Annotated in this window: 33 protein-coding genes; 16 read left to right on the forward strand and 17 right to left on the reverse strand. The window is 65.4% G+C overall.

What is annotated here, in order from left to right; translation table 11 throughout:
- Positions 1 to 24 precede the first annotated feature (24 nt).
- The 5 genes from ABWP92_RS02995 to ABWP92_RS03015 form a co-directional block, all read right to left on the reverse strand.
- Complete coding sequence (locus ABWP92_RS02995; protein ID WP_353233892.1) at positions 25 to 1,041, reverse strand: GGDEF domain-containing protein; 1,017 nt, start codon at positions 1,039 to 1,041, stop codon at positions 25 to 27.
- Positions 1,042 to 1,095: 54 nt separating this feature from the next.
- Complete coding sequence (gene trmB, locus ABWP92_RS03000) at positions 1,096 to 1,908, reverse strand: tRNA (guanosine(46)-N7)-methyltransferase TrmB (protein WP_502907437.1); 813 nt, start codon at positions 1,906 to 1,908, stop codon at positions 1,096 to 1,098.
- Positions 1,862 to 2,824, reverse strand: a complete 963-nt coding sequence (gene gluQRS / locus ABWP92_RS03005; protein ID WP_353233864.1) for a tRNA glutamyl-Q(34) synthetase GluQRS — start codon at positions 2,822 to 2,824, stop codon at positions 1,862 to 1,864. Before gluQRS ends, trmB begins: the two co-directional genes overlap by 47 nt.
- Before the next feature lie 106 nt (positions 2,825 to 2,930).
- Positions 2,931 to 4,055 (reverse strand): NAD(P)/FAD-dependent oxidoreductase, encoded by a 1,125-nt coding sequence (locus tag ABWP92_RS03010; protein ID WP_353233865.1) that lies wholly within the window; start codon positions 4,053 to 4,055, stop codon positions 2,931 to 2,933.
- A gap of 237 nt (positions 4,056 to 4,292) precedes the next feature.
- Entirely contained in the window at positions 4,293 to 5,237 is a 945-nt protein-coding gene (locus ABWP92_RS03015) for a LysR family transcriptional regulator (protein WP_353233866.1), read from the reverse strand.
- A 133-nt stretch (positions 5,238 to 5,370) separates the two neighbouring features.
- On the opposite strand from ABWP92_RS03015, the gene ABWP92_RS03020 reads away from it, so the two are divergent.
- Positions 5,371 to 6,072, forward strand: a complete 702-nt coding sequence (locus ABWP92_RS03020) for a pirin family protein (RefSeq protein ID WP_353233867.1) — start codon at positions 5,371 to 5,373, stop codon at positions 6,070 to 6,072.
- A 10-nt stretch (positions 6,073 to 6,082) separates the two neighbouring features.
- Here ABWP92_RS03020 and ABWP92_RS03025 read toward each other — a convergent pair whose 3' ends face one another.
- From ABWP92_RS03025 to ABWP92_RS03060, 8 genes are all read right to left on the reverse strand, one after another.
- On the reverse strand, positions 6,083 to 6,841 hold the full coding sequence (locus tag ABWP92_RS03025) for an arginyltransferase (protein WP_353233868.1): 759 nt from the start codon (positions 6,839 to 6,841) through the stop codon (positions 6,083 to 6,085).
- Complete coding sequence (gene aat, locus ABWP92_RS03030; RefSeq protein ID WP_353233869.1) at positions 6,838 to 7,590, reverse strand: leucyl/phenylalanyl-tRNA--protein transferase; 753 nt, start codon at positions 7,588 to 7,590, stop codon at positions 6,838 to 6,840. Before aat ends, ABWP92_RS03025 begins: the two co-directional genes overlap by 4 nt.
- Before the next feature lie 60 nt (positions 7,591 to 7,650).
- Positions 7,651 to 8,700 carry a 3-hydroxyisobutyrate dehydrogenase gene (gene mmsB / locus ABWP92_RS03035; protein WP_353233893.1) on the reverse strand — a complete coding sequence of 350 codons (1,050 nt, stop codon included), beginning with the start codon at positions 8,698 to 8,700 and terminating at the stop codon, positions 7,651 to 7,653.
- Entirely contained in the window at positions 8,591 to 9,022 is a 432-nt protein-coding gene (locus ABWP92_RS03040) for a DUF488 domain-containing protein (RefSeq protein WP_353233870.1), read from the reverse strand. The genes mmsB and ABWP92_RS03040 overlap by 110 nt, the downstream gene beginning before the upstream one ends.
- A 66-nt stretch (positions 9,023 to 9,088) precedes the next feature.
- Positions 9,089 to 9,529: a TfoX/Sxy family protein gene (locus ABWP92_RS03045; protein ID WP_353233871.1), complete on the reverse strand. Its 441-nt coding sequence runs from the start codon at positions 9,527 to 9,529 to the stop codon at positions 9,089 to 9,091.
- 22 nt (positions 9,530 to 9,551) lie between these two features.
- Positions 9,552 to 10,718 carry an acyl-CoA dehydrogenase family protein gene (locus ABWP92_RS03050; RefSeq protein ID WP_353233872.1) on the reverse strand — a complete coding sequence of 389 codons (1,167 nt, stop codon included), beginning with the start codon at positions 10,716 to 10,718 and terminating at the stop codon, positions 9,552 to 9,554.
- A 38-nt stretch (positions 10,719 to 10,756) separates the two neighbouring features.
- Complete coding sequence (locus ABWP92_RS03055) at positions 10,757 to 11,209, reverse strand: lysozyme inhibitor LprI family protein (RefSeq protein ID WP_353233873.1); 453 nt, start codon at positions 11,207 to 11,209, stop codon at positions 10,757 to 10,759.
- Positions 11,210 to 11,301: 92 nt separating this feature from the next.
- On the reverse strand, positions 11,302 to 12,825 hold the full coding sequence (locus ABWP92_RS03060; RefSeq protein ID WP_353233874.1) for a CoA-acylating methylmalonate-semialdehyde dehydrogenase: 1,524 nt from the start codon (positions 12,823 to 12,825) through the stop codon (positions 11,302 to 11,304).
- Positions 12,826 to 13,034: 209 nt separating this feature from the next.
- On the opposite strand from ABWP92_RS03060, the gene ABWP92_RS03065 reads away from it, so the two are divergent.
- The 3 genes from ABWP92_RS03065 (at position 13,035) to mdtD (ending at position 17,197) form a co-directional block, all read left to right on the forward strand.
- Positions 13,035 to 13,943 carry a LysR family transcriptional regulator gene (locus tag ABWP92_RS03065; protein ID WP_353233875.1) on the forward strand — a complete coding sequence of 303 codons (909 nt, stop codon included), beginning with the start codon at positions 13,035 to 13,037 and terminating at the stop codon, positions 13,941 to 13,943.
- A 278-nt stretch (positions 13,944 to 14,221) separates the two neighbouring features.
- Positions 14,222 to 15,631, forward strand: a complete 1,410-nt coding sequence (gene cycA / locus ABWP92_RS03070; RefSeq protein ID WP_353233876.1) for a D-serine/D-alanine/glycine transporter — start codon at positions 14,222 to 14,224, stop codon at positions 15,629 to 15,631.
- A 129-nt stretch (positions 15,632 to 15,760) separates the two neighbouring features.
- A complete protein-coding gene (mdtD, locus tag ABWP92_RS03075; protein WP_353233877.1) occupies positions 15,761 to 17,197 on the forward strand; it encodes a multidrug transporter subunit MdtD in 1,437 nt (478 codons plus the stop codon).
- A gap of 27 nt (positions 17,198 to 17,224) precedes the next feature.
- Here mdtD and ABWP92_RS03080 read toward each other — a convergent pair whose 3' ends face one another.
- A complete protein-coding gene (locus ABWP92_RS03080) occupies positions 17,225 to 19,078 on the reverse strand; it encodes an ABC transporter ATP-binding protein (RefSeq protein ID WP_353233894.1) in 1,854 nt (617 codons plus the stop codon).
- Positions 19,079 to 19,278: 200 nt separating this feature from the next.
- Between ABWP92_RS03080 and ABWP92_RS03085 the strand changes: the two genes are divergently transcribed.
- From ABWP92_RS03085 to ABWP92_RS03110, 6 genes are all read left to right on the forward strand, one after another.
- Positions 19,279 to 22,272, forward strand: coding sequence for a bifunctional diguanylate cyclase/phosphodiesterase (locus tag ABWP92_RS03085; RefSeq protein WP_353233878.1), 2,994 nt, complete (start codon positions 19,279 to 19,281; stop codon positions 22,270 to 22,272).
- 19 nt (positions 22,273 to 22,291) lie between these two features.
- Positions 22,292 to 22,615: a YnfA family protein gene (locus tag ABWP92_RS03090; protein WP_353233879.1), complete on the forward strand. Its 324-nt coding sequence runs from the start codon at positions 22,292 to 22,294 to the stop codon at positions 22,613 to 22,615.
- 172 nt (positions 22,616 to 22,787) lie between these two features.
- A complete protein-coding gene (smc, locus tag ABWP92_RS03095) occupies positions 22,788 to 26,312 on the forward strand; it encodes a chromosome segregation protein SMC (protein ID WP_353233880.1) in 3,525 nt (1,174 codons plus the stop codon).
- A gap of 54 nt (positions 26,313 to 26,366) precedes the next feature.
- The gene (locus ABWP92_RS03100; RefSeq protein WP_353233881.1) at positions 26,367 to 27,467 is read left to right on the forward strand and encodes a cell division protein FtsZ; all 1,101 of its coding nucleotides are present in this window, start codon (positions 26,367 to 26,369) and stop codon (positions 27,465 to 27,467) included.
- Between the two features lie 220 nt (positions 27,468 to 27,687).
- The gene (gene ligA, locus ABWP92_RS03105) at positions 27,688 to 29,790 is read left to right on the forward strand and encodes an NAD-dependent DNA ligase LigA (RefSeq protein WP_353233882.1); all 2,103 of its coding nucleotides are present in this window, start codon (positions 27,688 to 27,690) and stop codon (positions 29,788 to 29,790) included.
- A gap of 27 nt (positions 29,791 to 29,817) precedes the next feature.
- Positions 29,818 to 32,631 (forward strand): penicillin-binding protein 1A, encoded by a 2,814-nt coding sequence (locus ABWP92_RS03110; protein WP_353233883.1) that lies wholly within the window; start codon positions 29,818 to 29,820, stop codon positions 32,629 to 32,631.
- On the opposite strand, the gene ABWP92_RS03115 is transcribed toward ABWP92_RS03110, so the two are convergent.
- A complete protein-coding gene (locus ABWP92_RS03115) occupies positions 32,625 to 33,194 on the reverse strand; it encodes an NUDIX hydrolase (RefSeq protein ID WP_353233884.1) in 570 nt (189 codons plus the stop codon). The two genes, ABWP92_RS03110 and ABWP92_RS03115, sit on opposite strands and share 7 nt — an antisense overlap.
- Before the next feature lie 90 nt (positions 33,195 to 33,284).
- Positions 33,285 to 33,980, reverse strand: a complete 696-nt coding sequence (locus tag ABWP92_RS03120; protein ID WP_353233885.1) for a fumarylacetoacetate hydrolase family protein — start codon at positions 33,978 to 33,980, stop codon at positions 33,285 to 33,287.
- Positions 33,981 to 34,140: 160 nt separating this feature from the next.
- Between ABWP92_RS03120 and maiA the strand changes: the two genes are divergently transcribed.
- Entirely contained in the window at positions 34,141 to 34,809 is a 669-nt protein-coding gene (gene maiA, locus ABWP92_RS03125; RefSeq protein WP_353233886.1) for a maleylacetoacetate isomerase, read from the forward strand.
- 46 nt (positions 34,810 to 34,855) lie between these two features.
- Positions 34,856 to 35,659 carry a peptidoglycan editing factor PgeF gene (gene pgeF, locus ABWP92_RS03130; RefSeq protein WP_353233887.1) on the forward strand — a complete coding sequence of 268 codons (804 nt, stop codon included), beginning with the start codon at positions 34,856 to 34,858 and terminating at the stop codon, positions 35,657 to 35,659.
- On the opposite strand, the gene ABWP92_RS03135 is transcribed toward pgeF, so the two are convergent.
- On the reverse strand, positions 35,612 to 35,908 hold the full coding sequence (locus ABWP92_RS03135) for a hypothetical protein (RefSeq protein ID WP_353233895.1): 297 nt from the start codon (positions 35,906 to 35,908) through the stop codon (positions 35,612 to 35,614). The genes pgeF and ABWP92_RS03135 overlap by 48 nt on opposite strands.
- Positions 35,909 to 36,040: 132 nt before the next feature.
- On the opposite strand from ABWP92_RS03135, the gene ABWP92_RS03140 reads away from it, so the two are divergent.
- The 4 genes from ABWP92_RS03140 to ABWP92_RS03155 all read left to right on the forward strand — a co-directional run bounded on the left by ABWP92_RS03140 (position 36,041) and on the right by ABWP92_RS03155 (position 40,342).
- Positions 36,041 to 37,753: a PHA/PHB synthase family protein gene (locus tag ABWP92_RS03140; RefSeq protein WP_353233888.1), complete on the forward strand. Its 1,713-nt coding sequence runs from the start codon at positions 36,041 to 36,043 to the stop codon at positions 37,751 to 37,753.
- 137 nt (positions 37,754 to 37,890) lie between these two features.
- A complete protein-coding gene (locus tag ABWP92_RS03145; protein WP_353233889.1) occupies positions 37,891 to 39,072 on the forward strand; it encodes an acetyl-CoA C-acetyltransferase in 1,182 nt (393 codons plus the stop codon).
- A 150-nt stretch (positions 39,073 to 39,222) separates the two neighbouring features.
- Positions 39,223 to 39,960 (forward strand): acetoacetyl-CoA reductase, encoded by a 738-nt coding sequence (gene phbB, locus ABWP92_RS03150; RefSeq protein WP_353233890.1) that lies wholly within the window; start codon positions 39,223 to 39,225, stop codon positions 39,958 to 39,960.
- 121 nt (positions 39,961 to 40,081) lie between these two features.
- Complete coding sequence (locus ABWP92_RS03155) at positions 40,082 to 40,342, forward strand: hypothetical protein (RefSeq protein WP_353233891.1); 261 nt, start codon at positions 40,082 to 40,084, stop codon at positions 40,340 to 40,342.
- Positions 40,343 to 40,491 lie beyond the last annotated feature (149 nt).

Consider the following 40,491-nt stretch of genomic DNA (forward strand, 5'->3'; position numbering starts at 1 on the left):
CGCGAGGAGATCGTGAACACGTTCTCAGAACAGCTCGATCTCGCCGTGGGTGATCTGGCTCTGGACTTCGCCCTGTTGCAGCAGCTCGTCGTAGAAGCGCACCTGATTGCGCCCCCTGGCTTTCGCGTAGTAGAGCGCCTGGTCGGCGCGTCCGAGCACTTCGACCGGCGCGCCGTCGATGGCCGAGGTGAATCCGATGCTGACGGTGATTCCGCCGATCTGCGGGAACATGTGTTCCTGCACCGTGGCGCGAAAACGCTCGAAGGCCTGCGCCGCGTTTCCAAGCGTCGTCGAGCGCAGCAGCACCACGAACTCCTCGCCGCCAAACCGGAATATGCGGTCATGCGCGCGAAACGAGGAGCGCAGCAGATTGGCCACCAGAATGAGCACTTCGTCGCCATAGAGATGGCCGTACACGTCATTGACCTGCTTGAAGTGGTCGATGTCGATGACGGCGAGCCACTGCTGAGGCCAGTCCTGCGCGTTGGGCTCGGGCAGGCCGAATTCCGGGCCGGGCTGGGCGCTGCGCACGAACTGCTCCTCGAACGTCTTTCGGTTCAGCAGGCCCGTCAGCGCATCGCGCTCGCTGTAGTCGAGCAGGTTCTGGTAATTCTGGTAGACCTGAAAAATGCCGGTGATCACGTCGCGCTGGCGGCGCGTGAATGGCGTGGGCTGAATGATCTCCAGGCAGCCATGGGCCTTGTCGTTGATCCACACTGGAAGCCACAGGGCGTGGCTGCCCGCGCTGGAGCGCACGGCGCTGGCGCACCGGTCGCGGATGCAGGCCGCCAGCTCGGGCATGTTCGCCAGCGCGCCGCGTGCGGGATCGGCCACCGCTTCGCATTCGGAGGAAATGATCTGGCCGTGCTGGCTCCAGCTGCGCGGGCGCACCATCACATGCGCGTCGGAGAAAAAGAACTCGAGCGCGCGCACCTCCATGGACCTGCCCAGCTGCAGCAGCGTGGTGAGCACGGAAACCTCCAGCCGCAGATGGTCCCGGTGGCCGGTCATCTCCACAAGATGCTGCAGAATCGGTGGCATCACGGACTGGTCCTGGGCTTCCATGGCTACTCTTGTCTGTTGTCGGGGACGTTTTCAGCGGCGCTTGAAAACGAGATCCCACACACCGTGGCCGAGCTTCAGGCCGCGGTTTTCGAACTTGGTGAGCGGACGGTAGGCGGGCTGCGGAGCATAGGACTCGGCCGTGTTGACCAGCGACGGTTCATTGCCCAGCACCTCCAGGATCTGTTCGGCGTAGGGCTCCCAATCGGTGGCGCAGTGGATATAGCCGCCGGGCTTCAGGCGCGCCGCGAGCTTGGCCACCAGCGGCGCCTGGATCAGCCTGCGTTTGTTGTGGCGCTTCTTGTGCCAGGGGTCGGGAAAGAAGATATGCACACCGTCGAGGCTGCCTTCGGGCAGCATGTTGTCGATGACTTCCACGGCATCGTGCTGCAGGATGCGGATGTTTTCGAGATTCTGTTCACCCACGCGCTTGAGCAGGGCGCCCACTCCGGGCTCATGCACCTCGCAGCACAGGAAGTTGTCTTCGGGCCGCACCGCCGCGATGTGCGCGGTGGCGTCCCCCATGCCAAAGCCGATCTCCAGGATCAACGGCGCGGCGCGGCCGAACGCGGCGGCGGCATCGAACGGGCTGGCCGAATAGCCGAGCACGAAGCGCGGGCCGAGGGTTTCCAGCGCCTTGGCCTGGCCGGTGGTGACGCGACCCGCACGCAGCACGTAGCTCCTGATGGCTTTCGGATGGGCGACGCCGGGCGGCACCACGTCAGTGGTGATGGTTTCGCCGGTTTTCTCAGGCGCGATAGGGTTAATACTAGTCGTCACGGAAATGGATTGTAATTTCTTAATTTGCGGAATGCATCCATGCCTGTACCCAGAAAGCCAGCGCATCCGGCAGATGGCCGCAGCGCAGATGATCGGGAACAGGCAGTCCAAGCACGCCGGCGGCACTGCATAGCGCAGCCAGCGGGCGGGCGATGTCGATGGGCGGCGCGCCGTGCTGCTTCGAGAGCTTTTCACCATCGAGACCCCGAACCAGCGGGGTGTGCAGGTACTGCGGCGTTGGCCAGCCCAGGGCTTTTTGCAGCAGGATTTGGCGGGGCGTATTGTCCGCCAAATCCTCGCCTCGCACGATATGGGTGATCTCCTGATCGGCATCGTCGGTGGTGACGGCCAATTGATAGGCCCAGATTCCGTCGGCCCGCAGCAGTACGAAATCACCCACCGTCGCCACCACGTCCTGGAACTGTTCCCCCAGGCGCCTGTCCGTCCAGCGTACGCCGTCGCGCGTCACGCATGGCGATGCATGGAAGCCTTCTTCCGGCATGGAGTGCTGCAAGCGCGTGGTGTGAAAGCGCCAGGCCCGCGCCTGGCGGCCATTCAGCCCCGCGCGGCAAGTGCCAGGGTACACGTGCTCGCTATGGCGTTCGTGCTGCCGGCCTGATTGCGTGAGGGCCTGCTCGATCTCCCGGCGGGTGCAGGCGCAGGGATAGGCCAGCCCATCGGCCATGAGCCGGTCAAGCACTTGCCGGTAACGCGCAGAGCGTTGCGACTGGTAGAGCGGCGCTTCGTCCGGCAGCAGTTGAAGGGCGCTGAGCTGGCTCAGGATGGCTTGCGCCGACTCCGGCGAGCAGCGGGGCGTGTCGATATCCTCGATGCGCAGCAGCCAGCGCCCGCCGCGCCCCTGCCTGGCTGCCCGGGCGTCAAGCCAGCTCGCCAGAGCCGCCACCAGTGATCCCGCGTGCAGCGGCCCGGTGGGCGAGGGGGCGAAGCGGCCTACATACTTTCCTGCTGACGTGAATGCCATCGATTGAACGGGAGGTTTCCGCTGCCGGGAAAATCCTCCATTCTAGAAGCCTTCACATCAGCAGGCTACTGCGTGACGGATGCGATTCCGAGCCTAGACGCGGCCTCTAGGCAAACGCCTGGCCCGAATGCGCTGCGTCGATGGCGGCAAGCGCCATTTCGAGGCCGGAAACAAAGGCGTCTTCCAGCCGGTGGCCCAGGCACCAGTCGCCGCACAGACCCAATTGCGCGGCGTCGTCCCAGAGCGCGGACTGGCCGAGCGGCATCATGGTGCGCGCATTGCGCCAGCGGCGGATCTCCACGGATGATGGCGTGGCGCGGATGCCGGTCACCTCCGAGAACGCGCGCAGCAGCTTGGCCTGCACGCGGGCGCTGTCGTCGTCCAGATGTTCCTGCGACCATTGGGGGCTGGCCTGCACGGTCCAGCGTTCGACCTGGCTGCGTCCGGGCTTGGAGGATTCGCGCGCGAGCCAGGCGATGCGGTGATGGGTGCTGCGCGCGGCGTTCCACTGCGGCCCCAGCGTCGTGAGGCCGGGGCGCACCGCTTGCGCGAAGCCCAGCATCAGTGTCCAGCAGGGCGCCATCTCGACCTTGGTCAGCGTGTCCTCCCATGCGCCCAGATGCTCGCCCAATATGGCCTTGGCGACGGGGGCGGGCACGGCCAGCAGAACCGTGTCGAAACCGGCGTGGACCTGGGCCGATCCATCCGCGCCCTGGGATCTCAACTGCCATTGCGTGGGCGAGAGCATGTCGCGCTCGATGCCGGCGATGGGTGTATTGGCGAGCAGGCGGCCCGCGCCGGCCAGCGGCGCGGCCCAGGCCCGGACCAGCGCGTCCATGCCGGGGGTTGCGACCCAGTGGCGCTCGCCCGGCGGCGGCGCGGCGGCAACCAGGCGGCCCGCTTCATCGAGCACGCGCACGGTGTTCACGCTCCAGGCCCGGCACAGGCCGGGAACGGTGTCCAGCGCCTTCTGAAAGCGCGGGTCGCGCACCGTGAAGTATTGCGCACCGGAATCAAAGCTGCCGCTGGCCGAATGGACCACCGCCGTGCGGCCCGCTGCGTTGGCGTGTTGCTCGAACACCGTGACATCGTGACCCGCCTGCATCAGCGTGCGCGCGCAGGCAATGCCCGCCATGCCCGCGCCGATCACGGCAAATCGTTTGGGTTTGGACCTGATGGCGCCGAAAGGGCGGCGCTCCGACGCGGAGTTCTTGGAGGAATGTGCTTGCATGACGGGCCCAGTCAAAAAATCATTGTGCAGTCGATGACAACCTGGCCTTCGCTTCTTCGCCCGCCGCGCGGGCGGCATGAAAGACCGAAGGCGGAACTGATTTTCAGCAGTCCTCCACACTCTACACGTCTTGAGGCCGCTTCCCGGGGTGACCGAGTGACGTATTCGTGTTTTTCCGCAGTGCAACGACCGCCCGCGCAGGCGGTGCGCGGTGCGTTCCGCCGTCGCCGCGATCCATCAAAAGTGGTGGTGGTTTTCCAGCAGCGATTGCTGCGTTCTCGCGCTCTTCAACTGCTCCAGCCACCAGGCCAGCGCCTGGCCCGGCGCAGCCTGGATGCCTCGTCCCCAGGCGTAGTTCAGGCGGACCCTGCGCTGCGGACGCTCAAGCTCGCGCATGACCAGGTGGCCCGCCTGCAGGTACGCGCGCACCATGGGTTCGGGAAGGAATCCCACGCCCAGCCCGCGTAATTGCGCCTGGATCTTCGCGCGCATGGAGTCCACCGTCATGACGTCCTGGCCTGGCAGTATGCCCATGGTGATGCTGCCGCGCCGGGCCGAATCGGCCACGGCGATCATGCGGTGGCCGCGCAGCACGGAGTCGCTGATGGGCTCCCGTGCCGTGGCAAGCGGGTGGTGGGGCGCGACCACGAACACGAATTCCAGCGAACCCAGGGGCGCGGTCTGAAGTCCCGCGATGCTGGGCGCGTCCACCGCTACCCCGATGGCGAGATCCGCCTGGCCGGAGGTCAGCGCCTCCAGCGTGCCGCTCAGGATGCCTTCGGTGAATTTCAGGCGCGTCGGCGGCGTCGGCTTGATGCTGTAGAAGGACTCGGCCAGTTCCAGCAGGGTTTGCGTGGAGATCACCTGATCGGCGCTCAGCGTCAATTGCGGTTCCCAGCCGGTCGCCACGCGCCGCACGTGGTTGGCGATCGCGTCCACGTCCTCCAGCAGGCGCGCGCCTTCGCGCAGCAGTTCCGAGCCGGCCGCCGTGGGATGGGCCTGGCGTGCGCTGCGGTCGAACAGCAGCACGTCCAGCGCGTCCTCGATCTGCCGCACCCGATAGGTCAGGGCGCTGGGCACCAGGTCGAGCTGCCTTGCGGCCGCCGCAAAGCTGCCCGTGTCCGCAATCAATTGCAGCATGGCAAGGTTCTCGGGAGATAGAACATCGCGAGCGTTTTGCATGATGAGTCGATTTTATTTCAAATTATTTGAATGATGCATTCAGAGGCATTGCGACTGCGGCGCAGCGCCTCCATCTACCATTCAGTCGTCGGGCCACGGCCCGCCATCCACAACATCTGACAAGGAGCTCCACATGCTGACAATCCGTCCTTCCAATGAACGCGGCCTGGCCGACCATGGCTGGCTCAAGTCCCGCCACAGTTTTTCGTTTGCCGACTACTACGACCCCCGTCACATGGGCTGGGGCAATCTGCGCGTGATCAACGAAGACCGCATCGCTCCCGGCACGGGATTCGGCACCCACGGCCACCGTGACATGGAGATCATCAGCTATGTGCTTTCGGGCAACCTCGCGCACAAAGACAGCATGGGCAACGTCAAGGGCATTCCGCCCGGCGACGTGCAGCGCATGAGCGCGGGTACCGGCGTGCGGCATAGCGAGTTCAACCATGCGGAGGGTGAGACGACGCATTTTCTGCAGATCTGGATCGAGCCCAACGAGACCGGCATTGCGCCGAGTTACGAGCAGATCACCGTGCCCGAGGACCACAAGCGCGGCCATCTGCGCCTCGTGGCCTCTCCCGCAGCCGAGCAGGGGGCCGTGAAAATCCACGCGGATGCGCGTCTGTACGCGGGCCTGTTCGATGGTGATGAGCATGCGGAACTGAAGATCGACCCGCGGCGCAAAGCCTATGTTCACCTGATCCGCGGGGCGCTCAAGGTGAACGGCACGCAGCTCAACGAAGGCGATGCGGCGATGATCAAGGACGAGGCGGATGTCAGGCTCTCGGACGGCAAGGATGCCGAAGTGCTGGTGTTTGACCTGGAGCCTTGACGGCTTCGGCTCAGGAGGAGTGCGGCGGCTCGGGCCGGCTTCTCCTCCACTCTCCCTGGATCAGCAGTTCATGGGGAAGGAACCGGGCCTTGTAGTTCATCTTCGGGCTCTGCTCTATCCAGTAGCCCAGGTACACATGCGGCAGGCCCAGCGAGAGGGCCTGCTGGATCTGCCACTGCACGTTGTAGGTGCCGTAGCTGGTCTTCTCCTCTGGCTCGTAGAAGGTATAGACGGCGGAGATCCCGTCGTCGAGCACGTCCAGGATGGACACCATCTTGAGCGCGCCGGGACTGCCGTCCTCCAGGGGTTCGCGGAACTCGACCAGCCGTGAATTGACCCGGCTTTGCAGCAGGAACTGGGTATACTGGTCGATGCTGTCGTGATCCATTCCGCCGCCCGCATGGCGCGCGTTCTGGTAGCGAAGGTAGAGCTGGTAGTGCTCCGGCATGAAGCACAGCCTGAGCACGCGGGCCTGCAGGTGGGCATGCCGCGCGAAGGCCCGGCGCTGGCTGCGGTCGGGCTTGAATTCGTTGACCAGCACCCGCAGCGGCGTGCAGGCCTGGCAGCCGTCGCAGTAGGGGCGATAGGTGAACATGCCGCTGCGCCGGAATCCATGCGCAACCAGATCCGAATAGACGCTGTTCTGGATGAGGTGGCTGGGCGTGGCGACCTGCGAACGGGCCAGCCGTCCGGGCAGGTAGCTGCACGAATACGGCGCCGTGGCATAGAACTGCAATGACTGCAGCGGCAGGTCGTTTAACTGGGTCACGCGGAGGAAATCGGTGGCAGCAATGTGTCCCAGTATACGGGCTTGAAGCTCCAATCGAGCTCTTCCTTGATGCGAGCCTCTTGCACCACCGCGAGAAAATCTTCACGGGAAATCTCGCGTGCTCCCAGCGATGCGAGATGCGCGGTGTTCTGCTGGCAGTCGATGATGGACACGCCCTGCGCCCGGCACAATGCGACCAGGGCCGCCAGCGCGACCTTGGAGGCATCCGTCGCGTGCGCGAACATCGACTCGCCAAAAACCGCGCGGCCCATGCCGATGCAGTACAGGCCGCCAACCAGTTGACCATTCACCCAGGTCTCGATGCTGTGCGCGGTGCCGGCCTCATGCAGTCTTTCGTAGGCGTCGACCATGGCGGGGACGATCCAGGTTCCACTCTGCCCGGAGCGCGCGATCTGCGAGCAATTGCGGATGACCGCGCCGAAGTGGCTGTCGATGCGCACCTCGCATGAAGGGAGCAGGCGGAATTTCTGGAGGGTCCTGCGCAGCGAGCGGTGCAGCCTGAATTCATCCACGTGCAGCACCATGCGCGGATCGGGGCTCCACCAGAGGTTGGGCTGCCCCTGGCTGAACCACGGAAAGATGCCGTTGGCGTACGCCGCCTTCAGGCGCCAGACGTCCAGCGTGGCGCCCGCGGCGAGCAGGCCCGGGGCAGGGGAGTCCGCGCCCCAGGCGTGCGAGACGGACGGGAAGGGCTCTTCGGGGTCGAGCCAGATCAGCGATGGGGTCATGGGAGGCAGCATATTTCAGTGCATATCCTAGTGCCTGTTCACATGACCCGCGCTCCCGTGTCAGGGCGACGGCGCCTGCAGCATCTTGATGATGCTGGAGAAATCCTCCGGCCCGTGGCCTGCGATGCTGTGCGCGGCGTAGATCGCGCGCGCCATGCCGCCCAGCGGCGTGCTGGCCTTCACGGTCATCGCGCTTTCCTGTGACAGGCCCAGGTCCTTGAGCATCAGGTCGGTGCCGAATCCGCCCGTATAGCCGCGCGTGGCGGCGGAGTTTTCCTGCACGCCGGGGAAGGGGTTGTAGACCTCGAGCGCCCAGTTGCCGCCGGAGCTGCGGCGCATGATCTCGGAGAGAACCTTGGGGTCCAGGCCGTTCGCCACGCCCAGGGCAATGGCTTCGCTGGTGCCGATCATGAGAATGCCGAGCAGCATGTTGTTGCAGATCTTGGCGGTCTGGCCCGCGCCGACTTCGCCCGCGTGGAAGATGTTCTTGCCCATCTTTTCGAGCAGAGGCCGGGCGCGCTCCAGGTCGGCCTGGCCGCCACCGACCATGAAGGTCAGCGTGCCAGCGGTCGCGCCGCCCGTGCCGCCGGAGACCGGAGCGTCGATGAAGCCGATGCCGGCGGCCTGCGCGGCCCTGGCGACTTTCTGGCTGGTGGCGGCGGCGATGGTGGATGAGTCGATGATCAGCGCGCCCTTGGCGATGAGCGAGAGCAGTCCCGGCTTGCCGTCCCTGCCCAGGTACAGGCCTTCGACGTGCTGGCTCGCGGGCAGCATGCTCACGACCACTTCGGCGCCTTTGACCGCGTCTTCGGCGGATGCGGCGATCGTCGCGCCCTCGGCCTTCACACGCTCGCAGGCGTCCTTGGAGAGGTCGAAGGCGCTCACGCCGTGGCCTGCCTTCTGCAGGTTGATTGCCATGGGCGCGCCCATGTTGCCGAGGCCGATGAATGCGATTTGCATGTGTGTCTCCTGATGGTGGAAGTGGTTGGAAAAGGTGTCTTCAGTCTTTGGCGCCGCTGGCCAGGAGGGCGCCGCGCTCCTTGAGCAGCGATCGCAGGATGCTGCGGTGGCAGCGGCTTTCGTCTTCGCAGTAGCAGCCCATGGAAAAATCCGCTGTGTGCGACAGCGCGGCCAGCAGGTCCAGCGTGCGGCTCTCGGGGTGCTGCGCGAGCTGCTTGCGGAACTGCCTGTCGAACCGAGCCCAGAGCCTGCTCGCTTCGTCGGTGCGGCCTTCGTGCTGCAACCGGTGGGATTCGAGCGCCTGCTTCATCAGTTCGGGCTCCGGGGAAAGCTCGGGATACCATACGTCGTAGTAGTCGCGGCTGGCGAATTCGGCCTTGGGAACGCCGCGAGGCGGACGCCGCACGGTGCCGATCCGCAGGCCTTCGTCCCTGGCGCGCGGGGTTCCGAGTTGAACTATGCGAACTGACATGTGTTGATCCTTGCGCTTGGCTGGGCTGCCGCCGCGTTGGTTGCGTTTGAACTGCTCCGAATTCCGTCAGGGGTCGCTGTCGAAAATGCCGTGGCGCTTGCCGGGTCCGGCTGGGGTTCTTGCCGCTTTCCCGCCCTTGGCCCCAAGGCCTTTCGCGCGCCTTGGCGATGCCCTGGCGCTCGGGTTGTACGCAAGCGCCGCGGCAATCCATGCTTCCCATTGCGCGCGCGTGGCGTATGCGCAGGACTCTACGCGGAAGTAGCCCTGCATTCCCCCGCGTGCGTCAAGCTCGCGCACGCCGGGCAACTCGGCCACGCGGCCGTGGTCCGCAGGCGCCAGCCGGACCAGAAGCTCCTGATCCTTGACGCCGATGCATAGCTTGCCGTCGACGAAAAAGCAGAACCAGCCGAACAGAGGGCGCTCCTCGACGTCATCGCGATGCGCCAGCGCGCCGCGCACCGCCGCGATGAGCCGCAGGGTTTCGTCGGGGAGCGCACGCGCCGGCATGGTGAAGCGCCTCGCTGCGGGGTCAGCGGATCGCGTCCGGCGCGTCGCCTTCGAGCATGCGCCGCGCAATGATCACCCGCATGATTTCGTTGGTGCCTTCCAGTATCTGGTGCACGCGCGCGTCGCGCATCAGGCGTTCGAGCGGGTATTCGCGGATGTAGCCATAACCGCCGTGCAACTGGAGCGCCTCGTTGCAGACCATGAAGCCCGCATCGGTCGCGAAGCGCTTGGCCATGGCGCAATAGGTGGAGGCATCGCGCGCGCCGGCATCGAGCTTGCTGGCCGCCAGGCGCACCATCTGGCGCGCGGCGACGAGCTCGGTGGCCATGTCGGCCAGCTTGAACTGCAGCGCCTGGAAGCTCGCGATGGCCTTGCCGAACTGCTTGCGCTCGTGCATGTAGCCCTGCGCCTGGGCAAGGGCGCCCTGCGCCGCGCCCACCGAGCAGGTGGCGATGTTGATGCGGCCGCCGTCCAGGCCCTTCATCGCGATCTTGAAGCCTTCGCCCTCGCGCCCGAGCAGGTTGTGAGCGGGAATGCGCACGTTGTCGAAGCTGATCACGCGCGTGGGCTGGCTGTTCCAGCCCATTTTTTCTTCCTTCTTGCCGTAGCTGATGCCTTCGGCATCGGCCGGCACGGCAAAGGCGCTGATGCCGGATGCGCCCGATTGCGCGTCCCCGGTGCGGGCCATGAGCACCAGAACATCGGTCGAGCCCGCGCCGCTGATGAAAGCCTTGCTGCCGTTGATGACGTATTCGTTTCCGGTCAGCTCCGCGCGGGTCTTGATGGAGGCCGCGTCGGAGCCCGCGCCGGGCTCGGTCAGGCAGTAGCTGGCGAGCTTGCGGCCGCTGGTCAGCTGCTCGCCCCACTCGCCGCGCACCGGATCCGTGGCCCAGGTGCCCAGCATCCACGTGGCCATGTTGTGGATCGTGATGAATGCCGTGGTGGAGGGGTCGACCGCCGCCAGCTCCTCGAACACAAACGTGGCATCCAGCCGCGGCAGCGCGAGGCCGCCCGCGTTCTCTGGGGCATAGAGCCCGCAAAAGCCCAGCTCGCCCGCCTTGGCCATGGCTTCGCGTGGAAAGATGCCTTCGGCGTCCCAGCGTGCCGCGTTCGGTGCGAACTCGGCCTGTGCGAACGCGCGTGCGCTGTCGGCAAAGGCGCGCTGGTCTTCGGTCAGTTCAAAGTCCATGGCGGAAATCTCCTCGGTGTTCTCTTGTTCTCTGTTGGTTATTGCCGCTCGTGCGTTGACTGCGGCGGCAGACTGGCCTCGGGCGGCGGTGGCGCGCCGTTGTGCAGCCATTGCGAGAGCGCGCCACGGCGGGCTTGCGTCACGCTGACCATGCAGGCGTGGTAGGCGCGGCTCCAGTCCGGGCGGCCTTCGCTTGCGCGGGTCTGGCGGTTGCAGTAGTCGCGGCGCGTGCGGTGCCAGTTGTTCTGGTCCTGCCGGAGCTGCGGCCGCTCATGCGCGGACAATGCCGTCATCACGTCGCCGTAGTAGATGTTCAGGGCCGTGTCCGCCTGCTGGTACTTCTGGACGGCGCAGGCATCGATCTGGGCCGCCGTCCCGTTTTCCACGCAGCTTGCGCCGGCCTGCGCCCACGCGCTGGACGCCGTCTGCAGGCACAGCGCGAGCGGCAGGGCCGCACGGCCGATGACGGAAAGATTCAATTTGGCAAACATGCGCCCGATTTCACCACGCCATGGAACGTCCTGGGCAACAAAGCCCGCGCGCGACCAACCGCGCGGCGCACGGGCCTTGATGCCATCCAGGCTTACTTGAGGCTGATGGTGGTGTTGACGCCGTGGCTGGTGGTCGAGTCGTCGAACCAGCGCGCGGTGACGGTCTTGGTCTGTGTGTAGAACAGCACCACCTGCTTGCCGTAGGGGCCCAGGTCGCCCAGCTTGGAAGCGCGGCTGCCGGTGAAGGAGAACAGCGGGACAGGCACGGGAATCGGCACGTTGATGCCGACCTGGCCGACGTCGATGTCTTCCTGGAACTTGCGCGCCGCCGCGCCCGACTGCGTGAAGATCGCGGTGCCGTTGCCGTTGGGGTTGGCGTTGATGAACTCGATTGCCTGGTCGATACTGTCCGCAGCCACGATGCACAGCACGGGGCCGAAGATTTCCTGCTCGTAGACGCTCATGCCCGGCTTGACGCCGGAGAAGATCGTCGGGCCGACGAAGTTGCCTTTCTCGAAGCCGGGCACGCCCGGCTTGCGGCCGTCGAGCTCCAGCTTCGCGCCATCGGCGACACCGCGTTCGATCAGGCCTTCCACGCGCGAGAGCGCGGCGCAGGAGACCAGCGGTCCCACATCCGTGCCCTTGTCGGTGCCGGCGGAGACCTTGAGCGTCTTTGCCTTTTCGACCAGTTCGGGAATCCACTTCTGCGCATCGCCCACCAGGACGGCGACCGAGAGCGCCATGCAGCGCTGGCCCGCCGCGCCGAATGCCGCGCCAGCCAGCGCGTTGAGCGTCTGGTCCTTGTTGGCGTCGGGCATGACGATGGCGTGGTTCTTGGCGCCCATCATGCACTGTACGCGCTTGCCGTTGAGGCTGGCGCGGTTGTAGACGTGGGTGCCGACCTTGGTCGAGCCCACGAAGCTGATCGCCTTGATGTCGGGATGGTCGCAGATGGCGTTCACCGCGTCTTCGCCGCCGTGGACCACGTTCAGCACGCCCGCGGGAACGCCCGCTTGCAGCGCCAGCTCGCACAGGCGCATGGTCACCATCGGGTCCTGCTCGGACGGCTTGAGCACGAAGGTGTTGCCGGTGGCGATCGCCATGGGGAACATCCACAGCGGAATCATCGCCGGGAAGTTGAATGGCGTGATGCCGGCGCAGACGCCCAGCGGCTGCATGATCGAATAGGTGTCCACGCCGTTGGCCACGTTGTTGGCCAGCTCGCCGAGCTGCAGCGTGCCGATGTTGGCGGCATGCTCGACCACTTCGAGGCCGCGGAATACGTCGCCCTCGGCGTCGGGCAGGGTCTTGCCTTGCTCCGCGGTCAGCAGCGCGGCCAGCTCGCCCATGTTTTCGCGGATCAGCTGCTGCAGCTTCAGGAAGATGCGGGCGCGCGCGCCGATGGGAGTTTTCTTCCAGGTCTTGAAGGCTTCCTTGGCGCTGGCGACCGCTTCGTCGATTTCCTGCGGCGTGGCGAACGGCACGCGGGCCAGCACCTGCTGCGTGGCGGGATTCACCACGTCGCGCCATTGGGTGGTCTTGGACTCGACGAACTTGCCGCCGATCAGCAGCTTCACGGAAGGGGCCAGCACTTGGGCATTGGCGGGTGCGTTCATGGTTGTGTCTCCTTGGAATCCGGTTGGGTGAAATGGGACTTCCGTTATCGTAATTGTGCAAATTTGTTGAATCAAGAGACAATGATGCAGTTCGGCTTTGCAAATTTGCACAGCACAACTCCGTATCCATGTACGTGATCGCGCCTGGGGCACGGGGTTGGCCGCCCGGCAAGGCCGTCGCCGTTTTCGTCATCGAGGGGGTGGCTGGTATGGATTGGGACAACTTGCGCTATTTTCTGGAGCTGGCGCGGGCAGGAACGCTGCTGGGCGCGGCGAGGCGCACGGGCGTGGAGCACACCACCGTGGCGCGGCGTATCCAGGCGCTGGAAAAGCAGATGGGCGCGCCGCTGTTCGTGCGGGAGGCGTCAGGGCACAGGCTGACGGAGGCGGGGCGCCAACTGCTTCCCGCCGTCGAGGCCATGGAGACGGCAGTGCTGGGCGCGGAAAGCGCGGCTCCCGCCAATGCCTCGGCGGGCGGCCTGTCCGGGCTGGTGCGCGTGGGTGCGACGGAAGGATTCGGCACGCAGATTCTCGCGCCGCATCTGGCGCAGTTCACGCTTTCACACCCGGGCCTGTCCATCGATCTGCTTGCGCTGCCGCGCCTGCTGCATCTCTCGCGCCGCGAGGCGGATATCGTCATCTCGCTGGAGCGGCCCACGCGCGGCTCGGTCATCGTCTCCAAGCTGGCCAACTACACGCTCTGCCTCTATGGCCAGCGTGAATACCTGGCAAGGCGGCCGCTGGTGGCGCGGCGCGAGGATCTGCGGCACCACGCTTTCGTGAACTACGTGGATGACCTGTTGTTCACCAAGGAGCTGCAGTTCATCGATCAGCTCCACGCGCCGGAACGCTTCGCCTTCAGGAGCACCAGCATCTCGGCGCAGTACGAGGCCGTGCGCATCGGCGCGGGGCTGGGCGTGCTGCCCGCGTTCATGGCCGACCGCGACCCGGTGCTCAGCCGGGTGCTGCCGAACGAAGCGATGTTCACGCGGACCTTCTGGATGAGCATGCCGCAGGAAGCCAGGCAGCTCGCCCGCATCCAGGCGGTCTGGAACCTGCTCAAGGAGATCGCGCACAAGGAGGCGGGGCTGCTGCGTCCGGCGGGTCCAGGGCGGTAGCTCCGGCCAGGTGGCTGCTCATGGCTCGCCATGCCATGCGCCGGTGTTTCGCGCAAGCATCTTGCGACTGAGCGGTTTAAAATATAGGAAACTTTTGATAATTCTCTTGCCTGAACAATTTCAGGCAAGGATGCTCAGGGCTTTGGCTGCACCATTCATGGGCTCTCCTCCGGCAAGGCATCCGCCATGGGCGGCCTGCCGGTGTGACGGGCAATGAAGCAGCCGGGCGCATCCAGCGTGCGCCCGTTCTTTCTCCCACCATCCACGGAGTTGAGCAGATGACTCATCTGACAGCGTCAGAGAGCCAGGATGCGGCCAACGGTCATGACGACCTGCAGCGCAACCTGACGAACCGCCATATTCAATTGATCGCCATCGGCGGCGCCATCGGCACGGGGCTGTTCATGGGCTCGGGCAAGACGATCAGCCTGGCCGGGCCGTCCATCGTGTTCGTATACACGATCATCGGCGTGATGCTGTTCTTCGTGATGCGGGCGATGGGCGAGCTGCTGCTGTCCAACCTCAACTATCGCTCGTTCATCGATTTTTCCGCCGACCTGCTCGGCCCCTGGGCGGGTTTCTTCACCGGCTGGACCTACTGGTTTTGCTGGATCATCACCGGCATTGCCGACGTGATCGCCATCTCGTCCTACGCTCAGTTCTGGTTTCCGGACATTCCGCAATGGGCGCCGGCGGTGCTATGCGTCGCGTTGCTGCTGTCGCTGAACCTGCTCACGGTGAAGCTGTTCGGCGAGATCGAGTTCTGGTTCGCGATGATCAAGATCGTCGCCATCGTCACACTGGTCGGCACCGGCATCTACATGGTCGGAACGGCTTTCACGTCCCCCTCGGGACGCGTGGCGAGCCTGTCCAATCTGTGGAATGACGGCGGCATGTTTCCGCACGGGATGATGGGCTTCTTCGCGGGTTTCCAGATCGCGGTGTTCGCCTTCGTGGGGATCGAGCTGGTGGGCACGACGGCCGCCGAGGCCAAGGATCCCGAAAAGACCTTGCCGCGCGCCATCAACTCGATCCCGATCCGCATCATCGTGTTCTATGTGTGCGCGCTGATCGCCATCATGGCCGTCACGCCCTGGCGCGACGTGGTGCCGGGCAAGAGCCCGTTCGTGGAACTGTTCATGCTGGCGGGGTTTCCCGCCGCCGCCGGGATCATCAATTTCGTGGTGCTGACCTCGGCGGCGTCCTCGGCCAACAGTGGCGTCTTCTCGACCAGCCGCATGTTGTTCGGATTGGCGATGAAGGGGGACGCGCCGCGTTCGTTCGGCGTGCTCTCGCGCGCCAGCGTGCCCGCGCGCGGGCTGCTGTTCTCCTGCGCCTGCCTGCTTGGCGGGGCGTTCCTGATGTGGGTGATCCCCGATCTGGTGCAGGCATTCACGCTGGTGACGACGATTTCGGCGATTCTCTTCATGTTCGTCTGGTCGCTGATCCTGCTGTCCTATATCCAGTACCGCCGCAAGCGCGCCGAGCTGCACCGCGCGTCGCGCTACCGCATGCCGGGCGGCGTGTTCATGTGCGCGGCCTGCCTTGCCTTCTTCGCCTTCATCCTGGTGCTGCTGACGCTGGAGGCGGACACCCGCTCGGCGCTTTTGGCGACGCCTGTCTGGTTCGTGATTCTCGGCATTTCCTACCTGTGGATGGGCCGCGCGCGGTTCGCCCGGTCGCTCTGATCCCCCCGATTCACGTCCCGTGAATCCCGCCCGGATGGAATGACGGGACAAGCGGCGGATCTCCTGCGCGCGGGCGGCGGCGGTGGCACACTGAAAACCCCTTTCCCGGCCATCGCCATTTTCAGACCCATGTCCGAGCCCTTGCCCAACGCCACCCAGCTATCGCCCGTCCGCAACAAACTGCTCTGGCTGGTTTCGCTGGGCTTTTTCATGCAGACGCTGGATGGCACCATCGTCAATACCGCGCTGCCCGCCATGGCGCGCGACATGGGCGAGAGTCCGCTGCACATGCATTCGGTCATCGTCGCGTATTCGCTGGCCATGGCCGTGCTGATTCCGGCGTCCGGATGGCTTGCCGACCGTTTTGGAACGCGCCGGGTGTTCATGTCGGCGATTGCGCTGTTCGTGCTGGGTTCCGTGCTGTGCGCCTTGTCGCCGCGCCTGGATTTCCTGGTGGCCTCGCGCGTGGTGCAGGGACTGGGTGGAGCGCTGCTGCTGCCCGTGGGCCGGCTGGCCGTGCTGCGCGCATTTCCGCGCGAGCAGTTCATCCGCGCGATCAGCTTCGTCGCCATTCCGGGCCTGGTCGGCCCGCTGATCGGGCCGACGCTGGGCGGCTGGATGGTGGAGTTCGCTTCCTGGCACTGGATCTTCTGGGTCAACGTGCCCGTGGGCCTGATCGGCCTGGCCGCGGCAAGCAGATACATGCCAACGGGCGAGCAGATGCCGGCGCGCGGCTTCGACCTGGCGGGCTATGTGATGCTGGCTGCCGGAATGGCGCTGGTTTCGCTGGCTGTGGAGAGCATGGCGCGCGGCGGCGTGCGCAGCGCCTCCGCGCTCATCATGATGGTGTTCGGCCTGGCCTGCCTTTGTGGATACTGGCTGCACGCGCTCAAGAAGACGGAGCCGCTTTTCGCGCCCGAACTGTTCTCCGTGCGCACATTGCGCGTGGGCCTGCTGGGCAATCTGTTCTCGCGACTGGGAAGCTCGGCCATGCCGTTCATGACGCCGCTGGTGCTGCAGGTCAGCCTGGGATATTCGCCGATGAACGCGGGCATGATGATGCTGCCCACCGTGATCGGCAGCATGCTCACCAAGCCGCTGGTCACGCGAGTGATCCACCGGCTCGGCTATCGTCAGGTGCTGGTGACCAACACGTGGGTGCTGGCGCTGCTGATCGCCAGTTTCTCGTTCATCGCGCCCGGCATCCCCGTGCCGCTGCTGATTGCCCAACTGGGCATCTTCGGCGCGGTCAACTCGCTGCAATTTTCGGCCATGAACACCGTCACGCTCAAGGATCTGATGCCCGACTTCGCCAGCAGCGGCAACAGCCTGCTGTCCATGGTGCAGATGCTGGCCATGGGCATGGGCGTTGCCGCCGCCGGGGCGGTGCTGGCGGCGTTCCAGGCGAATTTCGACGCGGCCTCGCCAGGCGCGACGCTCTGGGCGTTCCGCGCCACCTTCATCGTTATGGGTTTGCTGACGCTTGCTGCGACGCTGCTTTTCATGCAGCTGCCGGCCAGGGAACTGCCCAGGATGAGCACCGCGGGGCCGGAGCAGCACAACTGAAGCCGGGCCGGCAACCGGCTGGCGGGATCAACTGGCGATCATGCTCTCGCTCGATGATTCGCCCAGGAAGCCGCCGCTTTGGTGGGCCCAGAGCTTGGCATAGATGCCGCCGCGCGCGAGCAGTTCCTGATGCGTGCCCTGCTCGACGATCCGGCCCTGGTCCATGACGATCAGCCGATCCATCGCGGCGATGGTCGAGAGCCGGTGGGCGATGGCGATCACCGTCTTGCCGTGCATGAGCTTGTCGAGGCTTTGCTGGATGGCGGCCTCCACCTCGCTGTCGAGCGCGCTGGTGGCCTCGTCGAGCAGCAGGATCGGTGCGTCCTTGAGCATCACGCGGGCAATGGCCACGCGTTGGCGCTGGCCTCCGGAGAGCTTCACGCCGCGCTCGCCCACCTGCGCGTCATAGCCGCTGCGGCCCTTCAGGTCGTTCAGGTTGCCGATGAATTCAGCGGCCTCCGCGCGCTCGGCGGCGGCGCGCATCTCTTCCTCGGTGGCGTCGGGGCGCCCATAGAGGATGTTGTCGCGCATGGAGCGGTGCAGCAGCGAAGTGTCCTGCGTCACCATGCCGATGGCGCTTCGCAGGCTGTCCTGCGTGACCTGGCGTATGTCCTGGCCGTCGATGGTGATGCGGCCTTCCTGCACTTCGTGAAAGCGCAAAAGCAGGTTCACCAGCGTGGACTTGCCCGCGCCCGAGCGTCCGATCAGGCCGATCCGCTCGCCGGGGCGGATGTTCAGGTCCAGATGGTCGATCACGCGCTTGCCGCCGTCCTTGTAGCCAAAGCTGATGTTCTCGAAATGGATGCCGCCGCGGGTGACGGCGAGCGGCCTGGCATCGGGGGCATCGACGATGGTGCGCGGCCTGGTCAGCGTCAGGATGCCGTCCTGGATCGTGCCGATGTTCTCGAACAGACCCGTCATCTGCCACATCACCCAGTGGGAATAGCCCGAGATGCGCAGCGCCATGGCGATCACCGCCGCCACCACGCCCGTGCCGACCTGTCCGTGGGTCCACAGGTACAGGGCAAAGCCCGAGCTGCCCAGGATCAGCAGCGTGATCATGGCGTGGTTGGCCAGCTCGAACCGGCTCACCAGGCGCATCTGGTCGTAGCCGGTCTTCTTGAACGCCTCCATCGCGTTGCGCGCGTACTCGGCCTCGCGGCGCGTGTGGGCGAACAGCTTGACCGTGGCGATGTTGGTGTAGGCGTCCGTGACGCGGCCCGTCATCAGCGAGCGCGCGTCGGCCTGATCCTTTCCGATTTTCCCCAGGCGCGGCACGAAGTAGAAGCAGGCGGCGGCGTAGCCGCAAAGCCAGATTCCGAACGGGATCATCATGCGCCAGTCGAAGCTTGCCGACAGGAGCAGGATACTCACGAAATACACGCCGACGCCCACCAGCACGTCGACCACGATGAACACCACTTCGCGCACCGCCAGGGCGGTCTGCATGATCTTGGTGGTGATGCGGCCGGCAAATTCGTCGGCGTAGAACGACATGCTCTGGCCGAGCATCAGCCGGTGGAAGATCCAGCGCATGCGCATGGGAAAGTTGATCGCCAGCACCTGGTGCATCACCATGGTGTGCAGGCCCAGGAGCACGATGCTGGACAGCAGGATGCCGGCGATGGCGGTCAGGCTGCCATGGCGCGCCTGCCAGAGCCCGGCGGCTGGAGCGGCGGAAAGCCAGTCCACCACCCGGCTCATGACCGAGAACAGGAAGGCCTCATAGACCGACAGCAGCGCCGAAGTGATGGTCAGCAGCGCGATCCAGCCGCGCATGCCTTGCGTGCAGACCCAGAGGAACGAGATGAACCCCTTGGGCGGCAAGGCGGGTTCGTGTGCGGGGTAAGGCGGAATGCGCCGCTCGAAAAAATTGAAAATCACGGATGGAGGACTCCTGTCCCGATGTTATCGGTCCGCCAGCGTGCGCGCCTGCGGGAATTTATATTATTCTTCCAAGAGAATATATTGAAAGCCATTGTGCGTGGTTTGGTGGGGATGCCCGGCGCAATGCCGCGCGGCGGCTCATGGGCACTCCCGTTTTTTTCGTTTTTCGCCATTTCCATTCTTCCGATCTGTTGATGCCCGAGTCTTCATCTGCGCGCCTTCGAACCTGGTTCTGGATTCCAGCGCTGCTCGTCGCCGTGTTGGGATTGCTCGCAAGTTCAGCGATTTGGCGGTATCAGCGGGCACAGGCCGCCGCCACCGAGCGGGCGCGCTTCGAGCAGCAGACCGAGCTCTATGTCCATTTGCTGCAGCGCAGGCTGCAGACTTATGCCGATGTGCTGAGCTGGCTGCAAGGCGTGCTGCAACTCAATCCGCAATGGACGCCCAAGGATTTCAAGCGGTTCGCCAGCGGGATGGATCTGCCCAGCCACCATCCCGGACTGCTGGGGGTGACATTCACCCGCCTTGCGACCAGCGGTGATCCGGCGCCCGGGCTCGAGAATGCGGATGCACTGGCCCGCGCGGGAGATGCTCGGGCCATCGTCATGTCGGAGCCCTTTGAAATGCGCCAATTGGCCGCGGGGCCGATCGGCGTCGCCATGCACCTGCCCCTGTTCCAGGGCGATGCCCGGGCGGCGGGGGGCAGGCGGATTTCGGGAACGCTTGACGCTGCGATCGGCATCAGCGCCCTGATCGACTCCCTGCGCGAGGAGGGGCAGGGGAGCAGCCTGTTGCTTGGAATGACGGATATGGGTGAAGCGGATGCCAGCGGCGCATTGCTTGCCGCCGCCGCGCCGGGCCTGCTCTATAAATCCGTCGCCAACGATGGCGGCGTTCTTCTGCACAAGGAGATCCCCGTTGGCGGCCGCCTGTGGCGGCTGGACTTCGGCCTCTCGGCCCCGCTTTTGTCTCCGGCTGAGAAGAACCTGCCGCTGATCCGTGCGCTGGGGGGCATCCTGATCATGACGCTGCTCGCGGCCATCACTCTGCTGCTGGGGTTGCGCCGCGCGCAGGCGGTCCACCATGAGCAAGATACTGCGCGGGCGCTCGAACTGGACGGAGAACGCGTTCGCACGCTGTTGAGCCAGGCGGCCGTGGGAGTGCTTCAGATAGACGGCCAGACCGGGCGGATCGAGCATGCGAACAAAAAGTTCAGCGATATATCGGGCTACTCCCTCGGCGAGTTGCAGCGCATGCGCTTTCGGGACCTCGCTCATCCAGACGATCAGGAGCGGGAGGGTACGCTGGTCCGGCGCATGGCGGCCGGGGAAATCCAGGAGACGCGCCTGGAAAAGCGATGCTTGCGCAAGGACGGCCGCATCGCCTGGGTGGATCTGACGGTAGCTCCCATGCCCGGCACGGCGCGACGGACCGTGGCGGTGGTCATGGATATCACGGAACGCAAGGAAATGCTGGAGGCGCTGCGCACCAGCGAAGAGCGTCTGCGAGGCATCCTGAACCACCTGCCCATCGGCATTGCGCTGCTCAAGAACGGCGTATTCGACTTCAGCAATGAGCGCTACACCCGGGCCTGCGGTTACGGCACGCGGGAAATCCATGACATGGATGGCTGGTGGAATACCCTGGTCGTGGACCCGCAGGAGCGCGGCTTCTACGCCAGGCGCTGGCAGGATGCCTGCAATGAAGCGCGGGGCAGTGGCGGCTACATTCGCCCGCACGAGTGCATCATCACCCACAAAAGCGGACATTCGCGCTCGATCGAGATGGCGGGCGTGATATTGGGCGACGATTGCCTGGTCACGCTGGTGGACATCAGCCAGCGCAAGGCTGTGGAAGAGCGCGCGCGCTATTTTGCGTACTATGACCCGCTGACTCAGCTACCCAATCGCCGCCTGCTGCTGGACCGGCTCCAGCAGGCGCTGGCGATGAGCGCCCGCAGCCACACCTATGGCGCGGTGCTGATGCTCGACCTGGACAACTTCAAGAGCCTGAACGAGACCCAGGGCCACGACATGGGCGACCGTCTGCTGGGCGTCGTTGCGCAGCGGCTGCGCGCCAGCGTGCATGCGGACGATACGGTCGCGCGCCACGGCGGCGATGAGTTTGTCGTGGTGCTTCGTTCCCTGGGCGAGAACGAGCAGGCCGCGGCCGCGGGCGCGGAAGAGATGGCCCAGAAGATCCTGGGCCTCATGCGCGATCCGTTCGAGATCGACGGTGAAATGCACCATACGACGCTGAGCATCGGCATCACCTTGTTCCATGGACAGCGCGAGTCGGCGGACGAACTGCTCAAGCGCGGCGATCTCGCGCTGTATCGCGCCAAGGCGGAAGGGCGCAACATGCTGCGCTTTTTCGATCCGCAGATGCAGGCGATCGTCGAGGCGCGCGTGGCGCTGGAATCCGACATGCGGGCGGGCATGGCGCTCGAGCAGTTCGAGCTGGCGTATCAGCCGCAGATGTCGCACGGCAGGATCGTGGGCGCGGAGGTGCTGATGCGCTGGCTGCACCCCGAGAAAGGCTCCATATCTCCGGTAACGTTCATCCCCCTGGCGGAAGACAGCGGCCTGATTCACCGGTTGGGCGAATGGGTGCTGCGCACGGCCTGCGAACGGCTGGCGGCCTGGGCGCAGGACCCGCTGCTGGGCGAGCTGAGCCTGGCGGTGAATGTCAGCGCGCCGCAGTTCCATCAAGCGGGATTCGTACCGCAGGTCCTGACGGCGCTGGCAAGCACCGGCGCCGATCCGCGCAAGCTGCGCCTGGAACTGACCGAAAGCCTGCTGTTGGAGGACATCGACGACACGGTCCAGAAGATGGAACGCCTCAAGAGCTACGGCGTGGGCTTCTCGCTGGACGACTTCGGCACGGGCTACTCGTCGCTGTCGTACCTGAAGCGGCTGCCGCTGGATGAGCTGAAGATCGACCAGAGCTTCGTGCGCGATGTGCTGACCGATCCGAACGACGCCGCCATCGCGCGGACCATCGTGGCGCTGGGCACCAGCCTGGGCCTGCGCGTCGCCGCTGAAGGCGTGGAGAGCGAAGCGCAGCGGCAGTTTCTTGAGCGCAATCGCTGCCACGCGTGGCAGGGGTATCTGCTGAGCCCGCCTTTGCCGCTCGAGGAATTCGAATCGCTGATCAAGGCATGCTCGGTGCGCAGGACCACCGCCTGAGTCTGCTATACATGCGGGCATGATCACGTTTGCTCTCTTTTTCGTTACCGCGCTCGCGGAAATTCTGGGCTGCTACCTGCCCTGGCTCTGGCTGCGCAAGGGCGGCTCCATCTGGCTGCTGGTGCCGGCCGCCATCAGCCTGGCGGTATTTGCCTGGCTGCTGACCCTGCATCCCTCGGCATCGGGCCGCATTTATGCGGCCTATGGCGGGGTCTATGTCTGCGTGGCGCTGCTGTGGCTGTGGCTGGTGGACGGTATCCGCCCCAGCACCTGGGACGTGGTGGGGGGCGCGGTCACGCTGGCCGGCATGGCGGTGATCGCATTCGCGCCGCGCGGCTCCTAGAGCCGCATCGCCATGCGCCGCTCGGGGCATGGACATTGGGAAACATCAGGCGCGGGCGTCGATTTTTTGTCAAAATTCGTAGCAGCCTCCCGCCCCGGATGGGAACGGGACGCCCGCACGGTATGATTCCATATTGAACATTCCCCGCGCCCTGATCAAACCCGCCTGACTCGTGCGTCTCAATTCCATCAAACTCGCCGGCTTCAAGTCGTTTGCCGAACCCACCAACTTCATGCTCCCGGGCCAGCTCGTCGGCGTGGTGGGGCCGAACGGGTGCGGCAAGTCCAACATCATGGACGCCGTGCGCTGGGTGCTGGGTGAGTCCAAGGCGAGCGAACTGCGCGGCGAATCCATGCAGGACGTGATCTTCAACGGCACGACGCATCGCAAACCGGCCAGCCGCTCCAGCGTCGAATTGATATTCGATAACGCGGATCACCGCGCCGGAGGCCAGTGGAACCAGTTCACCGAAATCGCCGTCAAGCGCGTGCTCACGCGCGACGGGACCAGCAGCTACTTCATCAACAACCAGCCGGTGCGCCGCCGCGACGTGCAGGACGTGTTCCTCGGAACCGGCCTGGGCCCGCGCGCCTACGCCATCATCGGACAGGGCACGATCAGCCGGATCATCGAATCGCGGCCCGAGGAACTGCGCCTGTTCCTGGAAGAAGCCGCCGGCGTGTCCAAATACAAGGAACGCCGCCGCGAGACGGAGAACCGCCTGTCCGACACGCGGGAAAACCTCACGCGCGTGGAAGACATCCTGCGCGAGCTGAACGCCAACCTCGAAAAACTCGAAAAGCAGGCGGAGGTTGCCGCCAGATACAACGCGCTGCAATCGGACGTGACGCTCAAGCAGCATCAGCTGTGGTTCCTCAAGCGGGCGGACTCCGAGGCCGATCAGGCCAGGGTGCGTGCCGAAGGTCTGCAGGCGGTCAATGACCTGGAGGCGCGCATGGCCGATCTGCGTGCCGTGGAAGCCGACCTGGAGGCCATCCGCCAGGCGCATTACGCCGCTGGCGATCAGGTCAATCAGGCGCAGGGGCGCCTGTACGAGGCAACCGCCGAAGTCGGCAAGCTGGAAGCGGAGATCCGCTACGTGGTGGAAGGCCGCCAGCGCGTGGACAGCCGGCTGGCCCAGTTGGCCGAGCAGATCGCCCAATGGGCCGCACGCCGCGAAGAAGCCGAGATCGAGCTTGAAAACCTCTCCGGCGCGGGCATGGACGCCGAGGAGAAGGCAGAACTGCTGGCCGCCCAGGTCGAGGAGCAGGCCATGCAACTGCCCGATCTGGAAGAGGCCCTGCGCCAGGGACAGCAGCGCTCGGCAGAACAGCGCTCCTCGGTCGTGCAGATCCAGCAGCAGATCCAGGTGCTCGCGGCCGAGCAGCGCAGCTTCGACGAGCAAAGCCGCCAGCTCGAATCCCGCCAGGAACGCCTGCGCACGGATCGCAACGCGCTGGCAGCGCCCGACGAGGCGCGGCTGTCCAACCTGCGGGCGCAGCTCGATGAGGCCAATGAAACCGCCGAGATGAGCGAGGCGCGGCATCTGGAGCTGCAGGAAAGCGTCCCGCAGCTCGATGAAGACCGTCGCCAGCGCCAGCAGGCGGTCAACGCCGAAGGCGCCCGGCAGGCCGATCTTTCGGCGCGCCTGGAGGCGCTGAAGGCGCTGCAGGAAAAGGTCAGGACCGACGGCAAGCTGCAGCCCTGGCTCGCCAGGCACGGCCTTGAAGGCATGCAGGGCCTGTGGAGCCGCATCCATGTCGAAAAGGGCTGGGAAAATGCCCTCGAGGCGGCCCTGCGCGAGCGCATGAACGCCCTGGAGATCGGCCGGCTCGACATGGTGCGCGGCTTTCTCGGCCATGGCGGCAACGATGCGCCGCCCGCGCGGCTGGCCTTCTACAGCAAACCGCAGGCGGGCACGGCGGTGGCCGCTGGCGCGGCGCCGCGGCTGTCGGACCTGCTGCGCGTGAGCGATGCGGGGCTGAATGCCGTACTGGTGGACTGGCTGAGCGGCTGCTTCACCGCACAGTCCTTGGACGATGCGCTGAACCGCCGCTCGGAGCTGGGCGCGGGCGAAACGATCTATGTGGCAAGCGGCCATGCGGTCACCGCCAACAGCGTGAGCTTCTACGCGCAGGATTCTGAGCAGTCCGGCATGCTGGCGCGCGCCCAGGAGATCGAACACCTCGAGAAGGAACTGCGCGCGCAGGCCCTGATCAGCGAAGAGTCGCGCACGGCGCTGGTGCGCGCGGAAGCCGCCTACGCCGACGCCTCGCAGCGGCTGGTGTCGGCGCGCCGCGAGGCCAGCGAAGCGCAAAGCCGCGCGCACGAGCTGCAGGTCGAAACCATGCGGCTCACACAGATGGCCGAGCAGACGCGCGCCCGCAGCGAGCAGATCGGCGCGGATCTGGCCGAGGTGGACGCGCAGTTGAACGACCTGCAGGAGCGCCGCGTTTCGGCGGAAGCGCGTTTCGAGGAGCTGGACATGCAGCTGGCCGACAGCCAGGAGCGCCACGCGCAGCTCGACGAGCGCGTGATCGAGTCGCAGCGCAGGCTCAACGAATGCCGCGAGCAGCAGCGTACGCTGGAGCGCCAGGCGCAGGAGGCCGTGTTCTCCCGCCGCACGATGGAGGCGCGCAAGGCCGAGCTCTCGCGCACCATCGAAACCGCCGCCGCGCAGGCCAGATCGCTGGCGGACGAGGAAGCGCGCGCGCGCGATGAGATGAACCGCCTGTCCGCCGCGGCGGCGCAGGGCGGCCTGCAAAGCGCGCTGGATGAAAAGATCGAACGCGAAAAATCGCTGGCCGCGCAGCGCAGCCAGTACGACGACCTGACCGCCAAGCTGCGCGCGAGCGACGAGCGCCGCATGGGCCTGGAGCGCGCCATGGACCCGCTGCGCGCGCGCATCACCGATTTCCAGCTCAAGGAACAGGCCGCGCGCCTGGGGCTCGAGCAATACACCGCCTTGCTCGAAGACGCCCAGGCCGATCTGGCAGCGATTGCGCAGTCCATCGCCGAGGGCAATGTGCGCATGGGCGGGCTGCAGGGCGAGATCGACCGCCTGCACCGCGACATCGTGGCGCTGGGCGCCGTGAACCTGGCCGCGCTCGACGAGCTGAATCTGGCGCGCGAGCGCAAGACCTTCCTGGACGCGCAGACCGAAGACCTGACGCTGGCGATGAACACGCTGGAAGATGCGATCCGCAAGATCGACGCCGAAACGCGCACCTTGCTGTCGGGCACGTTCGATACCGTCAACAGCCATTTCGGGCGCATGTTCCCGGAGCTTTTCGGCGGCGGGCAGGCCAAGCTGGTAATGACGGGCGACGAGATCCTCGATGCGGGCGTACAGGTGATCGCGCAGCCGCCCGGCAAGAAGAACCAGACCATTCATCTGCTCTCGGGCGGCGAGAAGGCGCTGACCGCCATTGCGCTCGTGTTCGCCATTTTCCAGCTGAACCCCGCGCCGTTCTGCCTGCTCGACGAGGTGGATGCGCCGCTGGACGATGCCAATACCGAGCGCTATGCCAAGCTGGTGGCAAGCATGTCCAAGGGAACGCAGTTCCTTTTCATCAGTCACAACAAGATCGCCATGGAAATGGCCGAACAGCTGATCGGCGTGACCATGCAGGAGCAGGGTGTGTCGCGCATCGTGGCCGTGGACATGGAGTCCGCGCTCTCGATGGCCGAGACATGATGGAGGCGGCCGCCATGTCAGTCGCGATGCATCGCACAACGTTTTGAATTCACCATGAGTACCTTTCAGATTTCGTTAATCATCGCCGGTGGGCTCGTGCTGGCGATCGTCATCGGCTACAACGCCTGGTCCACGCACCGCAACGCGCCCAAGCGGGCGCGCCCGGCGGAGCCCGATCCGGCTGCCGATGCGCCATCGGCCCGCCTCGAGCCGGGCTTCGAGGGCGCGGGCGCGCAGGGCCTCGGCCCCGAGAGCGGGATCGAGCCGAGCTTTGACGGCCATTCCGTCGATCTGAAGGATGCGCTGCAAATGCCGCTGCCGCCCCTCGAGCGGCGCGGGGGCCTCGATCCGCTGCTGGACGCCGTGGCGCCCATCGTGGCGGATCAACTCGTCTCGGGCGACGCGGCGCTGGCCGCGCTGCCCAAGACGCGCCGCGCGGGCAGCAAGCCATTCGCCATCGAAGGCCTGAACGAAGCCACCCATCAATGGGAAGGGCCGGTGGCCGGCCAGCGCTATCGCCAGTTCCAGGCGGGCGTGCAGTTGGCCAACCGGCTTGGAGCGCTCAACGAGATCGAGTTCTCCGAGTTCGTGATGAAGGCCCAGGGCTTTGTCGACGCCATCGGCGCGGCGGTCGATTTCCCGGACATGCTGCACGAAGTGGCCCGCGCGCGCGAACTCGACCAGTTCGCCAGCGAGCACGATGCGCAGCTCAGCTTCATGCTGCGCGCGCGCAATGCCGCCTGGAGTCCCGGCTACGTGCAGCAGAACGCGTCCATGGTGGGGTTCACGCAGGGCGCCATGCCGGGCCGCCTGGTGCTTCCGGCCGCCGAGGCAGGCCTGCCACCCATTCTCACGCTGTCCTACGACACCCAGGCGGCGCTCTCCGATGATCCGGAACAGTCCGCCATCCGTGATATTTTGCTGAGCCTCGACGTGGCGCAGGTGCACCGGAGCGAGCAGCCGTTCGCGCGCCTGCGCGAGGTGGCGGCCCAGCTGGGCAAGGCCATGGACGGAGTGCTGTGCGACCAGAACGGCTCGCCGCTTCCAGCCATGACCATGGACCCGATCGCCACCGATCTGGAAATGCTCTACGACAAGCTCGACAGCCGCGAGCTGTCCGCCGGCTCGGCCCTTGCGCGCCGCCTTTTCAGCTGAACCATCGCCGCCAGTCGGGACATCGGAGCATGGCGTTCGCCTGGCGGCGGCCCGTCCCTCACAATGGCGGCCGCTTCCATCCGGCGGCACGGGCCGTGGAAAATGCGTAGAGTCCGCTCACGCCTCATCCGCATGGCGCGCAAGGCATGCAGCCATGCATGCGCCTGCGCCGGATGCGCGCATCGCCGCACTGTCGCGGCAGAAAGACTGCAAATGGGCCATGGCCGAAAGTTTTGACCTTTTCTCCGAACCGCCACCGGATGCGCCCGCCAAGGTCGTCTCCAAGGTGAACGCCCTGCGCGAGCAGCTCAATGCGTGGGCGCACGAATACTATGTGCTGGACACGCCTACCGTGCCCGACGGCGAATACGACCGCGTGTTCCAGCAACTGCAGGCGCTCGAAGCCGCCTATCCGCAGATCGTCACGCCCGATTCGCCGACGCAGCGCGTGATCGGTGCGGTGCTCGACGGCCTGACACCGGTCCGCCATGCCGTGCCCATGCTCAGTATCCAGACCGAGACGGACAACGAAGCCAGCGGCGCGATGGCCTTTGACACGCGCATCCGCCGCGAGCTGGAATTGCCCGTCTCGGCGCCGCCCGTGGAATATGTCGCCGAGCCCAAGTTCGACGGCCTCGCCATGAGCCTGCGCTACGAGAACCGCGTGCTGGTGCAGGCCGCCACGCGCGGCGATGGCGAAGTGGGAGAGGATGTCACGCACAACATCCGCACGATCCACCAGATTCCTCTGACCTTGCCTGCAAAGCGGGGCGTGCCGGCCGTTCTGGAAGTGCGCGGCGAGGTCTACATGCGCCGCGCCGATCTGGACAAGCTCAACGAAAGACAGGCTGCCAGCGGCGGCAAGCTGTTCGCCAATCCGCGCAACGCCGCGGCGGGGGCGGTGCGCCAGCTGGATTCGGGCATCGCGGCGCAGCGCAAGCTGTCCTTTTTTGCCTACGGGCTGGGCGAAGTGAGCGCGCCGCAGGACGGCAGCCTGGATTTCCAGACCCATTACGCCATGCTACAGACCCTGAAGGATTGGGGATTCCCGGTGGCGCCGCAGGTATGCATTGCGCGCGGAGCCGACGAACTGGTGGCTTTCCATCGGCGCATGGGAGAGGAGCGCGCCACGCTGCCCTATGAGATCGACGGTGTCGTCTACAAGGTCAACAGCCTGGCGCTGCAGCGCCAGTTGGGCTTCAAGTCGCGAGAGCCGCGCTGGGCGGTGGCGCACAAATATCCCGCGCAGGAGATGCCGACGCATCTGGACGGCATCGACGTGCAGGTAGGCCGCACCGGCAAGCTCACGCCCGTGGCGCGGTTGGCGCCCGTGCAGGTGGGCGGCGTGGTGGTGACCAATGCCACGCTGCACAATGTTTTCGAGATCCGCAAGAAGGGAGTCCGCGTAGGCGATACGGTGATCGTGCGCCGCGCGGGCGACGTGATTCCCGAAGTCGTGGGCCGCATCCCGGGCGAGCGGGCGCGCTACGTGCCCAACTTCCACATGCCCGCGACCTGCCCGATCTGCGGCAGCGAAGTGGTGCGCGAGAGGGGCGAGGCCAACCACCGCTGCTCGGGCGGACTGTTCTGCGCCGCCCAGCGCAAGGAGGCCATTCTGCATTTCGCCGCGCGCCGCGCCATGGATATCGAAGGGCTGGGTGACAAGCTGGTCGATCAACTGGTGGAAGGCCATGTGGTGCGCGTTCTGCCCGACCTGTACCGGCTCGGTCTGGTGGCCCTGGCGTCGCTCGACCGCATGGCGGAGAAGTCCGCGCAGAACGTGCTGGCCGCGCTGGAGAGATCCAAGCAGACCACGCTGCCGCGCTTTTTGTTCGGGCTGGGCATCCGCCACGTCGGCGAAGCCACGGCGAAGGACCTGGCCCGGCACTTCGGCAAGCTCGACGCCATCATGGACGCTGGCGTCGAGGCGCTTTTGCAGGTCAACGACGTCGGCCCGGTGGTGGCCGAATCCATCCATACCTTTTTTGCGCAGCCGCACAATCGTGAAGTGGTCGAGCAACTGCGCTCATGCGGCGTCACCTGGGAAGAGGGCGAGCCGCGGCAGCCCGCCAAACTGCCGCTGGCGGGCATGACCGTGGTCCTGACGGGCACGCTGCCCACGATGAGCCGCGATCAGGCCAAGGACCTGCTGGAAGCCGCAGGCGCCAAGGTCTCCGGCTCTGTGAGCAAGAAGACCAGCTATGTGGTGGCCGGAGAGGAAGCCGGCAGCAAGCTCGACAAGGCGCGGGAGCTGGGCGTTGCGGTGCTGGACGAGGCCGGCATGCTCGAACTGCTCGGCCATGCCCCTGAGCAACGAGATTGAACCAGACCGCCCGAGAACATCATCCCCATGTCCCAAGACAGCGAAGAATCCAATCAGGCGCACGGGCAGCCGGCGGCCGCGCCAGCGGACGGCGCGGGCGCTCCACGCCGCTTTCCATGGCCGGGCAGGCCCTGGAAATCCCGGCGCAATCTCTGGTGGCTGCTTGCCGCCGGTCCGGTGGCGCTGTTCCTGTACGTGCTGTTCCTGATCCCGCTCACGCCGTCGATCAGAGATCTGCGCAAGGCCAAGACGGATCAGCCCGCGCAACTGGTGTCGGCAGACGGCCGCCTGCTGGCCGAATACCGCTGGGTCAACCGTGAATGGGTGCCGCTCGATGAGATCGCGCAGCCTGTCAAGGATGCGCTGATCGCCACCGAGGACCATCGTTTCTATGATCACTTCGGGCTGGACTGGAAACGCACGGCCTCGGCGCTGGTGCGCACCCTGGGCGGCGACAAGCAGGGCGGATCGACCATCACGCAGCAGCTCGCGCGCAATCTCTACCCCGAGGAAATCGGCCGCGCACCCACGCTCAACCGCAAGCTCAAGGAGGCGATCACCGCCATCAAGATCGAGCTGACATACTCCAAGGACGAGATCCTGGAGACCTATCTGAACACGGTGCCGTTTCTCTACAACGCCTTCGGCATCGAGATGGCGGCGCGCACCTATTTCAACAAATCGGCCGACGATCTGACGGTGCTGGAGAGCGCCACTCTGATCGGCATGCTCAAGGGCACGGTGTACTACAACCCCGTGCTCAACCCGGAGCGCGCCCAGGACCGCCGCAACACGGTGCTCGCGCAGATGAAAAAGCGCGGCAAGCTCTCGCAGTCCGAATACGGCCAGCTTGTCAAGCGCCCGCTGCGCATCCGCTTCGAGCGCCAGGCCGAAGTCAATGGACTGGCTCCCCATCTCGCCCAGCAATTGCGTCGCCAGTTGATCGATTGGGCCGACCGCAACGGCTACAGCCTGTATTCGGACGGGCTGGTGATTCGCACCACCATCAACGGCAAGCTCCAGGAGATGGCCAATCAGGCGCTGGAAAAGCAGGGCAAGGCGCTGCAGGCCGTCGCCAACTCCGCCTGGGCGGGTAAAAACGCGTGGGGCGTGAAGACCGCGCTGGTGCAGAAGCTGGTGCGCGAATCCGCACAGTATGAACAGGCGGTGGCCAAGGGCGAGGCCCCCGAGGATGTGCTCAAGCGGCTGCTGGACGATGGCAGTTTCCTGGATCGCCTCAAGCAGGAAAAGACGCGTGTGCAGGCCGGCTTTCTCGCGCTCGATCCCCGCGATGGAACCATTCTCGCGTGGGTCGGCAGCCGCGACTATGCGCAGGACCCGTTCGACCATGTGCAGGCGGCGCGCCGCCAGCCGGGCTCGACGTTCAAGCCCTTCGTCTATGGCGCCGCGTTTGCCAAGGGCATGCTGCCCACCGACACCTTCATGGATGAGCCGGTGGAGATTCCCCTGGGCGGCAAGCAGGTCTGGAAGCCGACCGACGAATCCGCGCCTACGTATGAGCCCATGACGTTGGCCGACGGCCTGGCCTATTCGAAGAACATCATCACCGCGCAGGTCATGCAGCAGGTGGGGCCGGAACGCGTGGCGCAGCTGGCCCGCGCCATGGGCGTGCGCGAATCGCGGCTGGACGAGGTCCCCGCGCTGGCGCTCGGCACCAGCCCGGTCACACTCAAGGAAATGGTGGCCTCGTACGGCAGCATCGCCAATGCGGGCGCCTACATCGCCCCCACGGTCATCACGCAGATCGAGGACAAGGACGGCAAGGTGCTGGAGCAGTTCTCGACCGCGAAGCCGCAGCGCGCGCTGGCGCTGGTGCCCGCGCAGGAGCTGCGCAACGCCATGCGCGGCGTCATCGACAAGGGCACGGGCGTCGCGATCCGCTCGCGCTATGGCATCGGAGCCGACGTGGCGGGCAAGACCGGCACCACGCAGGACAACACCGACGGCTGGTTCATCATGATGCACCCGCAGATGGTGGCGGGCGCGTGGGTGGGTTTCAACGACGGGCGCATCACGCTGCGCAGCAACTACTGGGGGCAGGGCGCGCACAGCGCATTGCCCATCGTCGGCCAGGTCTTCCAGCAGGCGCTGCGCGGCAAGATCATCGATGCGAACCTGCGCTTCGTGGACGAGCAGGAGCGCAGCGTCATCGCCGATACGATCGGCTCGGTGCGCAACTGGGTGGTCGATCTGTTCGGACGCTCCACCGACCAGATCCAGCCGCCGCTGGCCACTTCGCCGCAAGTCCAGGGGTCGCAACTGCAGCCGGCGCCGCGCACGCAGGCTCCGGTCACCTATGATGATCCGCAAGACCAGCGCCCGGACATCAGCGAGGCGCCGCTCACGCCGCTGCAGAACGCCACGCCGGACGCCGATCCGGTGCCGCCGCCTGCTGGTCCCGCTGCGCCCACTGCGCCCTCCGGCGCGGGCGAATCGCAGGACCCGTTCTGGACGCCGCCGCCCATGCCCGCCAACGGGCAGGTCAGGGAGCCGCAGCCGGGGCAGTCCGTGCCGCCGTCCAATCCCCCGGCCCCCGCGCCCTCGCCGCAGATGCAGCGCTCGTCCCCATCGCCATCATCAAACGGTTCGCCGCCGATGCCCGGAGGTTCGCGGCTGCAGCCGCCGCAGGCGCAGGAGATGCCTTCCCGTTCGCAGGCTCAGCCCGATCCCGCAAACTATCCCGCCAACGGCGGCATGTCCGGCGCGCCGCCCATGCCAGCCAACGGGCGGGTCCAGGCCCCGGCGGGGGATTCAGGGGTTATGACGTCTCCGGTGCGGCGCGGGACCGTGGTCGATTCGGGGATCGGCTCGGTTCAGTGACGCTGGCCGGGTGCGTCCAGATCGACGTTGTGCACCTGCTCGACGCCTGACTTGCTGTCCTGGAACCAGAGCCTCAGGGTGGTGCTGACGGTGCGGAACGCCAGCTCGTCCCAGGGAATTTCATCCTCCCGGAACAGCCTGGCTTCCATGGTTTCGTAGCCGGGGTTGAACTGCTCGCTCAGCAGATCGGCGCAGTAGAAGATGTGCACCTGGCCGACGTGCGGCACGTTCACCAGCGAGAACAGCCGGCCCATGCGGATCTGCGCGCCGGCTTCCTCGTCGGTCTCGCGCGCCGCGCCCTGCGAGGTGGTTTCCTGCAGTTCCATGAAACCGGCGGGCAGCGTCCATTTGCCCAGGCGCGGCTCGATGTTGCGCTTGCACAGCAGCACGCGCCCATCGGGCATGACGGGAATGGTTCCGACCACGTTCAGCGGATTCTCGTAATGGATGGTGTGGCACGCGGGGCAGACGGCGCGTTCGCGCGTGTCGCCGTCATCGGGAATGCGGTATTGGACGGCGGTGCCGCAGTTGCGGCAGAAACGGACAGGAGCACGAAAGGTCATGGGCTGATTGTGGCGCAGGAAACAGGGCGCGGACCGCACCAGGCAATGCTCTCCTGGCTTCGGTCCACGCTTCGGGGGAGCAGCAGGCCGTCAGACCAGCTTGACTCTCAGGGGCGGCAATCCCGCAACGCCGCCTTCGAGCACGTCGCCGCGCGAGACCGCGGCGACGCCCTCTGGCGTGCCGGAGAAGATCAGGTCGCCGGCCTGAAGCTCCCAGGCCTGGGAGAGCGCCTCGATCGTTTCCGCGATGTTCCAGATCAGCTTGGTGACTTCACTGGACTGGCGCCTGGCGCCGTTCACGTCCAGCCAGATCGCCGCATTGTTGATGTCGCCCGCCCGGGCCGCCGGGACGATGGCCGTGATCGGCGCGCTCAGGTCGAAACTCTTGGCGATGTCCCATGGGCGGCCCTGCTTCTTTGCCTCGGCCTGCAGATCGCGGCGGGTCATGTCCAGGCCCACGGCATATCCGAAGATGTGGCTGGCGGCATCTTCGGCCTTGATGTTCCTGCCGCCTTTGCCCAGAGCGACGACCAGTTCGATTTCGTGATGCAGGTCCTTGGTGAGCGTGGGGTAGGGCATCTCGCCCGTGGCGCCGTCGTTCACGACCAGCACCGCGTCGGCGGGCTTCATGAAAAAGAATGGCGCTTCACGGCCGGAAAATCCCATTTCCTTGGCGTGCTCCGCGTAATTGCGGCCCACGCAGTAGATGCGGTGAACGGGAAAGAGGCTTTCGCTGCCCACGACGGGAATGGCTGCAACGGGGGCAGGATTGAATACGTAGCTCATGGATGAAGTGGTGTCGGTTGTTGTGTGTCGGGTGCGGCCCACGCGGCGGCTCGCGCCGCAGGCCATGGGCCGCTCACAGTGTGCCATGCGCGCGCGGGCCCGGAGCACAGTAATGTCCACTCTGGCGCAACCCAGCCAGGTTGCGTATGCTTGGCGGTGTATGAAGCTCTACAACCACTTCCGTTCTTCCGCTTCGTTCCGGGTGCGCGTTGCGCTGGAGCTCAAGGGATTGCCCTATGAATACGTGCCGCTGCACCTCGTGCGCGGCGAACATCGCCGTACGGACTACGCATCGCATGTCGGCGATGCGCTGGTTCCGACGCTGGAGACGGACGACGGTCATTGGCTCACGCAGTCCATGGCCATCATCGAGTACCTCGACGAGACACACCCCGAGCCCGCGCTGCTTCCCCAGGGCGCGCCGGCACGCGCCCAGGTCCGCGCGCTCGCGCAGATGATCGCCTGCGAGATCCATCCGCTGAACAATCTGCGCGTGCTGAAATACCTGAAGCACGACCTGATGCTCGACGAGTCCGGCAAGGATGCCTGGTACCGGCACTGGACGCGCAGCGGACTTGAAGCCTTCGAGCGCCAGTTGAGGCTGCTTGCCGCCGAACGCGAAGCCGCCGGGCTTGCGGCCTCCACATTCTGCGTGGGCCGTTCGCCCACGCTGGCCGATTGCTGCCTGGTGCCCCAAATATTCAACGCGCAGCGCTTCCATGTGGATCTGGAAGGGCTGGACCTCGGCATGCAGGCGTTCAGGTCGTGCATGCAACTGCCCGCCTTTCAGCGCGCACAGCCATCGGCCTGCCCGGACAGCGAGGAGTGATTCGCATCCGGCGCTGCACGCGTCGATGCGATGGCTGAAAACGACAATGAAGGAAACCATGGAAGAAGCCGACTGGCTGGTCCCCGACTGGCCCGCGCCAGCGAATGTGCATGCGGTTTGCTCGACGCGCGGCGGCGGCGTGAGCGAGGGCGCGTGGAGCAGCCTCAACCTGGGCGATCATGTGCGGGACGACCCACGTCATGTGACCGCCAACCGCGCGGTCTTCGCACACAGGCTCGCACTCGACGGCCAGCCGGCGCGGCCCGTGTTCCTCCAGCAGGTGCATGGCACGCGCCTGCAGTGGCTGGAGCCTCATACGCCCGACGGGGTCGTGGCCGATGCCTGCGCCGCAAACCAGCCTGGCGTGGCCTGCGTGATCATGGTGGCCGACTGCCTGCCGGTGCTGCTGTGCGATGCGGCGGGCCGGGCCGTGGCTGCCGCGCACGCGGGTTGGCGCGGCCTTGCCGGCGGCGTGCTCGAGCGGACGGTGCGGGAGCTTTCGCGGGCATGCGATGCGGCGGACGGCGCCGCACTGCATGCCTGGCTCGGCCCCTGCATAGGGGCCACGGCTTTCGAAGTGGGCGCCGAAGTGAAAGCCGCCTTCGTGGAAAACGATGCGGGCGCGGCGGCGCACTTCAGGCCGCATGGAGATGGAAAATATCTGGCCGATCTCGCCGCCCTGGCTCGCACTCGCCTGGCGGCGGCCGGCGTCGCCAGCCTGCATGGCAACGATGGCAGCCAGGGCTGGTGCACGGTGAGCAATCCCGCCCGGTTCTTCTCCTACCGCCGCGACCAGAGGCAGCTAGGAGCCAGTGGACGACTGGCCGCCGCCATCTGGCTCGGAGCCTGAGGCTGCGGGCGCGCGGGCCTGCTGCCGGGCCTGTTCTTCCTGCCATTGGCGCTCGGCCTGCGCCTCACGCGCCTTGCGGGCGCGTTTGCGTGCCGGCGTGGCGAAGATGTAGGCGATGATCGCCACCGGCAGCAGCCCATACAGCGTGAACGTGACGACGGCGCCCAGGATGCTGCCGTTGATCGCCGAGGCTTCCGCCACCGCCATCAAGAGCGTGACATAGAGCCAGGCTATCACTATCACGATCAATACCATGGATGTAAAACTCCGAAACAACAAAAGCTGGGCCGCGCGCTCCGGGATTTCCGGAAACGGCTGGCGCTGGCTGTACGATGTGGGAACCGGATCAACAACCGGTGTCATGAGATCGTAGGAGACATCATGGATTCTGACGCACAATGGGCCGAGGGAGCCCGCCAATTCCAGCAACTGTGGGGGGACAGCTGGAACAGGATGCTGCACTCGATGCCGCCCGCCGACTGGGGCGCAGTGACGGCTTCCCTGCAGCCGCATCTCCCCGTCAGTCTCCGTGCCGACAGGCTCGCGCAGATCCAGCAGAACTTTCTCAAGGACCTGCAGGCGCTGATCACCGGCAGCCTGTGCGAGACAGCCGGTCCGCCCGCGGACAAACGCTTCTCCGGCGAGGGCTGGAACAAGAACCCCCTGGCGTCCTCCATCGCATCGGCCTACCTGCTGCAGGCCAAGGCCATGATGGCGATGGCCGATGCGGTCGAAGGCGACGAAAAGACCCGCGCGCGCGTTCGCTTCGGTGTCGAGCAGTGGCTCGCGGCCATGTCGCCCAGCAACTTCCTGGCCTTCAATGCCGAGGCACAGAAAAAGGCGATCGAGACGCAGGGCGAGAGCATCGCCAAGGGCGTCGCCAACATGCTGCACGACATGCGCCAGGGCCATATCTCGATGACCGACGAGAGCAAGTTCGAGGTGGGCCGCAACGTGGCGACGACCGAAGGCGCGGTGGTCTTCGAGAACGAGTACTTCCAGCTTCTCGAATACAAGCCGCTGACCGCCAAGGTCCATGAACGCCCGTTCCTGCTGGTGCCCCCGTGCATCAACAAGTTCTACATCCTCGACCTGCAGCCCGAGAATTCACTGATCCGCCACCTGGTGGCCAGCGGCCACCGCACCTTCGTGGTCAGCTGGCGCAATCCCGACGAATCCATGGCCGCGGCGACATGGGACGACTACATCGGCGACGCGGTCCTCAAGGCCATAGAGACTGTGCGGGAGATCGGCGGCGCCCCGCAGATCAACGCGCTGGGCTTCTGTGTGGGCGGCACCATGCTCGCCAATGCGCTCGGTGTGCTGGCGGCGCGCGGACAGTCGCCGGTGGCCAGCGCGACGCTGCTGACGGCGCTGGTGGATTTTTCCGACACGGGCATTCTGGACGTGTTCATCGATGAGAACTTCGTGCGCTTCCGCGAAATGCAGATGGGCAGCGGCGGTTTGATGAAGGGTCAGGACCTGGCATCGACCTTCAGCTTCCTGCGCCCCAACGATCTGGTGTGGAACTACGTTGTCGGCAACTATCTGAAGGGCGAAATGCCGCCCGCGTTCGACCTCCTGTACTGGAACAGCGACTCCACCAATCTGCCCGGTCCATGGTACGCGTGGTACCTGCGCAATTTCTATCTCGAGAACAACCTGAAGAAGCCCGGCGGCGTGACGGTCTGCGGCGAAAAGCTGGATCTGACGCAGCTGGATCTGCCGCTGTACATCTACGGCTCGCGCGAGGATCACATCGTGCCGATCCGGGCGGCTTACGCCTCTACCCAGGTGTTTCCTGGCAAGAAGCGCTTCGTGATGGGAGCTTCGGGCCACATCGCCGGCGTGATCAATCCGCCCGCAAAGAAAAAACGCAGCTACTGGGTCCAGAGCGCAAACAGGTTCCCTGAATCCTTCGACCAGTGGCTGCATGCCGCGACCGAGCATCCGGGCAGCTGGTGGACCGACTGGACGGACTGGCTTGCCACGCATGGCGGACGCCAGGTCGCGGCGCCGAAGACCTACGGCAAGGGATCGAAATTCAAGGCCATCGAACCTGCTCCGGGACGCTACGTCAAGCAGAAGGCATGAGGCGGCAGTGTGCGTGGATTCATCCGCCATCCGGGCCGCGCCCAGCCATGAAAGCGGCGGGAACGGTTCGTTGAAGGGCGGGGCGAGGCCCCTGCCAGGTTTGGCGAGCGAGATCGAATATTTGGGAAAGGACCGTCATGAGTGAAGAAATCGTCATCGTTTCCGCCGTCCGCACGCCGATAGGCAAATTCGGCGGAAGCCTGTCCAAGGTTCCGGCCTCCGATCTGGGCGCCGTGGTGATCAAGGAAGCGCTTGCGCGCGCCAAGGTCCCGCTCGACCAGGTGGGCGAGGTGATCATGGGGCATGTGCTGACCGCTGGCGCGGGCCAGAATCCGGCGCGCCAGGCCATGATGAAGGCGGGTGTCGCCAAGGAAACGCCCGCTCTCACCATCAACGCCGTCTGCGGCTCGGGCCTGAAGGCCGTGATGCTGGCCGCGCAGGCGGTCGCCGCGGGCGACAGCGAAATCGTGGTGGCCGGCGGCCAGGAAAACATGAGCATGTCGGCGCACGTGCTGCCCGGCTCGCGCGATGGCATGCGCATGGGCGACTGGAAGCTGGTCGACACGATGATCGTGGATGGCCTGCTGGATGCCTACAACCACTACCACATGGGCATTACCGCCGAAAATGTCGCCAGGCAGTTCGACGTGAGCCGCGAACAGCAGGATGCGCTGGCGCTCGCAAGCCAGCGCAAGGCCGCGGCGGCGCAGGATGCCGGCCGCTTCAAGGATGAGATTGCGCCGGTGTCCATTGCGCAGAAGAAGGGCGATCCCATCGTCTTCGATGCCGACGAATACATCAACCGCAAGACCGACGAGGCGGCTCTCGAGCGGCTTCGCCCCGCCTTCGACAAGAGCGGAAGCGTCACGGCGGGCAACGCCTCGGGCCTGAACGACGGGGCCGCCGCCGTCGTGGTGATGAGCGCCGCCAAGGCCAGGGAACTGGGCCTGACGCCGCTGGCGCGCATCGTGGCTTACGGCACCTCGGGCCTGGATCCCAGCATCATGGGAATCGGCCCCGTGCCGGCGACCCGCAAGGTACTCCAGCGCGCGGGCTGGAAGACCGGGGATGTCGATCTGTTCGAACTCAACGAGGCCTTTGCGGCGCAGGCCTGCGCGGTCAACAAGGAGCTGGGCGTGGATCCTGCGAAGGTGAACGTCAACGGCGGCGCCATCGCCCTGGGCCATCCGATCGGCGCATCCGGCTGCCGCGTGCTGGTTTCGCTGCTCCACGAAATGCAGCGCCGTGACGTCAGGAAGGGGATTGCCGCGTTGTGTATCGGAGGAGGAATGGGCGTATCGATGGCGGTTGAACGTTAGTTCGCGACTGGAATTTGATGGAATCAATTGATTTCATCAATTAAATTGTGAGAATTCGTTGCAGCAAGCGTTTTCCTGCATTGGGGTTGCGAAATTCTTGGGTAGAGTGCAATTGAATCCGGTTCAAATCATCATTAACAGGAGATAGACGTGAGTCAAAAAGTAGCATACGTCACTGGAGGGATGGGCGGCATTGGTACCGCCATATGTCAACGTTTGCACAAGGACGGGTTCAAGGTCATCGCGGGCTGCGGCCCGACTCGTGACCATGCGAAGTGGCTGGCCGAGCAGAAGGCGTTGGGCTTCACCTTCTACGCTTCCGTTGGCAACGTCGGCAACTGGGATTCCACCGTCGAGGCCTTCACCAAGGCCAAGGCCGAGCACGGCACCATCGACGTGCTGGTGAACAACGCGGGCATCACGCGTGACCGCATGTTCGTGAAGATGTCGCGCGAGGACTGGGATGCCGTGATCGAAACCAACCTGAACTCCATGTTCAACGTGACCAAGCAGGTCGTCGGCGACATGGTGGAGAAGGGCTGGGGCCGGATCGTGAACATCAGTTCGGTCAACGGCGCCAAGGGGCAGGCCGGGCAGACCAACTATTCGGCCGCCAAGGCCGGCATGCATGGTTTCTCCATGGCCCTGGCCCAGGAACTGGCCAACAAGGGCGTGACCGTGAACACCGTGAGCCCGGGCTACATCGGCACCGACATGGTCAAGGCGATCCGCCCTGAAGTGCTGGAGAAGATCGTGGGCTCCGTGCCGGTCAAGCGCCTGGGCGAACCCAGCGAAATCGCCTCGATCATCGCATGGCTGGCTTCGGATGAAGGCGGTTACGCAACCGGCGCCGATTTCTCGGTCAACGGCGGGCTGCACATGCACTGATCGCCGTGCGGCACCCTTGAAAAGCCAAACCCCGCTGGTGCGGGGTTTTTTAATGGCTTGGGGGTTTGCGACTCAATGGGGGAAGGCCCGGCGCCAGCCCGCTACGCTTGCAACGAGTCCGATGGAAATGGTGCTGCGGCTGATGAATGGCTTGCGGGGGAAAAGAGGCCCCGCCATGCATTCAAAAACGCGCGGGCGCGCGCTTGCGGTCACGTTCGTCATCGGGCCAGGTAGCGAGGATAGCAGTGGTATTCATATGAGAACTCCTTTGTGCCTGTTCAACGTGGCCCTGGCCGTCTACGTTGACATGAGAACGAAAGGAAATGCAAAGGGAATGGATGCTGTCCTGGAGGACATTTCGACGCAATACACTGCTCTATGATGATTTAATATCAATGAGTTAGACGCTATTTTTAATGCTTCACATTACATTCAATGGATGTGCAAGCCCGATAGGTCAACTACATTCTCGATCAAGCGAAACATCATCCAACGTTTTGTTCGTCCGGCACGGGCGCTTTTTGTCTTGGG

It is taken from the genome of Diaphorobacter ruginosibacter (assembly GCF_040396215.1).
Taxonomy (GTDB): Bacteria; Pseudomonadota; Gammaproteobacteria; order Burkholderiales; family Burkholderiaceae_C; genus Diaphorobacter_A; species Diaphorobacter_A ruginosibacter_A.

Excerpts from the sequence above, each read along its gene's own strand:
- ABWP92_RS03145 (WP_353233889.1), top strand. The coding sequence starts at position 37,891 with ATGAGTGAAGAAATCGTCATCGTTTCCGCCGTCCGCACGCCGATAGGC.
- mdtD (WP_353233877.1), top strand. The coding sequence starts at position 15,761 with ATGTCCGAGCCCTTGCCCAACGCCACCCAGCTATCGCCCGTCCGCAAC.
- ligA (WP_353233882.1), top strand. The coding sequence starts at position 27,688 with ATGGCCGAAAGTTTTGACCTTTTCTCCGAACCGCCACCGGATGCGCCC.
- ABWP92_RS03090 (WP_353233879.1), top strand. The coding sequence starts at position 22,292 with ATGATCACGTTTGCTCTCTTTTTCGTTACCGCGCTCGCGGAAATTCTG.
- ABWP92_RS03120 (WP_353233885.1), bottom strand. The coding sequence starts at position 33,980 with ATGAGCTACGTATTCAATCCTGCCCCCGTTGCAGCCATTCCCGTCGTG.
- ABWP92_RS03040 (WP_353233870.1), bottom strand. The coding sequence starts at position 9,022 with ATGTCAGTTCGCATAGTTCAACTCGGAACCCCGCGCGCCAGGGACGAA.
- ABWP92_RS03115 (WP_353233884.1), bottom strand. The coding sequence starts at position 33,194 with ATGACCTTTCGTGCTCCTGTCCGTTTCTGCCGCAACTGCGGCACCGCC.
- ABWP92_RS03100 (WP_353233881.1), top strand. The coding sequence starts at position 26,367 with ATGAGTACCTTTCAGATTTCGTTAATCATCGCCGGTGGGCTCGTGCTG.
- ABWP92_RS03065 (WP_353233875.1), top strand. The coding sequence starts at position 13,035 with ATGGATTGGGACAACTTGCGCTATTTTCTGGAGCTGGCGCGGGCAGGA.
- ABWP92_RS03060 (WP_353233874.1), bottom strand. The coding sequence starts at position 12,825 with ATGAACGCACCCGCCAATGCCCAAGTGCTGGCCCCTTCCGTGAAGCTG.
- ABWP92_RS03085 (WP_353233878.1), top strand. The coding sequence starts at position 19,279 with ATGCCCGAGTCTTCATCTGCGCGCCTTCGAACCTGGTTCTGGATTCCA.
- cycA (WP_353233876.1), top strand. The coding sequence starts at position 14,222 with ATGACTCATCTGACAGCGTCAGAGAGCCAGGATGCGGCCAACGGTCAT.
- ABWP92_RS03010 (WP_353233865.1), bottom strand. The coding sequence starts at position 4,055 with ATGCAAGCACATTCCTCCAAGAACTCCGCGTCGGAGCGCCGCCCTTTC.
- trmB (WP_502907437.1), bottom strand. The coding sequence starts at position 1,908 with ATGCGCTGGCTTTCTGGGTACAGGCATGGATGCATTCCGCAAATTAAG.
- maiA (WP_353233886.1), top strand. The coding sequence starts at position 34,141 with ATGAAGCTCTACAACCACTTCCGTTCTTCCGCTTCGTTCCGGGTGCGC.
- pgeF (WP_353233887.1), top strand. The coding sequence starts at position 34,856 with ATGAAGGAAACCATGGAAGAAGCCGACTGGCTGGTCCCCGACTGGCCC.
- ABWP92_RS03110 (WP_353233883.1), top strand. The coding sequence starts at position 29,818 with ATGTCCCAAGACAGCGAAGAATCCAATCAGGCGCACGGGCAGCCGGCG.
- aat (WP_353233869.1), bottom strand. The coding sequence starts at position 7,590 with ATGACCCCATCGCTGATCTGGCTCGACCCCGAAGAGCCCTTCCCGTCC.
- ABWP92_RS03055 (WP_353233873.1), bottom strand. The coding sequence starts at position 11,209 with ATGTTTGCCAAATTGAATCTTTCCGTCATCGGCCGTGCGGCCCTGCCG.
- gluQRS (WP_353233864.1), bottom strand. The coding sequence starts at position 2,824 with ATGGCATTCACGTCAGCAGGAAAGTATGTAGGCCGCTTCGCCCCCTCG.
- ABWP92_RS03140 (WP_353233888.1), top strand. The coding sequence starts at position 36,041 with ATGGATTCTGACGCACAATGGGCCGAGGGAGCCCGCCAATTCCAGCAA.
- ABWP92_RS02995 (WP_353233892.1), bottom strand. The coding sequence starts at position 1,041 with ATGCCACCGATTCTGCAGCATCTTGTGGAGATGACCGGCCACCGGGAC.
- ABWP92_RS03020 (WP_353233867.1), top strand. The coding sequence starts at position 5,371 with ATGCTGACAATCCGTCCTTCCAATGAACGCGGCCTGGCCGACCATGGC.
- ABWP92_RS03050 (WP_353233872.1), bottom strand. The coding sequence starts at position 10,718 with ATGGACTTTGAACTGACCGAAGACCAGCGCGCCTTTGCCGACAGCGCA.
- ABWP92_RS03015 (WP_353233866.1), bottom strand. The coding sequence starts at position 5,237 with ATGCAAAACGCTCGCGATGTTCTATCTCCCGAGAACCTTGCCATGCTG.
- ABWP92_RS03045 (WP_353233871.1), bottom strand. The coding sequence starts at position 9,529 with ATGCCGGCGCGTGCGCTCCCCGACGAAACCCTGCGGCTCATCGCGGCG.
- ABWP92_RS03155 (WP_353233891.1), top strand. The coding sequence starts at position 40,082 with ATGGAAATGGTGCTGCGGCTGATGAATGGCTTGCGGGGGAAAAGAGGC.